This is a genomic window from Nocardia sp. MDA0666 (assembly GCF_003023875.1).
Taxonomy (GTDB): Bacteria; Actinomycetota; Actinomycetes; order Mycobacteriales; family Mycobacteriaceae; genus Nocardia; species Nocardia aobensis.
Genome location: NZ_PYHT01000002.1, coordinates 339,272 through 382,028 on the forward strand (window position 1 = coordinate 339,272; position 42,757 = coordinate 382,028).

35 protein-coding genes (1 of these 35 only partly in view) are annotated in these 42,757 nt (G+C 67.5%); 26 read left to right on the top strand and 9 right to left on the bottom strand.

The window, feature by feature from the left end; all coding sequences use genetic code 11:
* The 4 genes from C8258_RS06145 to C8258_RS06160 form a co-directional block, all read left to right on the top strand.
* A protein-coding gene (locus C8258_RS06145; protein ID WP_106954298.1) for a biotin-dependent carboxyltransferase family protein crosses the window boundary here: on the top strand, window positions 1–298 show its 3' portion. It extends 563 nt beyond the left edge of the window; only the last 298 of its 861 coding nucleotides appear in the window; the start codon falls outside the window, past its left edge; its stop codon occupies window positions 296–298.
* A 129-nt stretch (window positions 299–427) separates the two neighbouring features.
* Window positions 428–2,026: a glycosyltransferase family 39 protein gene (locus C8258_RS06150; protein WP_233224902.1), complete on the top strand. Its 1,599-nt coding sequence runs from the start codon at window positions 428–430 to the stop codon at window positions 2,024–2,026.
* A gap of 18 nt (window positions 2,027–2,044) precedes the next feature.
* Complete coding sequence (locus C8258_RS06155) at window positions 2,045–2,413, top strand: arsenate reductase family protein (RefSeq protein WP_106954299.1); 369 nt, start codon at window positions 2,045–2,047, stop codon at window positions 2,411–2,413.
* A 118-nt stretch (window positions 2,414–2,531) separates the two neighbouring features.
* Window positions 2,532–2,906, top strand: coding sequence for a nuclear transport factor 2 family protein (locus tag C8258_RS06160; protein WP_106954300.1), 375 nt, complete (start codon window positions 2,532–2,534; stop codon window positions 2,904–2,906).
* Window positions 2,907–2,918: 12 nt separating this feature from the next.
* On the opposite strand, the gene C8258_RS33125 is transcribed toward C8258_RS06160, so the two are convergent.
* Complete coding sequence (locus C8258_RS33125; RefSeq protein WP_233224903.1) at window positions 2,919–3,809, bottom strand: DUF4873 domain-containing protein; 891 nt, start codon at window positions 3,807–3,809, stop codon at window positions 2,919–2,921.
* Window positions 3,806–4,705: a diiron oxygenase gene (locus C8258_RS06170; protein ID WP_106954301.1), complete on the bottom strand. Its 900-nt coding sequence runs from the start codon at window positions 4,703–4,705 to the stop codon at window positions 3,806–3,808. Before C8258_RS06170 ends, C8258_RS33125 begins: the two co-directional genes overlap by 4 nt.
* Before the next feature lie 99 nt (window positions 4,706–4,804).
* Between C8258_RS06170 and C8258_RS06175 the strand changes: the two genes are divergently transcribed.
* From C8258_RS06175 to C8258_RS06235, 13 genes are all read left to right on the top strand, one after another.
* Window positions 4,805–5,560, top strand: coding sequence for a TetR/AcrR family transcriptional regulator (locus tag C8258_RS06175; protein ID WP_233224904.1), 756 nt, complete (start codon window positions 4,805–4,807; stop codon window positions 5,558–5,560).
* 82 nt (window positions 5,561–5,642) lie between these two features.
* The gene (gene dop, locus C8258_RS06180) at window positions 5,643–7,142 is read left to right on the top strand and encodes a depupylase/deamidase Dop (protein ID WP_030518124.1); all 1,500 of its coding nucleotides are present in this window, start codon (window positions 5,643–5,645) and stop codon (window positions 7,140–7,142) included.
* A gap of 182 nt (window positions 7,143–7,324) precedes the next feature.
* Window positions 7,325–7,519 carry a ubiquitin-like protein Pup gene (locus C8258_RS06185; protein ID WP_030518123.1) on the top strand — a complete coding sequence of 65 codons (195 nt, stop codon included), beginning with the start codon at window positions 7,325–7,327 and terminating at the stop codon, window positions 7,517–7,519.
* 26 nt (window positions 7,520–7,545) lie between these two features.
* On the top strand, window positions 7,546–8,364 hold the full coding sequence (prcB, locus tag C8258_RS06190) for a proteasome subunit beta (protein ID WP_106954302.1): 819 nt from the start codon (window positions 7,546–7,548) through the stop codon (window positions 8,362–8,364).
* Window positions 8,361–9,140 carry a proteasome subunit alpha gene (gene prcA, locus C8258_RS06195; protein WP_106954303.1) on the top strand — a complete coding sequence of 260 codons (780 nt, stop codon included), beginning with the start codon at window positions 8,361–8,363 and terminating at the stop codon, window positions 9,138–9,140. Before prcB ends, prcA begins: the two co-directional genes overlap by 4 nt.
* A gap of 213 nt (window positions 9,141–9,353) precedes the next feature.
* Window positions 9,354–10,712: a Pup--protein ligase gene (gene pafA / locus C8258_RS06200; RefSeq protein WP_181320965.1), complete on the top strand. Its 1,359-nt coding sequence runs from the start codon at window positions 9,354–9,356 to the stop codon at window positions 10,710–10,712.
* Window positions 10,713–10,832: 120 nt separating this feature from the next.
* On the top strand, window positions 10,833–11,828 hold the full coding sequence (locus C8258_RS06205; protein WP_106954304.1) for a YafY family protein: 996 nt from the start codon (window positions 10,833–10,835) through the stop codon (window positions 11,826–11,828).
* Window positions 11,829–11,868: 40 nt separating this feature from the next.
* Window positions 11,869–12,873, top strand: a complete 1,005-nt coding sequence (locus C8258_RS06210) for a YafY family protein (protein WP_106954305.1) — start codon at window positions 11,869–11,871, stop codon at window positions 12,871–12,873.
* Window positions 12,870–13,913, top strand: coding sequence for a 2-dehydropantoate 2-reductase (locus C8258_RS06215; RefSeq protein WP_106954306.1), 1,044 nt, complete (start codon window positions 12,870–12,872; stop codon window positions 13,911–13,913). Before C8258_RS06210 ends, C8258_RS06215 begins: the two co-directional genes overlap by 4 nt.
* A 99-nt stretch (window positions 13,914–14,012) precedes the next feature.
* Window positions 14,013–14,303: a Sec-independent protein translocase subunit TatA gene (tatA, locus tag C8258_RS06220; protein ID WP_063065324.1), complete on the top strand. Its 291-nt coding sequence runs from the start codon at window positions 14,013–14,015 to the stop codon at window positions 14,301–14,303.
* A 111-nt stretch (window positions 14,304–14,414) separates the two neighbouring features.
* Window positions 14,415–15,404, top strand: a complete 990-nt coding sequence (tatC, locus tag C8258_RS06225) for a twin-arginine translocase subunit TatC (protein WP_106954307.1) — start codon at window positions 14,415–14,417, stop codon at window positions 15,402–15,404.
* Window positions 15,401–18,097, top strand: coding sequence for a DEAD/DEAH box helicase (locus C8258_RS06230; protein ID WP_369974712.1), 2,697 nt, complete (start codon window positions 15,401–15,403; stop codon window positions 18,095–18,097). The genes tatC and C8258_RS06230 overlap by 4 nt, the downstream gene beginning before the upstream one ends.
* Window positions 18,098–18,201: 104 nt before the next feature.
* The gene (locus tag C8258_RS06235) at window positions 18,202–18,939 is read left to right on the top strand and encodes a DUF4333 domain-containing protein (RefSeq protein ID WP_106954309.1); all 738 of its coding nucleotides are present in this window, start codon (window positions 18,202–18,204) and stop codon (window positions 18,937–18,939) included.
* A 126-nt stretch (window positions 18,940–19,065) separates the two neighbouring features.
* On the opposite strand, the gene C8258_RS06240 is transcribed toward C8258_RS06235, so the two are convergent.
* Window positions 19,066–20,031 (bottom strand): 5'-3' exonuclease, encoded by a 966-nt coding sequence (locus tag C8258_RS06240; protein ID WP_106954382.1) that lies wholly within the window; start codon window positions 20,029–20,031, stop codon window positions 19,066–19,068.
* Window positions 20,032–20,134: 103 nt separating this feature from the next.
* On the opposite strand from C8258_RS06240, the gene C8258_RS06245 reads away from it, so the two are divergent.
* A complete protein-coding gene (locus C8258_RS06245) occupies window positions 20,135–21,262 on the top strand; it encodes a Xaa-Pro peptidase family protein (protein WP_106954310.1) in 1,128 nt (375 codons plus the stop codon).
* 125 nt (window positions 21,263–21,387) lie between these two features.
* On the opposite strand, the gene C8258_RS06250 is transcribed toward C8258_RS06245, so the two are convergent.
* Entirely contained in the window at window positions 21,388–21,798 is a 411-nt protein-coding gene (locus tag C8258_RS06250; protein ID WP_036501711.1) for a TIGR03618 family F420-dependent PPOX class oxidoreductase, read from the bottom strand.
* Between the two features lie 43 nt (window positions 21,799–21,841).
* Between C8258_RS06250 and C8258_RS06255 the strand changes: the two genes are divergently transcribed.
* The 4 genes from C8258_RS06255 to C8258_RS06270 all read left to right on the top strand — a co-directional run bounded on the left by C8258_RS06255 (window position 21,842) and on the right by C8258_RS06270 (window position 25,937).
* Window positions 21,842–22,597, top strand: a complete 756-nt coding sequence (locus C8258_RS06255; protein WP_199195607.1) for an SDR family NAD(P)-dependent oxidoreductase — start codon at window positions 21,842–21,844, stop codon at window positions 22,595–22,597.
* Between the two features lie 40 nt (window positions 22,598–22,637).
* Window positions 22,638–23,879, top strand: a complete 1,242-nt coding sequence (gene cbiE, locus C8258_RS06260; protein ID WP_106954384.1) for a precorrin-6y C5,15-methyltransferase (decarboxylating) subunit CbiE — start codon at window positions 22,638–22,640, stop codon at window positions 23,877–23,879.
* Window positions 23,880–24,034: 155 nt separating this feature from the next.
* Window positions 24,035–24,853: a glycosyltransferase family A protein gene (locus C8258_RS06265; RefSeq protein WP_233224905.1), complete on the top strand. Its 819-nt coding sequence runs from the start codon at window positions 24,035–24,037 to the stop codon at window positions 24,851–24,853.
* 109 nt (window positions 24,854–24,962) lie between these two features.
* Window positions 24,963–25,937, top strand: a complete 975-nt coding sequence (locus C8258_RS06270; RefSeq protein WP_106954385.1) for a zinc-binding dehydrogenase — start codon at window positions 24,963–24,965, stop codon at window positions 25,935–25,937.
* Between the two features lie 28 nt (window positions 25,938–25,965).
* Here the strand turns inward: C8258_RS06270 and C8258_RS06275 are convergent, their stop codons facing one another.
* Together C8258_RS06275 and C8258_RS06280 are read right to left on the bottom strand one after the other, a co-directional pair.
* On the bottom strand, window positions 25,966–26,439 hold the full coding sequence (locus C8258_RS06275; protein WP_146161171.1) for an NUDIX hydrolase: 474 nt from the start codon (window positions 26,437–26,439) through the stop codon (window positions 25,966–25,968).
* A gap of 152 nt (window positions 26,440–26,591) precedes the next feature.
* Entirely contained in the window at window positions 26,592–27,344 is a 753-nt protein-coding gene (locus C8258_RS06280) for an ABC transporter permease (protein WP_106954313.1), read from the bottom strand.
* Window positions 27,345–27,475: 131 nt separating this feature from the next.
* Between C8258_RS06280 and C8258_RS06285 the strand changes: the two genes are divergently transcribed.
* Window positions 27,476–28,312: a phosphatase PAP2 family protein gene (locus C8258_RS06285; RefSeq protein WP_146161172.1), complete on the top strand. Its 837-nt coding sequence runs from the start codon at window positions 27,476–27,478 to the stop codon at window positions 28,310–28,312.
* On the opposite strand, the gene C8258_RS06290 is transcribed toward C8258_RS06285, so the two are convergent.
* Complete coding sequence (locus C8258_RS06290; RefSeq protein ID WP_106954315.1) at window positions 28,309–30,273, bottom strand: potassium transporter Kup; 1,965 nt, start codon at window positions 30,271–30,273, stop codon at window positions 28,309–28,311. The genes C8258_RS06285 and C8258_RS06290 overlap by 4 nt on opposite strands.
* Window positions 30,274–31,303: 1,030 nt before the next feature.
* Here C8258_RS06290 and C8258_RS06295 point away from each other — a divergent pair.
* The 3 genes from C8258_RS06295 (at window position 31,304) to C8258_RS06305 (ending at window position 34,444) form a co-directional block, all read left to right on the top strand.
* Window positions 31,304–32,569: a lipase family protein gene (locus C8258_RS06295; RefSeq protein ID WP_233224906.1), complete on the top strand. Its 1,266-nt coding sequence runs from the start codon at window positions 31,304–31,306 to the stop codon at window positions 32,567–32,569.
* A gap of 105 nt (window positions 32,570–32,674) precedes the next feature.
* The gene (locus C8258_RS06300) at window positions 32,675–33,787 is read left to right on the top strand and encodes an alkane 1-monooxygenase (protein ID WP_106954317.1); all 1,113 of its coding nucleotides are present in this window, start codon (window positions 32,675–32,677) and stop codon (window positions 33,785–33,787) included.
* Window positions 33,788–33,943: 156 nt separating this feature from the next.
* On the top strand, window positions 33,944–34,444 hold the full coding sequence (locus C8258_RS06305; RefSeq protein WP_106954318.1) for a hemerythrin domain-containing protein: 501 nt from the start codon (window positions 33,944–33,946) through the stop codon (window positions 34,442–34,444).
* A 24-nt stretch (window positions 34,445–34,468) separates the two neighbouring features.
* On the opposite strand, the gene C8258_RS06310 is transcribed toward C8258_RS06305, so the two are convergent.
* Both C8258_RS06310 and C8258_RS06315 read right to left on the bottom strand, forming a co-directional pair.
* Window positions 34,469–35,251, bottom strand: a complete 783-nt coding sequence (locus tag C8258_RS06310; protein WP_106954319.1) for a S9 family peptidase — start codon at window positions 35,249–35,251, stop codon at window positions 34,469–34,471.
* A partial coding sequence (locus C8258_RS06315; protein ID WP_146161173.1) for a non-ribosomal peptide synthetase occupies window positions 35,248–42,757 on the bottom strand: 7,510 nt, incomplete at its 5' end. The genes C8258_RS06315 and C8258_RS06310, both read right to left, overlap by 4 nt.

Sequence of the window (42,757 nt, forward strand, 5' to 3'; positions counted from 1 at the left end):
CGATCTGTTCACCGGCGCCTGGGCGGTCTCCACCGACACCGACCGGATCGGTGTGCGCCTGGACCGCCACGGGGACGCCCCACCGCTGCGCCGGGTCGACGATGTCGAATTACCCACTGAGGGAATGGCTTTGGGGGCGATTCAGGTGCCTCCCGCGGGGCGCCCGGTGGTTCTGCTGGCCGACCGGCCGATCACCGGGGGCTATCCCGTGGTGGGCACGGTGATCGACGACGATGTGGATCTGCTCGGTCAGGCCCGGCCCGGCCAGTTGATCGAATTCCGTTCCTGGCAGCCCTGATCCGCCGCGAGGAGGGGTCGGTATACCTCTCGAGGCGGACAGCGGATCGGTCTGCGGGGCGACTCCCCCGCGGCCGGAAACCGATACGTTCGCAGACGTTCCCCCGAAATCCGCTCCAGGAGTGTGCCGGTGACCGATCTGTACGAGTCCGACACAGGAGCGCGAAGCGCGGCCGAATCGACCGGAGCGCGCGGTGCGACCGAATCTGCTGAAGGGCGGGGTGCGACCGAATCGGCCGCGCTTGCACCGGTCGCGTGGCCGGTGGTCGCGCCGATCGCCGCCCTCGGCGGCGCGGCGCTGCTGTTCGCGGCCTCGAAGTACGGGTATTTCGGTGACGAACTCTACTTCCTCGCCGCCGGCCGCCGGTTGAGCTGGGGTTACGCCGATCAGGGCCCGATGCTGCCGCTGCTGGCCCGGATCATGGACACGCTCGTCCCAGGCTCCTATCCGGCGTTGCGCATTCCCGCGGTGCTGATCACGGTCGCGGCGATCGTGCTGTGCGCCATGATCACTCGCGAATTCGGCGGCGGCCGCGCCGCGCAGGCACTGGCCGCGCTGGCCTACGCGTGCTCGCCGTTCCTGCTGTTGCAGGGCTCGATGCTGACCACCAATGCCGTCGATACCGCGCTGTGGGTGCTGATCACCTGGCTGGTGGTGCGGTGGGTGCGGACCCGCCGCGACGCCCTGCTGCTGGTCGCCGGCCTCGTGACGGCGGTGGATCTGCAGGTCAAATGGCTGATTCCCTTCTTCTGGATCGCGCTGGCCGTGAGCTGTGCGGTCTTCGGTCCGCGCGAGTTGCTGCGCCGTCCGCTGCTGTGGGCCGGTGCGGGACTCACCGTGTTGTCGGCGGTGCCGCAGGTGATCTGGCAACTGCGCCACGGCTGGCCGCAACTGGCGATGGGCGGCGAGATCGCGTCCGAACAGGCGATCATCGGCGGTCGCCTGCTGTTCGTACCGATCTCGCTGATCCTGGTGGGCATTCTCGGCGTGCCGGTCCTGCTGGGCGGGCTGTGGGCGTTGCTGCGCTGGAAACCGTTGCGGCCGTATCGATTTCTGGGCGCCACCCTGATCGTGGTCGACATCGTCTTCCTGATCACCGGCGGGCGGGTGTATTACCCGGCCGGGATGTATGGGGTGGTGCTGGCGGCCGGCGCCGTCGCGCTGGTGCACTGGATGCGGAAGCGGGCGGCGGTCGGTCGCTGGATCGCGGGTGTCGCGACTCTGGTGGTGGCGGTTGCGGCGGTGGCCACCATCGTGACGTCGCTGCCGTGGCGTCCGGCCGCGGCGATCGAGCCACCCCGAGACGATGTCTCGGCGGCGATAGCGATCGGCACCTACGGGCAATTCGGCTGGCCGGAACTCACCGCGGCGGTGACGACGGCCTATCGCGGGCTGCCCGCCGCGCGCCGCGACCGCGCCGTCATCGTCACCGACACCTACTGGCAGGCCGCCGCCCTCGACCACCTCGGCCGCGCGGACCTGCCGGCCATCTACAGCCCCAGTCGTGGCTTCGGGTACTTCGGCGCCCCGCCCGACAGCACCGAGACCGCCCTGATCGTCGGCGGTGACGAGGCGGACCTGAGCGGCCGGTGCACCTCGCTCACCCCGGTCGGCAGGGTCGACACGCGGCTCGGCTACGTCGGCAACACCCGCGATGTCACCATCTACGACTGCACCGGCCCGAAGCAGCCGTGGTCGCGGATGTGGCCGGAATGGATGCACCTGTAGCGCGCTAGTGTTTTCGCTATGACATCCGGACAGACCCAGATCTGGCACAATCCCCGCTGCTCCAAGAGCCGCGCGGCCAAAACCGCGCTGGACGAGGCCGGGGTGGACTACATCGAGCGGCAGTATCTCGACGACCCGCCGACCGCCGATGATCTTCGCGAGGTCCTGGCCCAGCTCGGGCTGGAGCCCTGGGACATCACCCGTACCGGTGAACCGGAGGCGAAGGAGCTCGGTATGGCGGGGTGGTCGCGTACGGAGGCCGACCGCGAGCAGTGGATCGAGACACTGGCGAGCAATCCGAAGCTGATCCAGCGTCCGATCGTGGTCACCCCCGACGGCCGGGCCGTCGTCGCGCGCGACGAGCAATCGCTGAAGTCGGTGCTGTAGACCCCCAGCCGGTGCGCGGCCGGAGTACGAGTCCGGCTGCGCGGCAACCACTTCGGTGTGCCGCGGCATTACCCGACGGGTAATCGACCCGGCGCCCGCTCTGCGACATGCTCGTCCTATGAGCGAAAACGAAACCACCAGCACCTACGACGCCGTCGCCCAGCGCTACATCGACGCCTGGAACGAAGCCGACGCCCCGGCGCGGCGCAAACTTCTCGACGAGCTGTACCGGCCCGACGCCACCTACACCGATCCGCTCGCGGCCGTCGCCGGAGTCGCCGCGATCGACGAGATGATCGCCGGCGTCCGGGAACAGTTCGCCGGTATGCGATTCGGCCTCGGGCCGGTCGACGGACACCACGACCAGCTGCGGTTCACCTGGACGCTGGGGACTCCCGGCGCCGAGCCGCTGATCGTCGGCTTCGACGTGGTCGTTCTCGACGGTGATCGCATCGCCCGCGTGCACGGATTCCTGGACAAGATTCCGGGCTGACCGTCCGGTGTCTCAGTGAATACCGTTGTCCGCCAGGGGAAATGGCGGCCGCCCGATTCCGGCGATCCGCAGATTTCCCCACGGGTCGCGTTCCTGCAGCCGGCCCGCGGCGGGCTCGCCGCCCGTTATCCGCAGCGACACCACACCGCGCCCGGGGTCGGGCAGCAGCTCCGCCTCCGCCGCGGTGAGACGGCCGTACCAGTGGTAGTGACCGTCGATCGGGTCCGGATGTCCGTTCAGAGCGACCGTCACCGCGAGTTCGGCGCCCGGGGCGTCGAGTACCGCGGGACCGGCGTACTCGTAGGCGGCCGCCCGATCGGCGGCGACGGTCGTGTCGAAGTGACGGTGATCCGGTCGCGGCAGCCGCCGGCCGAGACGGGGGTTCGCAGCCCAGCGGCGTGCCGATTCGTGCTGCACGGCACGTCGCAGCTGGATCCGGGTACCGCCGGTTCGGCACATCGCCGCGACGCAGCGCGCGGCGTATTCGGCGCGGGCTTGCACCGGATAGTGCGGCCAGTGCGCGCCGGCGGGGGAGTGCGTCCAGAACAGGTTGGGCATCTCGTGCATCGCCGTGCCGAGATGGGCCACCCGGCCGTCGCTCAGCAGCGTGTGCAGGTCGGCGCCGACTCCGGTGATGCGGTGAGTGTCGAGGTCGGCATCTGCCAGGATCACCACCGGCGCCGTGGTCGTGCCGTCGTCCGAGCGCAGCCGCCAGCGGTCGTGTGCGCCGTCGAATTCCATGGTGTGCACCGCGGTCGGTGGCCGATCGACCGCGAGCGCGGTCGAGCCCAGGACGGTGATGTCGCGAATTCCGTTGCGCCGCAGCGTCGCCGCGACGACCGGCGCCGACGGCCGGGCCGCGACGACGGCCACGCCGCCCGGGCTGTGCCGGTCCGGCCTCATGCGAGCAACCCCCGCCGCCGCCAGAGTCGCTTGCCGATCCGGCCGAGCAGCCCATTCTCGTCCAGGAACGCGCCCAGGTCGGCGCCGCCGGCCGCGAGCATGTGGTGCGCGTGCGGGTTGGCCAGTGCCGCGCGCATGGCCGCGCGCCCGTCCAATCCGGCCCGAATGTACATGTGCCGGTTGGTGATCAGCCGCACGAACAGCGGAGCGGCCACCGCGACACACATCCGCACATAGGCGCGTTCGGCGCGCGACATCGCCGGAACCCGACGGGTGAGGGCGTCACGGGCGAAGCCGATGTGGCGCGCCTCCTCGGTGACGTGGACGCGGAACGTGCGCGCCACCACCGGCTGCAACTGCGGATCGTCGATCGTGCGGCGTTGCAACGCGTCGAAGATCTCCTCACCCACCAGCGCTCCCACCCACACCATCGGGCCGTGCAGGAGCAGTTGCAACGACGAGATCGCCAGCCGGGCAGGAGCTTTGGGCCAGTAGGGCCGCGCGTCGATGCGGTCGATCAGCTTGCCGAACATGGTCATGTGGCGGCATTCGTCGCCCATTTCGGTCAGTGTGTAGTGCGAGCGGTGCGAGGTGGGATCGCCGTTCATCAACTCCCGCAACAACAATCGGTTGAGGATGTTCTCGAACCAGATCCCCACCGACAGGATGTTCGCGAGTTCCTGCCGCGACAGCTCGCGCCGCTGCTCGGGTGACATCGCGTCCCACAGGTCGGTGCCGTAGAGGGAGACCACCTCCGGCGGCAGGAAGAACTTGTCCGGATCCAGCGGGGCGTCCCAGTCCAGATCGACCACCGGGTCGTAGGACTTGCGGACCGAACCGAGCAGCAGGCGCTGCGCGAAGGGATCCCGCGGGAGCAGGGTGGCGTCGTTGCCCATTGCTGCGCTCCAAATGAATCGAATTACCGAGACAGGCTGTAACACCAAGGTTAGTGAGACGGGGTGTATCGGTCAATACCGCATGAGTATCGTTGACATGTGAGTGAAACCGGTGGACAACGGCCCCCGCGGCATGCGGAACGGTCCGCGGCGGCCGGTGTGGACGGTCGCAGTACCCGCTGGAACGGGCACAAACAGCGGCGGCGTGCCGAGGTGATCGAGGCCGCGGTCGCGGTGATCGAGGAGAACGGCGCCGAGGTGTCGGTCCAGCAGATCGCCGACCGGCTGGGCCTGCCGCGTCCGGTGGTGTACCGCCATTTCGACGGGCGGACCGATCTGGACGAGCAGATTCGCGGCCGCATCCTGGAATCGTTGCTGACCCAACTACTTCCGACGCTGCGGGCGGACGGAACGGTCAAGGACGCGGTGCGCGGGGCGGTCGGCACCTACGTCGGCTGGGTGGACTCGCATCCTCAGCTGCACCGGTTCCTGGCGGCGAGTGCCCCGCAAGGGGATTCGTCGCTTGCGCTGGCCGGGGCACGCGACCGCATCGGCGCCCGGCTCGCGGATCTGTTCGCCACCGCCGCCGCGCGCGTCGGGATCGATCCCGTGCGGGCCCGGCCGATGGCCTTCGGGATCGTCGGCTTCGTCGACGGGGTGGTCAACAGCTGGCGCGCCGACACCGCCTCGGCGCTGGGGTCGGAGCAGATCGAGGCGATCGTGACCGAATCGGTGCTCGGGCTGCTGGAGAGCAATGCACGCAGTCTGGGGGTTCCGCTGGACCGGGACGCCACCGTCGCCGACCTGGTGGCACGGTCCGAGGCGGCGGCCCCGGATCCGCTGGCGGTCAACTGAATTCGCGATACCGCGCGGCGCGGTGACGACCCACCGCACCCGGGCGGCCCCGGGGATCGCGCGCGTCGCCTAGGCTCGACCCATGCAGCGCATCATCGGAATCGAGGTCGAGTACGGCATCTCGACACCGACGGAACCCTCGGCGAACCCGATTCTCACGTCCACCCAGGCGGTGCTGGCCTACGCGGCGGCCGAGGGCGTACCCCGGGCCAAGCGCACCCGCTGGGACTACGAGGTGGAGTCGCCGCTGCGCGATGCCCGCGGCTTCGACCTGGGCCGGCTCAACGGGCCGGCGCCGGTGATCGACGCCGACGAGGTCGGCGCGGCGAACATGATCCTCACCAACGGCGCTCGCCTCTACGTCGACCACGCCCACCCCGAATATTCGGCGCCCGAGGTCGTGGACCCCCTGGACGCGGTGATCTGGGACAAGGCCGGTGAGCGGGTCATGGAGGCCGCCGCCCGCTATGCCTCGAGCGTGCCGGGTGCGCCGCGCATGCAGCTCTACAAGAACAACGTCGACGGCAAGGGCGCCTCCTACGGCACCCACGAGAACTATCTGATGAACCGCGATACGCCGTTCAACCAGATCATCGTCGGCCTGACGCCGTTCTTCGTCTCCCGCCAGGTGGTCACCGGATCGGGCCGGGTCGGCATCGGGCAGTCCGGCGATCACGCCGGATTCCAGCTGTCGCAGCGCTCGGACTACATCGAGGTCGAGGTGGGCCTCGAGACCACCCTCAAACGCGGCATCATCAACACCCGCGACGAACCGCACGCCGACGCCGACAAGTACCGGCGGCTGCACGTGATCATCGGTGACGCGAACCTGGCGGAATGGTCGACCTACCTCAAGGTCGGCACCACCGCGCTGGTGCTGGATCTGATCGAGGCCGGCGAGGACCTGTCGGATCTGCAGCTGGCGCGTCCGGTCACCGCCGTGCACACCATCAGCCACGATCCCAGCCTGCGCGCCACCGTCGCGCTGGTCGACGGCCGCGAACTGACCGGCCTTGCGCTGCAACGGATCTACCTCGACCGGGTGGAGAAGTTCCACGACCGCGAGGGTACCGACGACGCCCGCGTCACCGACGTGCTGGAGAAGTGGGCGCATGTGCTCGACCTGCTCGAACGCGACCCGATGGACTGCGCGCACCTGCTCGACTGGCCGGCCAAACTGCGCCTGCTCGAGGGTATGCGCAGCCGCGAGGGCCTGGGCTGGGCGGCGCCGAAACTGCATCTGATGGATCTGCAGTACTCCGACGTGCGCCTGGACAAGGGCCTCTACAACCGCTTGGTGGCCCGCGGTTCGATGGAGCGGCTGGTCTCCGAACAGCAGGTCACCGACGCGATGACCAACCCGCCGACCGACACCCGTGCCTACTTCCGGGGCGAGTGCCTGCGCCGCTTCGGCGCCGATATCGCGGCGGCGAGCTGGGATTCGGTGATCTTCGACCTGGGCGGCGACTCGCTGGTCCGCATTCCCACCCTGGAGCCGCGCCGCGGGACGAAATCCCACGTCGGCAAGTTGCTCGAGGGCGCGGGTACGGCCGCCGAACTGGTCAAGCAGCTCACCTCCTGATCGGGCGGCCGGGCCGCCGGCGGCGTGCTCGTGCCCGGGTGGCACGGCGTGCTGTGACGTTGCGGCGGGGGCACATTGCGATGTAATCCGGCATGTTGTCACCGTCGCTGGGTAGTGTTGAGGGACGAGCATCGGAGGTTTCCGATGCTCGCCGATGATCAGTACAGAGGAGGTCGGCTGCTATGGCACAAGAGCAGACCAAGCGCGCCGGTGGTGGCGACGAGGACGACGACGCGGCCGGTGTCGAGGCCGCGGGACAGGAGCGCCGCGAAAAGCTGGCCGAGGAGACCGACGACCTGCTCGACGAGATCGATGACGTGCTCGAGGAGAACGCGGAGGACTTCGTGCGTGCCTACGTCCAGAAAGGCGGCCAGTGACATCAGGTGACCCCTTGCGGCTCCACATGGGGTACGCCCTCTCGTCATTCTCCGAATATCTGCGGGAAAACGCACCGGAACTGTTGCCGGGCAATGGTTTCGGGCGCGCTGCCGGCGGTAACGGCTCGGCCGGGGACCTGGCGCCGCACGGCACCACGATCGTCGCGGTGACCTACCGCGGCGGTGTGCTGATCGCCGGCGACCGCCGGGCCACCCAGGGCAACCTGCTGGCCAGCCGCGATATGGAGAAGGTGTACATCACCGATACCTTCTCCGCGGCCGGTATCGCCGGCACCGCGGGCGTGGCGGTCGAGATGATCCGCTTGTTCGCGGTGGAGCTGGAGTACTACGAGAAGATCGAGGGCGTGCCGCTGACCTTCGACGGTAAGGCCAACAAGCTGTCGAAGATGGTCCGCGATAATTTGCCCGCGGCACTGCAGGGCCTGGCGGTGGTGCCGATCCTGGTCGGTTACGACCTCGAGGCCACCGATCCGCAGCGGGCCGGTCGCATCGTGTCCTACGACGTGGTCGGCGGCCGCAGCGAAGAGCGCTTCGGCTACACCGCCACCGGCTCGGGCTCGATGTTCGCCAAGTCGTCGTTGAAGAAGACCTACAGCCGCGATATGAACGAGGACCGCGCCCTGCGCATCGCCGTCGAATCGCTGCTGGACGCCTCCGACGACGACACCGCCACCGGCGGCCCGGATCTGCAGCGCGGCATCTTCCCGACGGCGATCGTCATCAATGCCGAAGGGGCGCTGGAGGTTTCGGACGATCGGCTCGAGCAGATCGCGCGCTCGATCGTCGACGAGCGGGTGGCCGAAGAAGGGAGTGCGCGTCCATGACACTGCCGTACTACGCGTCGGCCGAACAGATCATGCGCGACAAGACCGAACTTGCGCGCAAAGGCATCGCCCGGGGACGCAGTGTCGTGGTGCTGGTGTACGACAAGGGTGTGCTGTTCGTCGCCGAGAATCCCTCGGCGACGCTGCACAAGGTGAGTGAACTCTACGACCGCATCGGATTCGCCGCGGTCGGCAAGTACAACGAGTTCGAAAGTCTGCGTCGGGGTGGGATCCTGCAGGCCGACCTGCGTGGATACCAGTACGACCGGCGTGATGTGACCGGGCGGGCGCTGGCGAACATGTACGCCTCCACCCTCGGCACGATCTTCACCGACCAGCTCAAGCCCTACGAGGTCGAGATCTGCATCGGTGAGGTCGGCTATCCGGAGCAGGAGTCGAATTCGGTCCTGTACCGGATCAACTTCGACGGCTCCATCGTCGACGAGCGCGACTTCGTGGTGATGGGCGGCAATACCGACCCGATCAGTACCGCGCTCAAGGACACCTTCCAGCCGGGCCTGGAATTGCGGGCCGCGATCCGCACCGCCGTGGACGCCCTGCAGAAGGGGTCGCCGGACAACAGCGACAAGGACAAGCGCGGCATCGCGGTGTCCTCGCTGGAGGTGGCGACGCTGGAGCAGGCCCGTCCGCGCCGGGCTTTCCGCCGCATTCCGCACGCCTCGCTGGAGACGCTGCTCTCCGCCGACGGCGTGGCGAGTGCGGAGGAGAACGCCGAGCCGGAGACTCCTTCCGCCGGAGATCCCTCCAACCCGTAACCGCTGGTAGCGGGCTCGAGTCAGCCGCCCGGCCCCATCCTGAGATCGTGAGGATGGGGCCGGGCGGCTGTCGTCTGCGGGGAGCGCCCGCACCACGAACCCGGTGCTGCCGGCGGCGTTGCGGCCGGTAGAGCCCATATTGTTGTGAACCCGTATGCAACCGCTTGCTCGCACAGCCACTTTCGCCGTTCGCTTTGCCGTAATGTCGATGGTGTGCAGCGACGAATTATGGGGATCGAGACCGAGTTCGGGGTGACGTGCACGTTCCACGGTCACCGTCGGTTGAGTCCTGACGAGGTGGCCCGGTATCTGTTCCGCCGGGTGGTGTCCTGGGGCCGTAGTTCGAACGTATTTCTCCGCAACGGAGCGCGGCTCTATCTCGATGTCGGTTCCCATCCGGAGTATGCGACGGCCGAATGTGACTCGCTGGTGCAGCTGGTCACCCACGATCGCGCGGGTGAGCGGGTGCTCGAGGAGTTGCTGATCGATGCCGAGCAGCGCTTGGCCGAGGAGGGGATCGGCGGTGACATCTATCTGTTCAAGAACAACACCGATTCGGCGGGTAACTCCTACGGCTGCCACGAGAACTTCCTCGTGGTGCGGGCCGGCGAGTTCTCCCGGATCTCGGACGTGCTGTTGCCGTTCCTGGTGACCAGGCAGCTGATCTGCGGTGCCGGAAAGATCCTGCAGACGCCGAAGGCGGCCACGTTCTGCCTGTCGCAGCGGGCCGAGCACATCTGGGAAGGGGTGTCGTCGGCGACCACGCGGTCGCGGCCGATCATCAATACGCGCGACGAGCCGCATGCCGACGCGGAGAAGTACCGCCGCCTGCATGTGATCGTCGGCGACTCGAATATGGCCGAACCCACCACCATGCTGAAGGTGGGCACCGCGGCGCTGGTGCTGGAGATGATCGAGGCCGGGGTGTCGTTCCGCGATTTCGCGCTCGACAACCCGATCCGCGCGATTCGCGAGGTCAGCCACGACCTGACCGGCCGGCGACCGGTGCGGCTGGCGGGCGGCCGGCAGGCCAGCGCACTCGACATCCAGCGCGAGTACTACGCCCGCGCGGTCGAGCATCTGCGCAACCGCGAGCGCGATCCGCAGGTGGACGCCGTGGTGGATCTGTGGGGTCGCACGCTGGATGCGGTCGAGGCGCAGGACTTCGCCAAGGTCGACACCGAAATCGACTGGGTGATCAAGCGCAAGCTGTTCCAGCGCTATCAGGACCGGTACTCGATGGAGTTGTCGGATCCGAAGATCGCCCAGCTGGATCTGGCCTATCACGACATCAAGCGTGGTCGCGGAGTGTTCGATCTGCTGCAGCGCAAGGGTCTGGTCAAGCGGATCACCGAGGACGAGGCGGTCGATGCCGCGGTGACGACGCCGCCGCAGACCACGCGGGCCAAACTGCGCGGTGATTTCATCACCGCCGCGCAGGAGGCGGGCCGCGATTTCACCGTCGACTGGGTGCACTTGAAGCTGAACGATCAGGCGCAGCGCACGGTTCTGTGCAAGGACCCGTTCCGGTCCGTGGACGAGCGCGTGGATCGGTTGATCGCCTCGATGTGAGGGCCGACGGCCCCGCGGCGGTTCGCGGGGCCGGCCGATCCGGCTGCCGGCAGCGATATCCCGGCGCGGATCGGTGCGGTGGTGCACCGTCGTTCCGGGAGTCCGATTACTCTGTGTCGGGTGGCGATTTCCAAGGTCGAGCGGCTGATGAATCTGGTGATCGCGCTGCTGTCGACCCGGCAGTTCCTGACCGCGGAGCGCATTCGCGACAGCGTTGCCGGCTACGAGGAGTCGGCCAGCGACGAGGCGTTCAGCCGGATGTTCGAGCGCGACAAGAACGAACTCCGGGATCTGGGGATCCCGCTCGAGGTCGGCCCGGTGGGCCGGTTCTCCGGGCAGGAGGGCTATCGCATCAATCGCGATGCCTACGAACTGCCCGATATCGATCTGACCAGCGCGGAAGCGGCGGCGGTCGCGGTGGCGGTGCAGTTGTGGGAGTCACCGGAGCTGGCCAGCGCCGCGGAGAGCGCGGTGCTCAAGTTGCGGGCCGCCGGAGTGCACGTCGACGCGGATGCCGCCTCGGCGTCGGTACCCGCGGTTCCGGCGCGCACCCGGGGCTCGGAGGCCGCGCTGGGCAAACTGCTGGCGGCCATCGACGCGGGGCGGGCGGTGCGATTCGAACATCGCGTCACCCACAACGCGCCCTACAGCACGCGCGATGTGGAGCCCTGGGGTGTGGTGACCCGGCACGGACGGTGGTACCTGGTGGGCCACGACCGCGACCGGGACGCCGTGCGGACCTTCCGGCTGTCGCGGATCGGGGCCGAGGTCGAGGTGTACGGACCCGAGAACGTGGTGCACAAACCGGCGGATGTGGATCTGCGTCAGATCGTGGCGCGGGTGACGGGTGCGGCACCGGTGACCGGATCGGCGACGGTGTGGGTGGCGCAGGAGCGCGGGCAGGAGATCCGCCGGCTGGGCGTGGTGATCGGCGAGGAGACGATCGCCGGTCGTCCGGGTTCGGTGGTGGAGGTGCCGGTGCGGTCGCGGGACTGGCTGGCACGGCTGATCACCGGACTCGGCCCGGATGCGCTGGTGCTGGCCCCGGAGGATCTGCGGGCCGATGTGATCGCGCGGCTGCGGTCGGTACTGGAACGGACGGAGGTGTCGGCATGAGACGCGCGAGCGCCGCAACGGCCCGGGCGGGGGTGCGGCGATGAGCAGCAGATTGTCGACGCGGCTGTCCCGGTTGCTGAATATGGTTCCGTACTTCCTCGCGAATCCGGGGATCAGTGCGCCCGAGGCGGCCGCGGAACTCGGCGTCAGCACCAAACAGCTGATGAGCGACCTCAATCAGCTCTGGATGTGCGGGCTGCCCGGTTACGGTCCGGGCGATCTGATCGACCTGTCGTTCTCCGAGGAGAGCATCGAGGTCACCTTCTCCGCCGGTATCGACCGTCCGCTGCGGCTGACCTCGATCGAGGCGACGGCACTGCTGGTGGCCCTGCGCTCGATAGCCGATCTGCCGGGCATGGTCGATCCGACCGCCGCCCGGTCGGCGACCGCCAAGATCGAATCCGCCATCTCCGGCGAGGCCGCGCATCGCAGCGAACCCGACACCGCGGAGCCGGTCGAGGCGCCGGCGGTGACCACGGTGCGTTCCGCACTGGCCGACGGACGAGCGCTGCGGCTGGTGTACTACTCGGCGAGCCGGGATGTGGTGTCCGAGCGCGTCGTCGATCCGATCCGAATCGTGCTGGTGGACAACAACTCCTATCTGCAGGCGTGGTGCCGGCAGGCCGAGGGGGTGCGGCTGTTCCGGTTCGACCGGATCGAGGAGGCCACCGAACTCGAGGAGCCGGCGAACCCGCCCAGCCACGCCACCGAGGAGTCCGCGGGGCTGGACCTGTTCTCCGACGATCCCGCGGTCGCCTTGGCGCGCTTGCGCATTCGTGGTGACTACGGATGGGTGCTGGATCAGTATCCGATGCATCCGGTAGTGGTCCACCCGGACGGCAGCGTCGAGGCGACGATGCGGTTCGCCACGCTGGGCTGGATCGCGCGACTGCTGCTCGGCTTCGGTTCCGGTGTCACCGTGCTGGGCCCGCCTGAACTGGTGAGCGCGGTGCGGGAACGGTCGGCCGCGGCGCTGGCCGCCTACGACGAGGTCGGCGACCTCGGTTACGACCGGAACATGGTCGAGGAGGTCGGGCCCGCGTGACGTTCCGGGTGACGGTGCTGGGCGCCGGAAGTATCGGTCTGTTCGTCGGTGGCAAACTGGCCGCCGCCGGTGCCGAGGTCAGTTTCGTCGGACGCCCGCGGCTGCTGGACGAGATCGGCACGCACGGGCTGCGGCTGACCGATCTGGACGGCGGCGACGATCGCGTCGCGGCGAGCGGTTTCCGCACCGAGATCGAACCGGACAGCGCCGCCACCGCCGATCTGGTGCTGGTCACCGTGAAGTCGGCGCAGACCGCCCAGGCCGCGGCGCAACTGCGCAATCGGGTGCGCGCGGACACCGTGGTGGTCAGCCTGCAGAACGGTGTCGGCAACGATGCGGCGATCCGGGAGGTGCTGCCCACGGCGGTGGTCTCGGCCGGCATGGTGATGTTCAACGTCGTCCACAGCGGCCCCGGCCATTTCCATCGCGGCACCGACGGCACCGTGGCGGTGGCCGACGATCCCGCGCTGTCCCGATTCGCGCCGCTGTTCGAACGGGCCGGGCTGGCCCTGGACCGACATCAGGATCTGCGCCCGGTGCAGTGGGCCAAACTGCTGCTCAATCTCAACAACGCGATCAACGCGCTGTCGGGCCGGCCGCTGCGCGAGGAACTGGCCACCCGTGACTACCGGCGCTGCCTGGCGCTGGCGCAGGACGAGGCGCTCGCGGCGATGCGGCGCGCCCGGATCCGCCCCGCGCGGCTGACCGTGCTGCCGCCGCGCGTGATGGCCCGCCTGCTGACGGTTCCCGATGCCGTCTTCGAGCGGGTGGCCGGACGGGTGCTCGCGGTGGACCCGATGGCGCGCTCGTCGATGGCCGACGATCTGGCCCTGGGCCGGCGCACCGAAATCGATTGGCTCTGTGGGGAAATCGTCGAGCTGGGCCGGATGGTGGCGGTGCCCACCCCGGTGAACGCACGGCTGGTCGACCTGATCCGGGCCGCGGAGAACGGCGACGAACGCCGCTGGACCGGCCCCGACCTGCTCGCGGAGCTGCGCGGAGCGGTCGCCCGCGAGGCGACGCGGCCGGTGTCGAGCTGACCTACGGCACCGTCTCGCCGATCCGCGGGTGACGACGCGCGTCGTCGCCGGATCGGGGTCCGGTAGCATCGGACATACCACAGTCTTGGGAGGTTTTCGATGGGTTCATTGAGCCCGACGCACTGGCTCATCATTGCGTTGGTGATCCTGCTGCTGTTCGGCGCCAAGCGGCTGCCCGACGCCGCCCGGGGTCTCGGACGTTCCCTGCGCATCTTCAAGAGCGAGATGAGCGAGATGCAGTCCGAGGGCTCGGCGAACGCGGGTTCTGCGAATACGGGATCGGCGAACGCGTCCGGCACCGCGCAGCAGTCGGCGCCCGCGGCCGAGCTGCCGCCTGCTCAGCCGGTGAATCCGGCGCCGCAGGCCGACAAGGACCGTCACACGGCCTGATCCGGCCCGTCTCGAGGCCGTCACCCCGGTAACGCCCGCGGGGTGGCGGTGCGATGGCGGTTGGGCGTTTCATCCGGATCCGGCCAGGTGATCAGCGAGGCAGTCACATCCATGCGCATTCCGTTCGACCCCCGCCGTAGCCGGCGCAGGACGAATCCCGACGGCACCATGTCGTTGGTCGAACATCTGCACGAGTTGCGTTCGCGACTGTTGAAGTCGTTGCTGGCGGTGGCGCTGACCACGGTGCTCGGATTCCTCTGGTACTCGCATTCGTTCCTGGGCATCGAGAGCCTGGGCGATCTGCTGCGCGGGCCCTACTGTTCGCTGCCGCCGGAACATCGGGCGCAACTGACCACCGACGGCGCCTGCCGGCTGCTGGCCACCGCCCCGTTCGAACAGTTCATGCTGCGGTTCAAGGTCGCCTTCACCGCGGGTGTCGTGATGGCGTGCCCGATCTGGCTGTATCAGCTGTGGGCGTTCGTGACGCCCGGCCTCTACGCCAAGGAGCGCAAGTACGCGGTCAGCTTCGTCGCCTCCGGTGTGGTGCTGTTCGTCACCGGCGCGGTGCTGGCGTACTGGGTGGTGGCGCATGCGCTGAGCTTCCTGATGGGGATCGGCAGCAATGTGCAGATCACCGCGCTCAGCGGTAGTCAGTACTTCGGGTTCATCATCAAGCTGCTGATCATCTTCGGGGTGAGCTTCGAGACACCGCTGCTGATCATCGGGCTGAACATGGTCGGCGTGCTGACCTACGAGCGGCTCAAGAAGTGGCGTCGCGGCATGATCTTCGGGCTGTTCGTCTTCGCCGCGATCGTCACTCCGCAGGATCCCTTCTCGATGCTGGCGCTGGCCGCCGCGCTCACCGTGTTGTTCGAGGTGGCCGTGCAGATCGCCCGGCTCAACGACCGGCGCCGCGCTCGCCGGGGCGACAACTGGGGTGCGCTGTCCGACGACGAGGCCTCCCCGCTGGGCGGACCGGACGATCTGGACGGGGTGAGCCCGGTGGAGCCCGCCCAGCCGGTGACGGCGAGCGGACCGGTCTCGGCCGAGCCCGCGCCGAAAACTCCGCGCCCGGTGTCGGACTACTCCGATACCCTCTGAGCGTGGGACAACCGTCGCTGACTGGCGAACTCGCGGCATTCGCCGCCGACCTGAAATTCTCCCTGGACCCGTTCCAACAGCAGGCCTGCGCGGCGCTGGAGAACGGGCACAGCGTGCTGGTGTGCGCGCCGACCGGCGCCGGTAAGACCGTCGTCGGGGAATTCGCCGTGCATCTGGCCCGCGCGGCCGGGGGGAAGTGCTTCTACACCACCCCCATCAAGGCGCTGTCGAATCAGAAGTACTCCGATCTGGTGGACCGCTACGGCCGCGACGCGGTCGGACTGCTGACCGGCGACCAGTCGATCAATCCGGACGCCCGGGTCGTGGTCATGACCACCGAAGTGCTGCGCAACATGCTCTACGCGGGCTCGGACGCGCTGCACGGGCTGTCGTTCGTCGTCATGGACGAGGTGCACTATCTGGCCGACCGGTTCCGCGGTGCGGTGTGGGAAGAGGTCATCCTGCATCTGCCGCCGGAGGTGCGCCTGGTGAGCCTGTCGGCGACGGTCAGCAATGCCGAGGAGTTCGGTGCGTGGATGGAGACCGTGCGCGGCGATACCGCGGTCATCGTCGACGAGACGCGGCCGGTGCCGTTGTGGCAGCACGTCATGGTCGGGCGACGGCTGTTCGATCTGTTCGACACCAAGTCCAGCGATCAGAAGATCCTCGTCGACGAGGATCTGGTTCGCTACATCAAACATCGCGAGGCCGCCGATCGGATGAACGGCTGGTCCGGGCCGCGCCACCGCGGTGGCCCGCGTCGCGACTTCCGTCCGCTGCCGCGCCCGGAGATGCTCGCCCGCCTCGACGACGAAGGGCTGCTGCCGGCGATCACCTTCATCTTCAGCCGGGCCGGCTGCGACGGCGCCCTCGCCCAGTGCCTGCGTTCGCGTCTGGATCTGAGCCGTCCCGACGACGCGGCGGAGATCGAGGCGGTGATCGAGCGCCACACCGGTGATCTGCCGCGCGCCGATCTCGATGTGCTCGGCTACTGGGAATGGCGTGAGGCGCTCTTCCGCGGCCTGGCCGCCCATCACGCCGGCATGCTGCCCGCGTTCCGGCACACCGTGGAGGAATTGTTCGTCCGCGGGCTGGTGCGGGCCGTATTCGCCACGGAGACACTGGCTCTCGGCATCAATATGCCGGCGCGCACGGTGGTGCTGGAACGGCTGGTGAAGTTCAACGGCGAAACCCATGCCGAGCTGACTCCGGGCGAGTACACGCAGTTGACCGGGCGCGCCGGACGCCGCGGTATCGACATCGAGGGCCACGCGGTGGTGATGTGGCATCCCGACGTCGACACCAGCGCCGTCGCGGGCCTGGCCTCGACCCGCACCTACCCGTTGCGCAGCTCGTTCCGGCCCGGCTACAACATGTCGATCAACCTGATCGATCGGATGGGCGCCGCGCAGTCGCGGGAGCTGCTGGAGCGCTCGTTCGCGCAGTTCCAGGCCGACCGGTCGGTGGTGGGCCTGGTCCGCGGTATCGAGCGCAACGAGGCGCAGGTGCGGAAACTGCGCTCGCAGATCGGTGACGACGGATTCCTCGAATATCTGTCGCTGCGCGAGCGGATCAAACAGCGCGAACGCGAACTGGAACGGCAGGGGCGAGCCGACCGGCGCGGCGCGTCGGTCGAGTCGCTGACCTCGCTGCGCCGCGGTGACGTGGTGGCCATCCCGACCGGGCGTCGCCAGGGTCTCGCGGTGATCCTGGAACCGGACGCGAGTCCGGGCGATCCCCGGCCGCTGGTGCTGACGGCCGACACCTGGGCCGGTCGCGTCTCGGCCGCCGATTTCCCGACCCCCGCTCAGCCGCTGGGCCGGATGCGGCTGCCGCGCCACGTCGACCACCGCACCGCGCGGGCGCGCCGCGATCTGGCATCGGCGTTGCGCAGCACCGGAATCGCGGTCCCCGGACGAGGCCGGCGCGGTGGTCGTGCGCGCGCGGCCGACGACCGGGAACTGGCGACGCTGCGGCGTGCGCTGCGCGCCCATCCCGCCCACTCCCGGCCCGACCGGGAGCAGCTGGCCCGGGTGGGGGAGCGCTACAACCGGCTCGAGCGCGAGACCGAGTCGATGCGCCAGAAGGTCGCTGCGACAACGAATTCGCTGGCGCGCACCTTCGATCGGATCGTCGCGCTGCTGAGTGAGCGCGGCTATGTCGACGGCGGGGAGGTCACCGCCGACGGCCGGCGGCTCGCCCGGATCTACACCGAGGCGGATCTCGTTGTGGCCGAATGCCTTCGGCAGGGCCTGTGGCGCGGGCTCGGTGCCGCCGAGCTCGCGGGCGTGGTGTCGGTGCTGGTCTTCGAATCGCGGCAGGAGGGCGGCTACCTCGGCCCGGCCGGGCCGACCGAACCGGTGCGGCGCGCGGTCGGCGCCACCATCGGCGTGTGGAGCCAGCTGCGCACCGACGAGGCACGGCACAAGCTGCCGCCGACCCGGGAACCGGATCTGGGCTTCGTCACCGGCATCTACAAATGGGCCCGCGGCGACGGATTGGCCGAATCGTTGCTGGCCAGTGGTGATCAGGGCAGTGCGTTGTCCGCGGGTGACTTCGTACGCTGGTGCCGGCAGGTGATCGATCTGCTCGACCAGATCCACCAGACCGCCGACGACACCGAAATCGCCGCCACCGCCGCCAAGTCGGTGCGTGCCATCCGGCGTGGCGTTGTGGCGGTGGACGCCGCGTAGCGTGTCCGGCTGTGATTGGATGACTACCGGTACCGACCGTGGTGAGGGCCTGATCACCTCACGCGGGGGGATGTGAGACGACGAGTGCGAGTGGAGGCAGGCACATGAGCGGCCCGTACGGACCGAACGAGACCCCTGGCCCAGGGGAGGGCCACAGCAGCGATCCGACCCAGCAGTGGTCGGGCCAGCCGCAGCCCGGCCAGTCCGGACCGGCGCCGCAGTGGGGTGGCCAGCAGCCGCAGCAGCCCCAGTGGGGACAGCCCGCACCGTCGCAGCAGCAGTGGCAGCCGCAACAGCAGCAGCCGCAGCAGCCGCAGTGGGGTGGTCAGAGTCAGCCGTCCTGGCCGCAGCAACCGCCGGCGCAGGCGCAGCCGTGGGAGCCGACCCAGCAGCAGTGGGGTCAGCCGCCGCAGCCGTCGCAGCAGCAGTGGGCGCAGCAGCAGCCCACTCAGCAGGGTTGGGCGCCGCAGCCCGACCAGTCGCAGCAGCAGTGGGGGATGCAGGAACCGCAGCTGAGCACCACGCCCGCCAAGAAGTCGAAGAAGGGCCTGCTCTTCGGCGGTATCGGCGTGCTGGTCGTGGTGGTCGTCGCCGTGGTCCTCGCCTTCGTCTTCCTGGGCAGCGACAAACTGGACAACAAGGCCGTGCAAGACGGTGTGCAGAAGGTCCTCAAGGATTCCTACGGCATCGACGACGTCCAGAGCGTCAGTTGCCCCTCGGGTCAGAAGGTCGAGGTCGGTGGCACCTTCGACTGCACCCTGAAGGTCGGTGGCGAGCAGAAGAAGGTCACCGTCAAGATCACCAAGGACGACGGGACCTACGAGGTCGGCCGCCCGAACTGAGTGCGGTGCGCGTGATACAGACCGACGGCCGTGCGAATGCCATCGTGTTCGACGGCCGCCGGGTCCTCACAGTCACGGGAGCGTTCGAGAGCCGATACTTTTCGCGACGGTGACGAACACCGGGCGTCAGGCGTTCGCCGCGAGGGCCGCGGTCAGTCGCTTGACGGGGCTTTCGGCGTTGTAGGCGGTGGCGAGCGCCTGCAGCCCGTCCGGGTCGGCCGGTTCGGCGGGGAGTAGGTCAGGGCCGGACAGTTCGACTTCCGCATCGCGGACGACCCGCACCACGGGCGCTGCCGCCTTCAGATAGTCCTCGGCCGCAACCAGTTTCGCGCGCACGCCGCGCGCCAGATCGGAGGCGGGGTCGGCGACGGCGGCCACGAGCGCTTCGAGCGAGCCGTACCGTGAGATCAGCGTGGCGGCGGACTTGTCACCGATCCCGGCGACGCCGGGCAGGCCGTCGGACGCATCGCCCCGCAGCGTCGCCATATCGGCGTAGGCCGGGCCCGCATTCTCTTGCGGCACACCGTATTTGGCTGCCACCTCGGCTGGGCCCCAGAGTTCGGCCTTGGCCAGCCCGCGGCCCACATAGAAGACGTGGACCGGGGGAGCGTCGGCGCGCACCACCTGCAGCAGATCGCGATCACCGCTGACCACGATCACCTCGTTGTCGCGTTCGCGGGCGGCGAGGGTGCCGATCACATCGTCGGCCTCCAGCCCGGCTGCACCTGCAGTCGCGATCCCGGCCGTCGCGAGCACCTCGGCGATCATGTCGACCTGCGGGGTGAGGGTGTCGGGCACCTCCTCGGCGCCGGGCTGGGCGTCGGCGGTGGTGTCGAGCCGGTGGGCCTTGTAGGAGGGCACCAGCTCGACGCGGAAAGCCGGACGCCAGTCGAGATCCAGGCACACCACCAGGCGGCCCGGATTGTGGCGGGTGATCAGTGCGGCGACCATATCGGTGAAACCGCGCAGTGCGTTCACCGGGCGGCCGTCGGGCGCGGTGATCTTCTCCGGGATGGCATAGAACGCCCGGAACCACAGGCTCGCGCCGTCGAGCAGCAACAGTGGCCGGTCACTCGCACTGGAGGTGAGCATGGCGCAGACGCTACCGGGCCGCACCGACAATCCGGCCACGACCCGGTCGCGAACGTCGTGATCGTCCGGACCGTGTCCGGAGTGACGGGTAACGTCGTATCGCATGAGCGCGCATACGGAGTCACGATTCGGTGCCGAGATCTACGGCAAGCGGCTGGAGCGGGCGGCGGAGCTGACCCGCGCGGCGCATCTGGACGCGCTGCTGATCACGCCCGGACCGGATCTGCGATATCTGCTGGGGTCGGCCGCGCAATCCTTCGAGCGGCTCACCTGCCTGGTCGTCCCGGCCAGCGGCGAAACCCCGTCGGTAGTGGTGCCGAAACTGGAGTTGGCCGCGCTGGACGGCTCGGCCGCCGGTGAGCTCGGATTGCACCTGGTGTCGTGGGTGGACGGTGTGGACCCGTACGGGGTCGTGAAATCGACGCTGAACGCGGGCGCCCGGGTCGCGGTCGACGATGCCATGCCCGCCCTGCATCTGCTCCCGATCGCGGACGCGCTGACGGCCCTGCCGGTGTCGGCGACGCCGATCATCCGCGAGTTGCGGATGATCAAGGATGCCGCCGAGATCGACGCATTGCGGCGCGCGGGTGCCGCCATCGATCGCGTGCACGCCCGGATGGGTGAGTGGTTGCAGCCGGGCCGAACGGAGGCCGAGGTCGCCGCCGACATCACCGCCGCGATCGTGGCGGAGGGACACGACCGGGCCGATTTCGTGATCGTCGGCAGTGGACCCAACGGCGCCAACCCGCACCACAGCCATTCCGACCGGGTCATCGAAGCCGGTGACGTGGTGGTCATCGATATCGGCGGTCCCGTCGAACCCGGATATTTCTCCGATTCCACCCGCACGTACGTGCTGGGCGAGCCCGATCCGGAGATTGCCGAACGCTACGCCGCGCTCGAACGCGCGCAGGCCGCCGCGGTGGCCGCCGTGCGACCGGGCGTCACCGCCGAATCGGTCGACGCCGCGGCTCGAAATCTGTTGTCCGAGGAGGGGTTCGGCGAGGCGTTCATGCACCGCACCGGCCACGGCATCGGGCTGTCGGTGCACGAGGAGCCCTACATCGTGGCGGGCAACGAGACCGTGTTGCGGCCGGGGATGGCGTTCAGCATCGAGCCGGGCATCTACTTCGGCGGTGAATGGGGCGCCCGCATCGAGGACATCGTGGTCGTCACCGAGGACGGCGGCGAGTCGGTGAATCGACGTCCGCACGGTTTGACGGTGCTGTAAGGCCGCGCGACAGGCCTCGCGCCCGGGGTTTCGGTGAAGCGACGGGTGTCGGGCTCAGGTCCTTCCACCCAGGCATCGTGAAGTGTTCGCGAGGCAGCTGTCTCCGCTCGGCCGCCGTGTATCGCTCAGCCGCGCAGGGTGCTGCTCGACAACACTCGCGCGACACGGACCGCGATCACCACCCGCTGCGGGTTCTCGCGCGGGGTGCGGTAGCGCTCGGCGTAGCGGGCTTCCGCCTCGGCGACCCGGTCGCGGTCGGTCCAGACCTCGGCCGGGCCTTCCAGGGTGAGCCAGCGCGGGCCGTCGACCTGACTCAGCGCGGCGTACCCGCGCCGGTCCGCATTGCGGGCCTTGGTGGTGGGACCGCCGGTGATCACCCGTGCGATACCGGCGTCGGGATCCCAGGTGAAGCCGACCGCGACGACGTGCGGTGTACCGTCCGCGCGCAGGGTGGTCAGCGTGGCCAGATGCCGTTCGGTCACGAATTCCAGCGCGCTGGGGGACAGGTCGATGCGCGCGGCCGCGGTACTCGTCATGGCTGCGACGCTAGCAACCGGCGCCGATGGCAGACTATGCGCCATGGGTGTGCGTGAGGTCGACGACGGGGTGATCGTGCTGTTCGGCGGGCGCAGCGAGATGGGACTCGAGGTCGTCCGCCGGATCTGCGCGGACCGCGAGATCGTGCTCGCCGCACGTCGCAGCGAACGGCTGGGCGAGGAGACCGCCATGCTGCGCGCGGCGGGCGCCCGCGGGGTCCATGCGGTGGAGTTCGACGCCGACGACCTGTCCGCCCATCAGCCGCTGCTGGAGAAACTGGCCGCCGACCACGGCCGGATCGGGGTGGCGATCCTGGCCTTCGGGATCCTGGGCGATCAGGCCCGCGCCGAACAGGATCCGGCCGCGGCGGTCGCGGTACTGCACACCGACTTCGTCGCGCAGGTGAGCCTGTTGACCGTGCTGGCGAATCTGCTGCGCGCCCAGGGCAGTGGTCAGTTGGTGGTGTTCAGTTCGATCGCGGGGGCGCGGGTGCGGCGTGCCAACTACGTTTACGGCTCGAGCAAGGCGGGACTGGACGGATTCGCCTCCGGGCTGTCGGATGCCTTGCACGGCAGCGGAGTCCATGTGCTGCTGGTGCGTCCCGGTTTCGTCATCGGCCGGATGACCGAGGGGATGAGCCCGGCGCCGCTGTCGAGTACGCCCGATCAGGTGGCGGAAGCCGCAGTCGCCGCCCTACGCCGCCGCGCCACCAGCGTGTGGGTACCGCGATCGTTGGGACCCGCCGCTGCCGTGGCCCGATGGGTGCCACGGGCCGTCTGGCGCCGGATGCCCCGGTGACGGTATGACAGGCGAGAAACCCGCCCTCGCAACCGACGACATGCAGGACACACCGGAGAACGATCGCGTAATAGCGGTCGTGGGTATCGGTGCCGACGGCTGGCCGGGTTTGAACCCGCGCGTGCGCGCCGAAATCGCCTCGGCCGAGGTACTTTTCGGATCGCGCCGCCAGTTGGATCTGGTTCCGGCCGACGCGAGCACCGCGGATCGCCGGGCATGGCCGACCCCGCTGCTGCCCGCGCTGCCGGAATTGCTTGCCGCGCATCGGGATTCGCGAATATGTATCTTGGCCAGCGGCGATCCGATGTTCTACGGCATCGGCGTCACGCTGGCGAAACTGCTCGGGCCGCAGGCTATCCGGGTCTATCCGCAGCCCTCGTCGGCCACGCTGGCCTGTGCCCGACTGGGCTGGGCCAGTGCGCACACCCCGGTGGTGAGCGTCGTCGGCCGCCCCCTCGAAACGGTTCTGCCCGAACTCGCCGACCGCCGGCGGCTCCTCGTGCTCAGCGCCGACGAGCATTCTCCGGCGCAGGTGGCGGAACTGTTGCGGCGCAATGGCTTCGGCGAATCACGGTTGACCGTGCTGGAACAGCTCGGTGGTCCCGCCGAACGGATCGTCGCCGCGACGGCGTCGCAGTGGTCACGGCCTCCGGGCGATCCACTGAACATCGTCGCCGTCGAGGCGGTCCGTGATCCGGCCGCGCCCCGGCTCACCCGGATGCCGGGTCTGCCCGACGCCTCCTACGGCGGCGACGGACAGCTGACCAAGGCGGAGGTTCGCACCCTGTCGGTCGCGGCCCTCGCCCCCGCGCCCGGCGAACTGCTGTGGGATGTGGGCGGCGGATCGGGCACCATCGCGATCGAGTGGTGTCGCACCCATTCCGACTGTCGCGCAATCACCTTCGAGCGCAGTGCGACGCGTCGCGAACAGATCGCCGCCAACGCCGCGGCGCTCGGGGTGCCCGCGATCGTCGTGCGCGGCGAGGCGCCCGCCGACCTGCCCGCGCCCGGCGATCCGGCGCCCGACGCGATCTTCCTCGGCGGCGGCCTCACCCAGGACGGCCTGTTCGAGACATGCTGGGATCGGCTGCGGCCGGGCGGACGACTGGTCGCCAACGCCGTCACCGCGGAATCGGAGGCGCTGCTGCTGCGCTGGGCCGCGGAACACGGCGGCGAACTGCGGAAATTTCAGATCTACCGGGGCGAGCCGCTCGGCGGATTCACCGCTTGGCGCCCGCATCTGCCGGTGGCGCAGTGGATTGCGGTGAAGCCGTCCCGGTAGGCCGGCAGTAGGCCGTGCCGCGGTCCGGGCGCCGGTGTTTCGGAAACTTCAGTGCTGGTACTGGTTGTCGGTTAGGGTTGCCCGAAGCTAGCGCTCTCCCATCTCGATTCGTTCATTCATTCCCTTCTCGCAGGAGATGATTGATGATCTTGTCGGTGGTAGTTCCTGCTCTCAACGAAGCTCGGGTCATCGAGCGAACCCTGTCGCGGCTGGTCGCCCAGGATGCGGTCGACGAGGTGATCGTGGTCGACAACGGAAGCGACGACGGCACCGCGCACGTTGTCTACGAGTTCGCGGGCAAGCATCCGAAGGTGCAGTTGATCCACGAGCCGGTGCGCGGGATCCCGGCGGCGCGCAATGCCGGATTCGACAAGGCGCGTGGGCTTTTCATCGCTCGCACCGACGCCGACACGCTCGTCGACGACGACTGGGCCGCCACGATCCGCGATCACCTCACCACGCATCCGGGCACCGCAGCGGTGACCGGCCTGTGCACGTATCACGATTCTCCGATCGGGTTCTTCTTGCGGTGGGGCCAGCAACTGCTTCTGCGGCTGGGAAAGTTGGGCGGCCCGGTGGGAAATATGTACGGCCCCAATATGGCCTTGCGCCGGGAAGCGTGGGGGCAGGTACGCGACGCGGTGCAGACGCGTGCGGATGTGGCCGAGGACCTGGATCTGGCGATCTGTCTGACGTTGCGGGGCTTGCGCATCGATCAGGTGACCACGATGCGTGCGCGGACCTCGGCCCGGCGCCGGCGCACCAGTCCCCGACGCCAATGGCAGTTCCACCACATCGGCCTGCGCACCATCGAACACCACGGATTCCCGATCCGGTTCCAGCACCGGTTGATCATCCTGGGCGCCTGCCTGTCCCACACCGTGCAATGGCCGGTCTACCGGTTCTGGGACTTTCACCAGCGCCGGTTCCGGTTGCGGCCCGGCGCGGAACGAATCTCGGCGACCGGATACTGAACCGATCCGATGGTCACGGCCGAGTCCGCCTGATCACCCGGGAGGAATGTGGCGCCGCATCGCGGGGTTGACCCGATCGTTCGACGGCTGTGAGGTGTTGGGAGTGACGATGCGAGCCCTGGTGATGACCGCCCCCGGCGGTGCGGAGAAGTCGGAGATCCGCGAGGTGGAACCGCCGCGGCCCGCCGCTGGCGAGGTGGCCATCGATGTCGCCTACGCGGGCGTGAACTTCATGGATGTGATGGCTCGCCGCGGAGACGCGGGCTATGCACCGTCGTGGCCTTACCGTCCCGGCCTGGAGATCGCGGGCACTGTGCGTGAATTGGGTGCCGAGGTCACCGGCCTCGCGGTCGGCGATCGGGTGGCGGCCGTCGCGCTCGGAGGCGGCGGCTTCGCCGAGATCGCCACGGCCCGAGAAGAACTCACTGTGCCGGTACCGGATGCCGTCCCGTTGAGCTCGGCCGCCGCCACCCCGCTCGGCTTGGCGACCGCCCTGCTGCTGCTCACCGACGCCGGCCGCTTCACCGCCGGGGATACGGTTCTCGTGCACTCCGCCGCCGGCGGTATCGGCGGCGCGGTGGCACAGTTGGTGCCGCTGCTCGGCGGTGGCCGTCTCCTGGGGACGGTGAGCCGCGCCCGCGGGCCGGTACCCGGCTATGACAGCGTCCTCGTCCGTGGTGACGGCCTGGCCGACGAAATCCGCTCCGCGACCGATGGCCGCGGGGTAGACCTCGTGCTCGACCCGCTCGGCACCGAGGCCCTGGATCTGGATCTCGAGGTCACCCGCCCCAGCGGACGAATCGTCTTGTTCGGCAACGCAGGTGGCGGCACCCCCGCCCCGCTCCCGCCGTTCGGTCGCCTGCTGGGCGGCAACCTCACCCTCACCGGTTTCAGCCACCGCGGCCTCGTCGCCGGCGCCCCGTCGAAGGTCGCCGCCGCTACCCGCCAGGTGCTGGATTACCTTGCCGCAGGCGCACTCTCGCTCCCGGTCACCGAAGTGGCGTCGCTGGACGAGGTGATCACCGCACATGACCTGCTGGCATCCGGACACGGCACGGGCAAGTACGTCGCCCGTATCCGCTGACAACCGGGGCGACGCGCCGGGGGCATCCTCACGCCGAGGTTTCCGGTAGCGGGTTCCGGGCTTGGGCAAGTTCGCGGTAGTCGTGGAGGATGCGGCGAATGGAGGGAGTCACGCGGAGGTCGCCGTCCAGTGGCGCCCAGACGTAGGCGGTGTGGGCGGACAGGCGGATGGGGTACGTGGCGGCGACGTCGACGGCGAAATGCAGGCGGCGGACCGGTTTTCCGATGGGGGACAGGTAGTCGAAATAGCCTACGTGGCTACGGATTCGGGTGACGAGCAGACCTGTCTCGGTGGCGACGCCGCGTGTCACGGCCGCGTCCAGCGGTTCGCCGGGTTCGACGGTGGTGCCGGGAAGTTTGAGGGTGGCCTTGACGGGGCCGCTGTCGTCACGTTCGAGCAGCAGAACCTGTCCGCCGCGATCGATGATCACGCCGATTCGTAGTGCGACACAGTCGTTTTGCGCGCGTTCGTACAGTTCGTCGAGCATGGATGCAGGCATCATCCGACTCACCAACCCTCGATCGGTGCACCACGCGGGTAGTGCAGGGGATGATCCATTATGACGGTAGAACATGGTCGCGCGTGGCAGGACGGCGTGCGCGCCCCGAGATCGAGCGTGTCGACGGCGGGGTAGTTGGTCGAATAGATCGGTGTTCAGTGCCGAGGTCGTCGGATCCGGCCCCGAGCGACGAGTTCGATGGTGACCGCCACCGCGCACGATTGTGCGAGCAGCAGGCCGAGGAGTACGAGGATCTGGACCGCGGCTGCGCGGCCCGCGGAGCCGCTGGCGATGAGGACACCGACGAATGCCCCGGGCAGCGTGACCAATCCGACCGTGCGGGTTTGGTCCACGCCGGGCAGCAGCGCGTCTGCCGCGGTGGATCGGATGATTTCCAGGCGTGCGTGGCGGTCGTCGAAACCCAGGCTCATGGCCGCCTCGATCTCGCCGCGCCGGTCGTGAACGGCGTCCAGGGCGCGGCGTGCGGCCAGCGAGGTCGCGGTCATGGCGCCGCCGAGGATGATGCCGCCCACAGGGACGACCGCAGGCCCCGAAAGAGGGACGACACCGCTGACGAGCATCACCGGAAGGACGGCAGCCCATCCGGCCGCGAGGGCCGCGGCCAGCCATGCTCCGGAGCGTCCCGCTCGTGCTCGGCGAGCGGAGGTGACCACCGCGGCCGCGAACATCACGCCCAGAACGAGAAACGAGGACCACAGATGGCGCAGGGCGGCGGCGAGCACCAGCGCGACCACACTCAGTTGCACGATCGCGCGAACGGCCGCACCGGGCACGATCAGCATCGAGCCGAGGTATGCGAACCGGTACACCGCTGCTGACGCGGCCACCAGAACCAGGCACAAAACCGCCAAACCCACACCGGGCGATGCGACGCTCACCGTTCCCACCTTCTGTTGCCGCCGGGCTGCTGTCCAACTCGGCCGGCAACAGGAGGTATTCGGCCGGGCGAGCGTGCTTCCACGGATAGCCAGGTGGCGCACTCAGCGTTTCCACAGCGGTGCTTCGCGACACTGGGCGCGTGTCAGCGATTGTCGATGTCGTCCACGGGTTGGTCGACGAGGTCCGTACCGAATCGTCGAGCAGGGAGATCGCGGTCGGTGCGTCCGCTCTCGGTACGGCAGCCCTTCTCGCATCCGCCCTCGCCGGCCGGGTCGGCGATTCGTCGGTGTCCGGCGTGCGCGTCGGCTGGTCGGCACTGCGAGCGCTCGTGATTGGGGCGTTGTTCGTGGTGGTGGCGGTGCAGGTCGCGGAGTCCGGATGGGTCACCGGCGCCGATGCGGCCACCCTGCGATGGTTCGTCGAACACCGCAACGGCACCGCGACCGCGTGGGCGCGCGCGATCACCGAGATCGGCAGTCCGGTCGGTGTGGCAGCGTCGGCGGTGATCGTGGCGGGGATGCTCGCGCGGCGGCGGCGCAGTGCCGTCCCGGCCGTATTCGTGCTCGGCACAGTGGGTTTCGCGGCCGGCGCGAGTACGTTGACGAAACTTGCCGTCGCGCGGCCGCGTCCCCCGGCCGCCTTGCATCTGATGGCCGAAGCTGACTTCTCCTTCCCTTCCGGCCACACCACGGCCACCACGGCCTTCGTCGGTGCGGTGCTGGTCGTGTATGTGTCGACGCGGCCCGGGTACGTGCGCACAGCGGCGGCGAGTGTCTCGGCCGCGGTGATCGTGGCAATCGTCGCGGCCACCCGGCTCTATCTGGGAGTGCACTGGCTCACCGATGTGGTCGGCGGCGCGATGCTCGCAACGGCGGTCACACTGGCGGCGGCGACGGTGCTGCTGTGGATGTCCCGTGCTCAGGGTGGACGGGAGGCACACGCCGCCGGAGACTCGGGAATCGGCGTCGAGGTCTAGACCTCGATCTGGGAGCCCATGATGATGGTGCGGTCGCGGGGCAGGCTGAAGTAGTCGGCGGCGTCGGCGGTGATGTACGACGTCGCGATGAACAGGCGTTTGCGCCAATCCGCCATGGTCGGGGTGGTGCCGCGGCGGAGTTCTATGGTCGACAGGAAGTAGGAGGCGTGGTCGAGATCGAGCGGGCCTTCGGTGTCTCTTTCGTCGACGAGTGTGAGTGCGTGGGGAACGTCGGGGGTTTCCATGTAGCCGTAGCGGGCGGTGACGTGGGTGATGCCGTCGTCGGGCGGTCCCAGCGGATCGGTTGCGATGCGCTCGTTGTCGGGGATGCGGGGGACGGGTTCGGTGTGGATGGACACGATCACGATGTGGTGGTGGCGCACGTGGTTGTGTTCGACGTTGGCGCGCAAGGCGAGTGGTGCCGTTTCCTTGCCGCGGTTGAGGAAGATGGCGGTGCCGGGAACGTGCGTCGTGGCGGGTGTGCCGGCGGCGAGTTCGTCGACGAATGTCCGCAGTGATCCTTCCCGCCGGATTCGTTCGGCGGTCACGATCCGGCGCCCACGTTGCCAGGTTGTCATGACCGTGAACGCGGTCAGGCCGATCAGCAGCGGCAGCCATGCGCCGTGGGCGAACTTGGTGAGATTGGCTGCGACGAACAGCAGATCGACGGTCAGCAGTGGCAGTGCCCCGGCGGCGAGGATCCACCGCCGGATGTGCCAGCGGGTTCGCGCGACGTAGAAGAACAGCAGGGTGGTGATGGTGATGGTTCCGGTCACCGCCATGCCGAAGGCGAAGGCCAGCGCGGTCGAACTGCGGAACGCGAAGACGAGGGTGAGTACCGAGACCATCAGCAACCAGTTGATCCACGGGACGTAGATCTGGCCGATCGTGGACTCGGAGGTGTGCGCGATCCGCAACCGTGGCAGGTAACCCAGTTGCGCGGCCTGGGAGGCGACGGAATACGCGCCGGTGATCACCGCCTGGGAGGCGATGACCGTGGCGGCCGTGGCCAGCAGCACCAGCAGCAGCCGTGCCCACCCGGGTGCCAGCAGGAAGAAGGGGCTGCTGATGTTGCGGGCGTCGTCGAGGATGAGCGCGCCCTGTCCGAGATAGCTGAGTGTGCAGGCGGGAAAGACGAGGATCAGCCATGCGCGGGTGATGGAACGGCGGCCGAAATGTCCCATATCCGCGTAGAGCGCCTCGGCGCCGGTCACCGCGAGCACGATCGCGGCGAGCGCGAAGAACGCGGTTCCGAAGTGTCCGATCAGAAAGCCCAGCGCGTACGTGGGCGACAGCGCCTCCAGGATGCGAGGATTGTGCAGGATGCCGCTGATTCCGCAGATGCCGATGGTGAGGAACCACGCGATCATGATCGGGCCGAACATCCGCCCGACCGTCGCCGTGCCGCGGCGTTGCACCACGAACAGCGCCACGATGATCACGACCGTCACCGGGATGACAAGATCCTTCAACGCCGGCTCGACGACCTTGATGCCTTCGACGGAGGACAGCACCGAGATCGCAGGCGTGATCATGCTGTCGCCGAAAAACAGTGAGGCGCCGAAGATTCCGAGCGCGGCCAGGCCTATGGCGGTTTTTCGCCCGCGCGGTGAACTCCACCGGCGAAGCAGCGTGATCAACGCCATGATGCCGCCTTCGCCGTCGTTGTCGGCGCGCATCGCAAGCAGGACATAAGTGACGGTGACGATGATCATCACCGACCAGAACACCAGCGACACCACGCCGAACACGTTGTCGGTATTCACCGGTACGGGATGAGGGTCATTCGGGTCGAAGACGGTCTGCAGGGTGTAGATCGGGCTCGTCCCGATATCGCCGAACACCACTCCCAGCGCGCCGACCACCACACCCCAGCGCACCGTATCGGTGTGGCTCGACGGCCGGTCCGGCTCCACCTCGAATGCGGGACCGCCTCCGATGGTGCCCTTCGCCCCTGCCATGCTGCTCCTCCACATCGCGGTGCCACGCCAATCGGACGATACAACGCATCGCCTCCTCTGCCCGGTGAGAGCACGGCTGCGGGGCCACCGCGAACCGATGTGTTGCCGGCCCGGGACCGGCCGTGGAGAGGCTGAAAGACGTGTTGTGGCGCGCAGCAGCATATCTGTGGCAGGCAGAGTTACCGGGGAACGCCTTGCCGATCGTGAAACAGCTTGCCGCAGAAGGAAGTCCCCCGGATGTGGCTTGCCGGATCTTGCTCGCTCGCCGGCCTGTTCACGATCCGGTGCGGCGAAACTTCACCGCAGAGGGCCCAATCGTCTGTGGCTCAGCTGTATCACTGAACATCGCACCGGTGAAAGAAATGTCAACCTGTGTACGGCGAAGAATGGGTTCTGCAATCAGGGCGGCTATTCCATCAATTCGTACGTGAAGTCGCCGGCGGTGAGCTGGTTGGACGCTGCTGCTGCGCGCCGCGGTGATGTCGCTGGTGGTGGTTCTGCGCATCGATCCGGTGCAGCGCAACGTGCTGGACCGGCAGCGGTGGGACACGTGAGAACAATTGCGGAGCGCGATCGTGACCCGATCGAAACCGTCGCTCACGGCGACGGCGTCAAGCCCGTCTCGGTCGACTGATCCGCGATCGAATACGAGACAATCGGTACCTCGGCGACAATCCGGGCATTCAACCACTGTCACCCGATCGTGCAGCAACCCGTCGAGCAGTCCCTCCGCGCCTTTCAGCCGCCATTGTTTTCCCGCTCGGAGCGCCGATATATATGAACTTCGCGTTGCGTACAAATTTCGCAACGCGCGTTCTTTGGTCAGGATCGCAGACGCTTGCTAAAGTCGCTTCGCGCGACCCCTGGCAGGCGGGCACTCCCCGCGGTTTCGTCCGAACAAAGGATGTGGCTTGTGAGAGGGTTTTTGGCAGCTGTGGTAACCGTTGTCGTCGCTGGTGCGTTGTTGGGCGAACCGCCCGCTCGGGCGGACGAGGGTCCGCCCATCGGGCCGATGCCGCCGTTGTCGCCTGTGGATCTCCCTCCCTCCCCGTTGCAGAATTGGATCGACGCGAACATCAAGCCGCCGCAGTTGAATGCCGGTCCCGATCAGAGCCCCGACGCTCAGCAGGCGGCATTGTGGCGGGGGATATTGTCGTCGCCGACCGGGGATCAAACCTTCGATGCCTGGCCGGCGAATCTGGGCGCACTGGAGCCGGGACAGATCATCGAGACACGGGACGTAACGGCGACGACAGCTCAGCATATGGCGGCACCGATCGAGCGGGCGGTGCTGTTGAAGTATCGCTCCACCTCGGGGACGGGCACGCCCTCCTTCGGCACCGCCACATTGATCATCCCGGCGGCGTCGTGGAACGGGCCGGGGCCACGTCCGGTCGAGGTGGACGCGATGCCGATCAACGCACTCGGACTGCACTGCACGCCGGGCTACCAGTTGTCGCACGGCATACTCGATCGAACCAACACCGATCTCGTCTGGTTTCTGCCGGCTATCTGGTCGGCACTGAACAAAGGGCACGCGGTTCTGCTGCCCGACCATGAGGGCCCGCTGATGGCATACGGCGAGACGAATGTGGCCGGGCACATGATGCTCGATTCCATTCGCGCCGTGCGTAATGCGCTGCCGGAGTTCGGTAACAGCCGTTATGTGGTCGACGGCTACTCGGGCGGAGCGATCGCCGCCTACGCCACTGCGATGTTGCAGAGTGAGTACGCGCCGGAGCTGTCGGCCGTTCTGATGGGCGTGTCCTCGGGTGGACTGGCGGCCGACTACCGGGATATCGCCCACCGTTTCAACGGCGGGATCGCCTCCGGCATTCTGTTGTCGGTGTCGACGGCAATAGCGCGTGAACACCCGGAGGTGCTCCAGTACATGAATCATCTCGCGCAGTGGGTGACGACTTCCCCGACGCGCGATCTGTGTGGGGACGCCGATGGACCGCTCGGCGTCGTCGGTATCCCGATGGATGTCGCGACGAATATCAGCGACCCACTCGACAGTCCGATGGCCGACAATCTGTTTCGCCAACTGGATCTGTCCGACCGGACCTCGGGTGTGCCGCTGTATATCTACCACGGTGCCTGGGATCCCTGGATTCCCCTCGAGGACGCCCAGCGTATGTACGGTGAACAATGCAGCCGGGGTGTTCCGGCCATTTTCCGCACAGTGCCCGGCGAGCATCTGAGCAGTTACGTCACCAGCTATCCCGGCCTCAGCGAGTGGATCGACGCGCGACTGCGCGGCGAACCGGCACCGAGCGAATGCCCCGGTAGGTAGCCAGGTAATTGTGGCCGGATTTCGCGGCAGGAGGGCGTTGCGGCAGGACCGTTTCCAATAGCCATACCTCAGGTTGATCCTCGTCGGGTGAATGAGAGACGGGCTATGACGGTTTTCGGAGGTGCCCAGGTTCGCGATCACAAACGCTACCTCTGGGTCCTGAGTTCACTGGGCGTCGCAGGAGCTCTACTGCCCGGGCAACTGGTGAACTTCACACGGCTCGAATTGTTCTGGTGGATCGGCCCTATCGCGGTGCTCGGGGTGATTCCGCTCCTCGACATCGCGATGGGAGTCGACAGCAGAAATCCGCGCGAGGAAGACTACGAGGCGTTGACCAACGATCGGTATTACCGTTGGTGCGTTTACGCATTCCTGCCGATTCAGTTCCTCGGGCTGGCCATCGCGGGATTCATGTGGGCCCGTCCCGAACTGACGCTCGTCGACAAGCTGGGCCTGGCCGCAACCATGGGATTCGTATCCGGCCTCGGTATCAACGCGGCACACGAATTGGGCCATCGAGTCGAACATCTCGAACGCTGGCTGGCGAAAATCGTGCTGGCGCAATCCTTCTACGGGCATTTCTACGTGGAGCACAACCGCGGCCACCACGTCCACGTCGCCACACCCGAAGATCCGGCGAGTGCCCGATTCGGCGAGTCGCTCTGGAAGTTCCTGCCCCGCAGCTCCCTGGGTGGCTTCCGCTCGGCGCTCGCCCTGGAACGAGAACGCCTGTCCCATCGCGGACACAGGTGGTTCAGCCGGCACAACAACCTGCTGCAGGCGTGGTCGATGAGTGCCGTGCTGTGCGGCGCTTTGATTCTCGCCTACGGGCCCGTGATCATCCCCTTTCTGATACTGCAGGCCGTGATCGGCATCGTCTTGCTCGAAACGGTGAACTACATCGAGCACTACGGCTTGCTGCGCAGGCGCCGTCCGGACGGTCGTTACGCGCGGTGTTCACCGCGCGACAGTTGGAACAGCGACCGCCTCGTGACCAATATCTTCCTGTTCCACCTGCAACGCCACAGCGACCACCACGCCAACCCAGGCCGCCGATACCAGACTCTGCGCACCTCCGAAGAGTCGCCGCAGCTGCCCTATGGCTACGCCACCATGATCGTGCTGGCGTTGATTCCACCGTTGTGGCGCAAGGTGATGGATCCCCGTCTGCTCGCCCACTACGACGGCGACATGACCCTGGTCAACACGTTGCCATGAGCGCCGCCGGTGTCGGCCACCCGGGCCCGCCACGCCGACATCGCGGCCGATTGGGCCGACGATGGGCGGGTAAGGCGTAGATAGCCGACCGCCGGTCGCGTGGCCGCGGCTGCCGGATCGGCGGTTGCCCGGAACTCGGATCCTTCAGGAGGTTTCATGTCCACCGACGCCATCGTGCTGCTGCGCGAGGACCACAAGCAGATCCGCAAGTTGTTCCGCGAATTCGAGAAAGCGGGCCCCGACGCGCACGCGACGAAGAGCCGTATCGTCGACAAGATCATCGAAGCGCTGACCGTGCATACCTATCTCGAGAACGAGGTCGTGTATCCCGAGGTCCGCGAGCTGGTGCCGGAGGTCGAGGACGACATCCTCGAGTCCTACGAGGAACATCATGTCGCCGATGTTTTGGTCATGGAGTTGTCCACGATGAAGCCCGAAGACGAACGCTTCACCGCGAAGGTCACGGTGCTGATCGAGAATGTCGATCATCACATCGACGAAGAAGAGGACGAATGGTTCCCCAAGGTGCGAGAACACTTGGGGCGGAAACAACTTCAGGATATCGGCGCTCGGATGCTGGAATTGCGGGAGAAGGCGCCGACCACCCCCGCCGCCCCGAAGGCCTTGAAGAAGGCATTCGACGCGCTCACCGCCTGAACCGTCGTCGACATCGGATGAGGTTCAGCGCGCCAGCTCCAGGACCGCCGAGCGGCAGGCCGCCCACGCGTCGGACGCCACATCGATGAGTGAGAAGTGGTCGATGCCGGGTAGCACCAGTAACCGGGAGTCGTCCCCGGCGCGTCGAGCTGCGGCGACGAAGCGTTGCGACTGGCTGAGTGGTACATCGTCATCGGCCGTGCCGTGCACGCAGATCGAGGGGACGTCCATCGGGAGCAGTGCGCCGGGACAAGCCGGCGAGCAGGTCTCGGGGTCGTCGGCCCAGGCGCCCAGGAAGTTTCGGACGGCTCCGGAACCCAGGTCCTCCTTCAGTGCGAGCTCGAGGTCCAGAACTCCTGCCTGGCTGACGAATCCGGTCAGCGGTACGCGGGGCGAAGCTCCGGGAGAACCGGCGGGCAGCGATCCTCGACCTGCCAGCCAGCCGGCCAGCTGACCTCCCGCGGAGTGCCCGATCGCGACGACTCGTGAGAGGTCGAGCCTGCCGGCTTCCAGGCTCTGACCGAATGCGGCGAGCAGGTCGACAGCGGCGGCGACGTCGAGACAGGTGGCCGGCCAACCTCCGCCTCCGAGCTCCGGGTCGTCGCCTACCCTCCGGTATTCGATGTTCCAGGCAGCGAAGCCGCGCCGTGCCAGATCCTCGGCCAGATCGGAGGTGAGGTCGGCGCCGTAGGCCGTTCGCCAGAAGCCGCCATGGATGACCACGGCGACCGGCCAGAGGCCGGGGCGGTCGGGAAGGCTGAGATAGCCGTGCTGACTCGGGTGGGTGCCGTAGCGCACCAACGTCATCGGCGGGAACCCTCACTCAAGCGATCGATCAGGAAGCCGAGCCCGACGGTGCCCCCGGTACCCCGGCGGTCCCCGATGAAGCGGCGGACCACGTCCAGGTGGTTCAGCCGCCAGCGCGTGAGGCCGGCGATGAATACGTCGAGCTGCGCGCCCAAGTGGATCCGCTGTCGTCGGTCCTCGCTGTCGCCGTCGCGCCGGTCGGCCACGATCTCGAGCAACGCTGTCACAGGAGCGTGGCGAACGCCGGCCAGCATGGTCGCCAACTGGGTCGACTGTGCCGCACTCACTCCCTGCAACCGAGGCCGGAACTGTTGGAACGCGTCCACCGCCAGATGTTGTAGGGCACTCTCTGTCGACATCATCAATTCGAGCACGGCATTGGCACGCTTCATCCGATCGATCGCCCGGTCGAACTCCGCCCGACGGGCGGACTCCAGCGCGAGCTCGAGGTCCATCAGGATCTGCGAAACCCACAGTTCCGAGGTCTGGTGGACGATCAGGAAGTACCTCTCGTCGCTCCACGCGGAACGGTCGCCGTTGGCGAACAATGGCTGAACGGCGCCGAGCAGTTCGTCGAGGTGAAGGTAATTCGCGTAGCTGAGGCGCTCTTTCCCGGGCTTCTTCTCGGCCTCGGGGGCGCCGGCGTGGTCCGCCAGATCGCCGACCGGGCACGCGGCGGGAACCGTGTCCACCGAGTCGGCATCGATGTGGTGCTGACCATCCTGCGCTGGAGCGATATCGGAGCGAGTCATCGTGGTTCCACCTTGTCGCGCATACGCGCAGATCCCGCCGAGGGCTTCGAACCAGAGTCGGCTGAGCCTCGTGATCGCCGCGCGATCGAGCTTGGATGATGCCCACGTCCACTGGGCATGCAGGTGCGGGCCGCTGTCGCTGTCGACGGTGACAGCATTGACGGCTGCGGTGTGCGCCAATGGCATGGCGTGATCGGCGTTGCCGCTGTCGGTGAACAACGAACCCCAATAGCCGATCCGCCAGACATCGCCATCGGCCGAAGTGCCGAGCACCGGTACGCCCAGGCGCCCCAGATAGTTGAATCCGATCTGCGGGTCGGAACCGGTCAGGTCGACATCGGTGTTCAGATAGCGCAGCACGCCGTAGGTCACCGGGTTCGGGACCGTACGAAGTTGCTCCTCGGCGTCATTGATCACTGCCCCCAGCGCTGTCTCGCCGGCCGACACCTGCGACCACGACAGCCCACCCACCGCCAACGACACCGGGTATTTGGTCGTGAACCACCCCACGGTGCGCGACAGGTCGACGTCGGGGGCCAGCTCCTCGTCGCGCCCGTGGCCCTCCACGTCGATACCGATCGGCGTGCCGCCGTTGCCCAGAAACTCCGTCCACGCCAAGGCGAACGCGATCAACAGGATCTCGTGCACTCCGGCATGAAGCGCCGCGGGCACCTCACCGAGGATCGTGCGGGTGGTCTCGACGTCCAGCGACACCTCCATATGCTCGGCGGTGGCAAACGTATCCTCGGGCTGCACCGCCGGCAGCGCGGCGGGGATCGCCGTCAGCTTCCTCCAAGCGGCCGCCTGGCCGACGGTTTCGGGGCGGCGCGCGTGCTCGGCCAGCAGCGACGCCCACCGGGCGAACGACGTCCCGGCTGTCGGCAGCACGACCTGCTGCCCCGCACGGTGTTGGGCCCAGGCGGTATTGAGGTCGTCCAGCAGAATCCGCCACGACACGACGTCGACGGCCAGATGATTCACCACCAGCGCCAACTGGCGGGTGGACGCGACCCACAGCGCGGCCAGCATCACCCCGGCGGCAGGATTCAACCGAGACTGCGCCTTCGTCAGCTCTTCATCGGACAACTCGCCGACCGATTGCAGACAAGCGCTCGCATCCACCGACCCCGCCTCGGGCACCTGTAACGACCACCCACCGGCGCCGTCGTCGTCGACGCGGAGCCGCAGCATGGCATGCCGATCCAGCAGGGCCTGCACCATCACCGCCACGTCGGTCTCGGTGACACCCGCGGGCGCCTGCAACAACGCCATCAGATTGAACTGTTCGATCGGGCCGTGAACACTGTGCAGCCAGCGCATGATCGGGGTCGCGACCACCGGCCCGAGACCCTCGTCGATCGCGCGATCCGCATTGCCGGCCACCTCGGCCACCTCGGCCAGACGGGCAACGGTCTGCTCGACGAAAATATCGCGCGGCCTGAACAGGAGTCCGGCCGTACGGGCCCGCGCCACCACCTGCATCGACGAAATGCTGTCTCCGCCGAGGTCGAAGAAGGAGTCATCGATGCCGACGCAGTCGAGTCCCAGTGTGTGGGCGTAGATGGTGGTGAGGATTTCCTCGGTGGGCGTGGTGGGGGCGCGGTAGTGGTTGGTGGTGTATTCGGGTGCAGGTAGGGCGCGGGTGTCGAGTTTGCCGTTGACGGTCAGTGGCAGTGCGGGGAGGGTCATGATTGCGGCGGGGATCATGTAGGTGGGGAGTTTTCGCGTCAGTTGGGTGCGTATCTCGTCTGGGTTTGCGGTGCCGGTGATGTAGGCGACGAGGCGTTTGTTTCCGGGGTGGTCTTCGCGGGCGATGACTGCTGCTTGTTCGATGCCGTCGAGTTGTGTGAGGGCGGTTCGTATTTCGCCGCATTCGATGCGGTAGCCGCGGATTTTGACTTGTTCGTCGGCGCGGGCGACGTAGTGGAGTTGGCCGTCGTTCGCCCAGCGGACCAGGTCTCCGGTGCGATACATGCGTGTCCCGGGCCCATATGGGCAAGCCACGAACCGTGATGCGGTCAATACGGGCCGGCGCCAATACCCGTAGCCGACTCCGGCGCCTGCCACGTACAACTCACCGGTGACGCCGATCGGCACCGGTTGTAGCCGGTGGTCGAGGACGAACAATGCTGCCTCTGGTACTGCCGCCCCGATCGGCGGTTTTCCCGATCCGGCGCTCAGGGGTGTGGTGAGGGTGACGCACATGGTGGTTTCGGTGGGTCCGTAGCCGTTGAGGACTGTGTGCGTGGGCGCCCACTGGTCGACGATGTGGGCGGGGCAGAGTTCGCCGCCGAGTATCAAGGTGACCGATTCCAGCCCTTGCGGTGTCAGCATCGCTGCGGCGGTGGGTGTTTGGGTCAGGATGGAGACGTGTTCGGCGGCGAGAGCATCGTGAAAGTCGTTGGGTGATCGGGTGATCGCGTCGGGGATGACGACCAGTCGTCCGCCGTGCAGCAATGGGCCCCAGATTTCCCATACGGAGACGTCGAAGGCGAGCGAATGACACTGCGCCCACACCTGTTCGGAAGCGGGTGAGGAGCCGATGTTCAGGTTTGTCAGTAGTTGGGTGATGTTGTGGTGGGCGGTGGCCACGCCTTTGGGGGTCCCGGTGGTGCCGGAGGTGTAGATGAAATAGGCGATGTTGTCCGGGCTGGGTGCGGGTAGCGGGGTGCTGGGTTGGGTGTCGAGTGCGGGGTCGTCGACGTCGATGATCGGTATGTCGATCCCGTCGAGTCGTCCGGCCAGGTCGGCGGTGGTGATCACGGCTGCGGGTGTGGCGTCGGTGAGCATGAATTCGATTCGTGCCCTGGGGTGTTCGGGATCGATGGGTAGGTAGGCCGCCCCGGTTTCGAGTACCGCGGTGAGTGCGGTGATCGCTTCTGCTGAGCGTTCCATCAGTATCCCGACCACGCATCCGGGACCCACACCGTGGCCGGTCAGCAGGTGTGCGAGCCGGTTCGCGGTCTGGTCGAGTTGCTGGTAGGTCCAGGAGTTCTCGCCGCAGGTGAGTGCCGTTGCGTTGGGGGTGCGGGCGACTTGTGCGGCGAACAGTGCCGGCACCGACATCGCTGTGGGGGTGTGCGTGTGCAGTACCGCGCGGTTGCTGATCTCGTCCAGCCGGGTGTGTTCGGATTCGTCGAGCAGGTCCACCGATGACAGGTGTTGTTCGGGGTCTGTCGTGATCGCCACCAGTACTCGTTCGAGTCGTTGGATGAGTGTGTCGATGGTGGTGGTGTCGAAGATGTCGGTGCGGAATTCGACTGCGCCGGTGAGTCCGGCGGGTTCGCCGGTGTCGGTGAAGCGTTCGCCCAGGGAGAAGGCTATGTCCATGCGGGCGCTGTGGGTGTCCAGCGGCAGGGAGGTGATGTCGAGATCCTCCAGCACCAAACCGGCTGTGGCGTCGTTGTTCCCGGCGAAGTTCTGCCAGGCCAGCAACACCTGGATCAGTGGGTGGTGTGACAGTGATCTGGCTGGGTTGAGTCGTTCGACCAGCACTTCGAAGGGCACGTGCTGGTGTTCGAATGCCTCGAGGCTGCGCGTGCGAACCTGGGTCAACAGGTCGGTGAGGGTGGGGTCGCCGCTGAGATCGACTCGTAGTACGAGGGTGTTGACGAAGAAGCCGACCAACTCGTCGAGAGCGGGGTCGCCACGGCCGGCGACGGCGAATCCGACCGCCACGTCGGGGTTGGCGCTGATCTTCGACAACAGGATCGTCAGGGCCGCTTGGATCACCATGAAGTTGGTGGCGTTGTGTTCGCGCGCTGTCCGGGTGAGGTGTTGCTGAAGTTCGGCGGGCCAGTCGATGACGACGCGGGCGCCGTGTTGGTCGGTTGTTGCGGGGTAGGGTCGGTCGGTGGGGAGGTCGAGGTGTTCGGGCATCCCGGCCAAGGTCTGTTCCCAGTACTCCAGCTCGGTGGTGATGCGGCTGTGGGGGTCGTGTAGTTCGCCGAGTTGGGTGCGTTGCCAGAGTGCGTAGTCGACGTATTGCACCGCCAACGGTGCCCAACTCGGCGCCCGGCCCGCGCAGCGGCTGGCGTAGGCCGCACTCAGATCCGTGGCCAGCGGCCGCAGCGACCAGCCATCCGCGGCGATATGGTGCATCACGATCACCAGCACGTGTTCCCGATCCGAAACAGCGAAAAGCCTTGCCCGCAACGGAATCTCGGCCGCCAAGTCGAACGGGTAGCGCGCCGCCTCGTTCACGGCGGCGTCCAGCCGGGTGTGCGACCATCCGGTCGCATCGACGACGTCGCACCCGAAAATGACCCGCTCAACGGGGATAACCACTTGCTGGGGTGTTCCGTCGGTCGCGCGGAACACCGTGCGCAGGCTTTCGTGACGGCCCACCACATCGGCCAGCGCCGCATCCAGAGCGTCGACATCGAGCCCACCGCTCAGCCGCAACGCCGCCGCCACGTTGTAGACCGGCGAGGGTCCTTGGAGTTGGTCGATGAACCACAACCGTTGCTGGGCATACGACAACGGGATCGCGTCGGGGCGTTCGACCGGTGTGAGTCGTGGGAGTCGGCTCGAGTCCGCACTATCGATTCGGGGGGCCAGGTGGGCGACGGTGGGTGTGTCGAAGACGGTGCGTACGGACAGGTCGGTGTCGAGGGCGGTGTTGATCGCGGCGATCAGGCGCATCGCCGACAGCGAATCTCCGCCGAGGTCGAAGAAGGAGTCGTCGATGCCGATGTGGTCCAGTCCGAGTATCCGAGCATAGATCGTGGTGAGGATTTCCTCGACGGGCGTGGTGGGTGCGCGGTAGTGGCTGGTGGTGTATTCGGGTGCCGGTAAGGCGCGGGTGTCGAGTTTGCCGTTGACGGTCAGTGGCAGCGCGTCCAACGTCATGATTGCGGCGGGGACCATGTAAGTGGGGAGGTGTTGGGTGAGTTGGGTGCGTATCTCGTCTGGGTTTGCGGTGCCGGTGATGTAGGCGACGAGGCGTTTGTTTCCGGGGTGGTCTTCGCGGGTGATGACTGCTGCTTGTTCGATGCCGTCGAGTTGTGTGAGGGCGGTTCGTATTTCGCCGCATTCGATGCGGTAGCCGCGGATTTTGACTTGTTCGTCGGCGCGGGCGACGTAGTGGAGTTGGCCGTCGTTCGCCCAGCGGACCAGGTCTCCGGTGCGGTACATGCGTGCCCCGGTGCCTCCGAAGGGGCAGGCCACGAACCGTGATGCGGTCAGCGCGGACCTGCGCCAATATCCGCAGCTGACTCCGGCGCCGGCGACATAGAGTTCACCGGGCACTCCGATCGGTACCGGCCGGAGCCATTCATCCAGCACGAACAGCGCTGCTGCGGGCACCGGTGCCCCGATCGGCGGTGCCCCCGATCCGGGTGTCAAGGGGGTGGTGAGGGTGACGCACATGGTGGTTTCGGTGGGTCCGTAGCCGTTGATGACTGTGTGTGCGGGCGCCCACTGATCGATGACCTGGGCGGGGCAGAATTCGCCGCCGAGTATCAGGGTCATCGATTCCAGCCCTTGTGGTGTCAGCATTGCTGCCGCGGTCGGGGTTTGGGTCAGCACGGTGACGTGTTCGGCAGCGAGAACATCGTGAAAGTCGTTGGGGGAGCGGGTGGTCGAGTCGGGGATGACGACCAGTCGTCCGCCGTGCAGCAACGGGCTCCAGATTTCCCAGACGGAGACGTCGAAGGCGAGCGAATGACATTGCGCCCATACCTGTTCCGAGACAGGCGTGGCGCCGGTGTCGAGGAACGCCAGTAGCTGGGTGATGTTGTGGTGGGTCGTGGCCACGCCTTTGGGGACCCCGGTGGTGCCGGAGGTATAGATGAAATAGGCGATGTTGTCCGGGCTGGGCGCAGGTAGTGCGGTGCTGGGTTGAGCGTCGACAGCAGCGTCGTCGACGTCGATGATCGGTATGTCGATCCCGTCGAGTCGTCCGGCCAGATCAGCCGTGCTGATCACGGCTACGGGTGTGGCGTCGGCGAGCATGAATTCGATTCGTGCTCTGGGGTGTTCGGGATCGATGGGGAGGTAGGCCGCCCCGGTTTCCAGCACTGCCGCTATGGCGGCGATCGCTTCTGCTGAGCGTTGCATCAGCAACCCGACCACGCATCCCGGTCCCACACCGCGGTCGGTCAGCAGGTGTGCCAACCGGTTTGCTGCTTCCTCGAGCTGCCGGTAACTGTATGAACGGTCACCACAGCTCAGCGCCACCGCATCCGGCGTGCGGGCCACTTGGGCCGCGAACGATGCCGGAACCGATAGGGCCGATGGTCGGCCCGTGTGCAATACCGCCCGGTTGCCGAACTCGTCTATGCGGGTGTGTTCGGATTCGTCGAGCAGGTCCACCGATGACAGGGGTTGTTCGGGGCTGGTGGTGATCGCCATCAGTACTCGTTCCAACCGGTGGATGAGTGTGTCGATGGTGGTGGTGTCGAAGATGTCGGTGCGGAATTCGACTGCGCCGGTGAGTCCGGCGGGTTCGCCGGTGTCGGTGAAGCGTTCTCCGAGGGAGAAGGCTATGTCCATGCGGGCGCTGTGGGTGTCCAGCGGCAGCGAGGTGACGTCGAGGTCTTCCAATGCCAGACCTGCTGCGGGGTCGTTGTTTCCGGCGAAGTTCTGCCAGGCGAGTAGTACTTGAATCAGTGGGTGATGTGTCAGTGATCTGGCTGGGTTGAGTCGTTCGACCAGCACTTCGAACGGCACGTGCTGGTGTTCGAACGCTTCGAGGCTGCGCGTGCGAACCTGGGTCAACAGGTCGGTGAAGGTGGGGTCGCCGGCCAGATCG

Excerpts from the sequence above, each read along its gene's own strand:
- C8258_RS06155 (WP_106954299.1), top strand. The coding sequence starts at position 2,045 with ATGACATCCGGACAGACCCAGATCTGGCACAATCCCCGCTGCTCCAAG.
- C8258_RS06160 (WP_106954300.1), top strand. The coding sequence starts at position 2,532 with ATGAGCGAAAACGAAACCACCAGCACCTACGACGCCGTCGCCCAGCGC.
- C8258_RS33125 (WP_233224903.1), bottom strand. The coding sequence starts at position 3,809 with ATGAGGCCGGACCGGCACAGCCCGGGCGGCGTGGCCGTCGTCGCGGCC.
- C8258_RS06170 (WP_106954301.1), bottom strand. The coding sequence starts at position 4,705 with ATGGGCAACGACGCCACCCTGCTCCCGCGGGATCCCTTCGCGCAGCGC.
- dop (WP_030518124.1), top strand. The coding sequence starts at position 5,643 with ATGCAGCGCATCATCGGAATCGAGGTCGAGTACGGCATCTCGACACCG.
- C8258_RS06185 (WP_030518123.1), top strand. The coding sequence starts at position 7,325 with ATGGCACAAGAGCAGACCAAGCGCGCCGGTGGTGGCGACGAGGACGAC.
- prcB (WP_106954302.1), top strand. The coding sequence starts at position 7,546 with ATGGGGTACGCCCTCTCGTCATTCTCCGAATATCTGCGGGAAAACGCA.
- prcA (WP_106954303.1), top strand. The coding sequence starts at position 8,361 with ATGACACTGCCGTACTACGCGTCGGCCGAACAGATCATGCGCGACAAG.
- C8258_RS06210 (WP_106954305.1), top strand. The coding sequence starts at position 11,869 with ATGAGCAGCAGATTGTCGACGCGGCTGTCCCGGTTGCTGAATATGGTT.
- tatA (WP_063065324.1), top strand. The coding sequence starts at position 14,013 with ATGGGTTCATTGAGCCCGACGCACTGGCTCATCATTGCGTTGGTGATC.
- tatC (WP_106954307.1), top strand. The coding sequence starts at position 14,415 with ATGCGCATTCCGTTCGACCCCCGCCGTAGCCGGCGCAGGACGAATCCC.
- C8258_RS06235 (WP_106954309.1), top strand. The coding sequence starts at position 18,202 with ATGAGCGGCCCGTACGGACCGAACGAGACCCCTGGCCCAGGGGAGGGC.
- C8258_RS06240 (WP_106954382.1), bottom strand. The coding sequence starts at position 20,031 with ATGCTCACCTCCAGTGCGAGTGACCGGCCACTGTTGCTGCTCGACGGC.
- C8258_RS06245 (WP_106954310.1), top strand. The coding sequence starts at position 20,135 with ATGAGCGCGCATACGGAGTCACGATTCGGTGCCGAGATCTACGGCAAG.
- C8258_RS06250 (WP_036501711.1), bottom strand. The coding sequence starts at position 21,798 with ATGACGAGTACCGCGGCCGCGCGCATCGACCTGTCCCCCAGCGCGCTG.
- C8258_RS06255 (WP_199195607.1), top strand. The coding sequence starts at position 21,842 with ATGGGTGTGCGTGAGGTCGACGACGGGGTGATCGTGCTGTTCGGCGGG.
- cbiE (WP_106954384.1), top strand. The coding sequence starts at position 22,638 with ATGCAGGACACACCGGAGAACGATCGCGTAATAGCGGTCGTGGGTATC.
- C8258_RS06270 (WP_106954385.1), top strand. The coding sequence starts at position 24,963 with ATGCGAGCCCTGGTGATGACCGCCCCCGGCGGTGCGGAGAAGTCGGAG.
- C8258_RS06275 (WP_146161171.1), bottom strand. The coding sequence starts at position 26,439 with ATGATGCCTGCATCCATGCTCGACGAACTGTACGAACGCGCGCAAAAC.
- C8258_RS06290 (WP_106954315.1), bottom strand. The coding sequence starts at position 30,273 with ATGGCAGGGGCGAAGGGCACCATCGGAGGCGGTCCCGCATTCGAGGTG.
- C8258_RS06300 (WP_106954317.1), top strand. The coding sequence starts at position 32,675 with ATGACGGTTTTCGGAGGTGCCCAGGTTCGCGATCACAAACGCTACCTC.
- C8258_RS06305 (WP_106954318.1), top strand. The coding sequence starts at position 33,944 with ATGTCCACCGACGCCATCGTGCTGCTGCGCGAGGACCACAAGCAGATC.
- C8258_RS06310 (WP_106954319.1), bottom strand. The coding sequence starts at position 35,251 with ATGACGTTGGTGCGCTACGGCACCCACCCGAGTCAGCACGGCTATCTC.